Origin of the sequence: Microcystis sp. M179S2 (assembly GCF_020245805.1) — a bacterium.
Classification (GTDB): Bacteria; Cyanobacteriota; Cyanobacteriia; order Cyanobacteriales; family Microcystaceae; genus Microcystis; species Microcystis aeruginosa.
In genome coordinates this window covers 1-51636 of sequence record NZ_JADBUE010000011.1, presented here as the reverse complement: position 1 = coordinate 51636, position 51636 = coordinate 1, and the positions used below count along the sequence as shown (strand labels likewise).

33 protein-coding genes and 1 tRNA gene are annotated in these 51636 nt (G+C 42.8%); 9 read left to right on the top strand and 25 right to left on the bottom strand.

The window, feature by feature from the left end:
- Nucleotides 1-472 precede the first annotated feature (472 nt).
- From IM500_RS00635 to IM500_RS00620, 4 genes are all read right to left on the bottom strand, one after another.
- A complete protein-coding gene (locus IM500_RS00635; RefSeq protein ID WP_287737403.1) occupies nucleotides 473-1405 on the bottom strand; it encodes a DUF4351 domain-containing protein in 933 nt (310 codons plus the stop codon).
- Between the two features lie 551 nt (nucleotides 1406-1956).
- Entirely contained in the window at nucleotides 1957-3447 is a 1491-nt protein-coding gene (locus IM500_RS00630; protein WP_287737402.1) for an MFS transporter, read from the bottom strand.
- A gap of 22 nt (nucleotides 3448-3469) precedes the next feature.
- Nucleotides 3470-4252 (bottom strand): DNA repair protein RecO, encoded by a 783-nt coding sequence (recO, locus tag IM500_RS00625; RefSeq protein ID WP_190723617.1) that lies wholly within the window; start codon nucleotides 4250-4252, stop codon nucleotides 3470-3472.
- A gap of 91 nt (nucleotides 4253-4343) precedes the next feature.
- Nucleotides 4344-4416 (bottom strand) — tRNA-Ala (locus IM500_RS00620).
- 77 nt (nucleotides 4417-4493) lie between these two features.
- Between IM500_RS00620 and trhO the strand changes: the two genes are divergently transcribed.
- The gene (trhO, locus tag IM500_RS00615; protein ID WP_287737401.1) at nucleotides 4494-5306 is read left to right on the top strand and encodes an oxygen-dependent tRNA uridine(34) hydroxylase TrhO; all 813 of its coding nucleotides are present in this window, start codon (nucleotides 4494-4496) and stop codon (nucleotides 5304-5306) included.
- A gap of 48 nt (nucleotides 5307-5354) precedes the next feature.
- On the opposite strand, the gene IM500_RS00610 is transcribed toward trhO, so the two are convergent.
- Complete coding sequence (locus IM500_RS00610) at nucleotides 5355-6920, bottom strand: protein kinase domain-containing protein (protein ID WP_287737400.1); 1566 nt, start codon at nucleotides 6918-6920, stop codon at nucleotides 5355-5357.
- Between the two features lie 57 nt (nucleotides 6921-6977).
- Nucleotides 6978-7499, bottom strand: a complete 522-nt coding sequence (locus IM500_RS00605; RefSeq protein WP_287737399.1) for a DNA recombination RmuC family protein — start codon at nucleotides 7497-7499, stop codon at nucleotides 6978-6980.
- Between the two features lie 407 nt (nucleotides 7500-7906).
- Between IM500_RS00605 and IM500_RS00600 the strand changes: the two genes are divergently transcribed.
- Entirely contained in the window at nucleotides 7907-8434 is a 528-nt protein-coding gene (locus IM500_RS00600) for a hypothetical protein (RefSeq protein ID WP_002798966.1), read from the top strand.
- A 41-nt stretch (nucleotides 8435-8475) separates the two neighbouring features.
- On the opposite strand, the gene IM500_RS00595 is transcribed toward IM500_RS00600, so the two are convergent.
- The 14 genes from IM500_RS00595 to IM500_RS00530 all read right to left on the bottom strand — a co-directional run bounded on the left by IM500_RS00595 (nucleotide 8476) and on the right by IM500_RS00530 (nucleotide 35904).
- The gene (locus tag IM500_RS00595; RefSeq protein ID WP_147072238.1) at nucleotides 8476-9255 is read right to left on the bottom strand and encodes a pentapeptide repeat-containing protein; all 780 of its coding nucleotides are present in this window, start codon (nucleotides 9253-9255) and stop codon (nucleotides 8476-8478) included.
- A 677-nt stretch (nucleotides 9256-9932) separates the two neighbouring features.
- On the bottom strand, nucleotides 9933-13031 hold the full coding sequence (locus IM500_RS00590) for an efflux RND transporter permease subunit (RefSeq protein WP_287737398.1): 3099 nt from the start codon (nucleotides 13029-13031) through the stop codon (nucleotides 9933-9935).
- A gap of 42 nt (nucleotides 13032-13073) precedes the next feature.
- Nucleotides 13074-14429, bottom strand: a complete 1356-nt coding sequence (locus IM500_RS00585; protein WP_287737397.1) for an efflux RND transporter periplasmic adaptor subunit — start codon at nucleotides 14427-14429, stop codon at nucleotides 13074-13076.
- A gap of 60 nt (nucleotides 14430-14489) precedes the next feature.
- Nucleotides 14490-15791 (bottom strand): MFS transporter, encoded by a 1302-nt coding sequence (locus IM500_RS00580; RefSeq protein WP_287737395.1) that lies wholly within the window; start codon nucleotides 15789-15791, stop codon nucleotides 14490-14492.
- A 48-nt stretch (nucleotides 15792-15839) separates the two neighbouring features.
- Nucleotides 15840-17471 carry an FAD-binding oxidoreductase gene (locus IM500_RS00575; RefSeq protein ID WP_287737393.1) on the bottom strand — a complete coding sequence of 544 codons (1632 nt, stop codon included), beginning with the start codon at nucleotides 17469-17471 and terminating at the stop codon, nucleotides 15840-15842.
- 80 nt (nucleotides 17472-17551) lie between these two features.
- On the bottom strand, nucleotides 17552-17938 hold the full coding sequence (locus IM500_RS00570) for an isoprenylcysteine carboxylmethyltransferase family protein (RefSeq protein ID WP_253880997.1): 387 nt from the start codon (nucleotides 17936-17938) through the stop codon (nucleotides 17552-17554).
- Nucleotides 17939-17953: 15 nt separating this feature from the next.
- Nucleotides 17954-18157, bottom strand: a complete 204-nt coding sequence (locus IM500_RS00565) for a hypothetical protein (RefSeq protein ID WP_253880995.1) — start codon at nucleotides 18155-18157, stop codon at nucleotides 17954-17956.
- A 12-nt stretch (nucleotides 18158-18169) separates the two neighbouring features.
- Complete coding sequence (locus tag IM500_RS00560; protein ID WP_052277747.1) at nucleotides 18170-19345, bottom strand: type III polyketide synthase; 1176 nt, start codon at nucleotides 19343-19345, stop codon at nucleotides 18170-18172.
- Nucleotides 19346-19392: 47 nt separating this feature from the next.
- Nucleotides 19393-20712 carry a flavin-containing monooxygenase gene (locus IM500_RS00555; protein WP_004158563.1) on the bottom strand — a complete coding sequence of 440 codons (1320 nt, stop codon included), beginning with the start codon at nucleotides 20710-20712 and terminating at the stop codon, nucleotides 19393-19395.
- Between the two features lie 28 nt (nucleotides 20713-20740).
- Nucleotides 20741-24703, bottom strand: coding sequence for a beta-ketoacyl synthase N-terminal-like domain-containing protein (locus IM500_RS00550; RefSeq protein WP_287737390.1), 3963 nt, complete (start codon nucleotides 24701-24703; stop codon nucleotides 20741-20743).
- Nucleotides 24704-24743: 40 nt separating this feature from the next.
- Nucleotides 24744-30188: a type I polyketide synthase gene (locus IM500_RS00545; RefSeq protein WP_287737387.1), complete on the bottom strand. Its 5445-nt coding sequence runs from the start codon at nucleotides 30186-30188 to the stop codon at nucleotides 24744-24746.
- 195 nt (nucleotides 30189-30383) lie between these two features.
- Entirely contained in the window at nucleotides 30384-34193 is a 3810-nt protein-coding gene (locus IM500_RS00540; protein ID WP_287737386.1) for an AMP-binding protein, read from the bottom strand.
- 87 nt (nucleotides 34194-34280) lie between these two features.
- Nucleotides 34281-34943 (bottom strand): nitroreductase family protein, encoded by a 663-nt coding sequence (locus tag IM500_RS00535; protein WP_052277743.1) that lies wholly within the window; start codon nucleotides 34941-34943, stop codon nucleotides 34281-34283.
- A gap of 31 nt (nucleotides 34944-34974) precedes the next feature.
- Nucleotides 34975-35904, bottom strand: a complete 930-nt coding sequence (locus IM500_RS00530; RefSeq protein ID WP_287737384.1) for a VOC family protein — start codon at nucleotides 35902-35904, stop codon at nucleotides 34975-34977.
- 623 nt (nucleotides 35905-36527) lie between these two features.
- Here IM500_RS00530 and IM500_RS00525 point away from each other — a divergent pair.
- Nucleotides 36528-37970, top strand: coding sequence for an AAA-like domain-containing protein (locus IM500_RS00525; protein WP_287692500.1), 1443 nt, complete (start codon nucleotides 36528-36530; stop codon nucleotides 37968-37970).
- Here the strand turns inward: IM500_RS00525 and IM500_RS00520 are convergent.
- Nucleotides 37967-40684 (bottom strand): AAA-like domain-containing protein, encoded by a 2718-nt coding sequence (locus IM500_RS00520; protein ID WP_287737383.1) that lies wholly within the window; start codon nucleotides 40682-40684, stop codon nucleotides 37967-37969. The genes IM500_RS00525 and IM500_RS00520 overlap by 4 nt on opposite strands.
- A 384-nt stretch (nucleotides 40685-41068) precedes the next feature.
- Entirely contained in the window at nucleotides 41069-41980 is a 912-nt protein-coding gene (locus tag IM500_RS00515) for a helix-turn-helix domain-containing protein (RefSeq protein ID WP_287737382.1), read from the bottom strand.
- Between the two features lie 197 nt (nucleotides 41981-42177).
- On the opposite strand from IM500_RS00515, the gene carA reads away from it, so the two are divergent.
- From carA to IM500_RS00490, 5 genes are all read left to right on the top strand, one after another.
- Nucleotides 42178-43326 carry a glutamine-hydrolyzing carbamoyl-phosphate synthase small subunit gene (gene carA, locus IM500_RS00510; protein ID WP_287737381.1) on the top strand — a complete coding sequence of 383 codons (1149 nt, stop codon included), beginning with the start codon at nucleotides 42178-42180 and terminating at the stop codon, nucleotides 43324-43326.
- A 74-nt stretch (nucleotides 43327-43400) separates the two neighbouring features.
- The gene (locus IM500_RS00505) at nucleotides 43401-43751 is read left to right on the top strand and encodes an STAS domain-containing protein (RefSeq protein WP_002793971.1); all 351 of its coding nucleotides are present in this window, start codon (nucleotides 43401-43403) and stop codon (nucleotides 43749-43751) included.
- Nucleotides 43752-43754: 3 nt separating this feature from the next.
- Nucleotides 43755-44171: a Mini-ribonuclease 3 gene (locus IM500_RS00500; RefSeq protein ID WP_287732463.1), complete on the top strand. Its 417-nt coding sequence runs from the start codon at nucleotides 43755-43757 to the stop codon at nucleotides 44169-44171.
- A 45-nt stretch (nucleotides 44172-44216) separates the two neighbouring features.
- On the top strand, nucleotides 44217-45083 hold the full coding sequence (gene rlmB, locus IM500_RS00495; RefSeq protein ID WP_190723599.1) for a 23S rRNA (guanosine(2251)-2'-O)-methyltransferase RlmB: 867 nt from the start codon (nucleotides 44217-44219) through the stop codon (nucleotides 45081-45083).
- Between the two features lie 112 nt (nucleotides 45084-45195).
- The gene (locus IM500_RS00490; protein WP_147069117.1) at nucleotides 45196-45492 is read left to right on the top strand and encodes a DUF1816 domain-containing protein; all 297 of its coding nucleotides are present in this window, start codon (nucleotides 45196-45198) and stop codon (nucleotides 45490-45492) included.
- Nucleotides 45493-45852: 360 nt separating this feature from the next.
- Here IM500_RS00490 and IM500_RS00485 read toward each other — a convergent pair whose 3' ends face one another.
- Together IM500_RS00485 and IM500_RS00480 are read right to left on the bottom strand one after the other, a co-directional pair.
- Nucleotides 45853-47286: a bifunctional orotidine-5'-phosphate decarboxylase/orotate phosphoribosyltransferase gene (locus IM500_RS00485; RefSeq protein ID WP_287737378.1), complete on the bottom strand. Its 1434-nt coding sequence runs from the start codon at nucleotides 47284-47286 to the stop codon at nucleotides 45853-45855.
- Between the two features lie 12 nt (nucleotides 47287-47298).
- On the bottom strand, nucleotides 47299-48303 hold the full coding sequence (locus IM500_RS00480) for a CHAD domain-containing protein (protein ID WP_125730289.1): 1005 nt from the start codon (nucleotides 48301-48303) through the stop codon (nucleotides 47299-47301).
- Nucleotides 48304-48421: 118 nt separating this feature from the next.
- On the opposite strand from IM500_RS00480, the gene IM500_RS00475 reads away from it, so the two are divergent.
- A complete protein-coding gene (locus IM500_RS00475; RefSeq protein WP_287737376.1) occupies nucleotides 48422-49951 on the top strand; it encodes a glycine betaine ABC transporter substrate-binding protein in 1530 nt (509 codons plus the stop codon).
- Here the strand turns inward: IM500_RS00475 and cysS are convergent.
- Nucleotides 49934-51376, bottom strand: a complete 1443-nt coding sequence (gene cysS / locus IM500_RS00470) for a cysteine--tRNA ligase (protein ID WP_287737374.1) — start codon at nucleotides 51374-51376, stop codon at nucleotides 49934-49936. The two genes, IM500_RS00475 and cysS, sit on opposite strands and share 18 nt — an antisense overlap.
- Nucleotides 51377-51636: the final 260 nt, after the last annotated feature.

The window sequence follows — 51636 nt, the reverse complement described above, 5'->3', positions numbered from 1 at the left end:
GGGGAAGTTCAGATATAAAATGAACGTAGGTTGGGTTGAAGCATGAAACCCAACGCCCGCATGGGTTACGCTACCGCTAACCCATCCTACAAATAATTGTGCCTCCCTACTTAACTAGATAATAGAAACTGTAGCGATTAATAAGTGCCTAAGCAAAATTAATTACACATTTAAGCCGCTACTCCGTCAGCTTTTTCAGTGACCAGTAAACAGTGAACTGAAAACTCAAATCTGATCCCTGATAGCTATCTCGGAGTCTCGGAGTCTCGGAGTCTCGACACGGCACAAATTCTCTCTAACTGGCGACTGTCAGAAATCCAGAAAACGAGTTCCTTCAAGAAACCAGTTTTCTCGATAATACCGTGAGATTGGGGGGGGATTATGGTGTTGAGATGAAGGTTATCTCTCAATTCCCCCCTCGCCATGAAAATTTTAGCGGGTGATGGACAAAAGGCGATCGCTAACGTCAAAGCTAGGCAGTTAAAGTATTTAACCAATTGATTAAATCTTCAACCGTAGAGAAGTCGAATAAAGCTTCTCCTAATGCTTCGACATCATCAATACTTAACTGCATGATTTTAGTTTCTAATGCAGGATTAATTTCCCCTAACTTGCGTTTAAGTTGGCGAATAATAAACGTCTTTTCGCGTTCGATACCTTGTTCAATACCTTGTTCGATACCTTGACGCATCCAACTGGTAGTAATTTGCATAACTCCCTCCTGTACGGGTTGACTAAATGTGCTAATCTCTTCTTGAAATTGTATCTCTTCGACCGGATTTAGATTGAGATAAGTATCAATAAATCCAGAAATTAATTGCATTCTCGCCGCATCTAACCGTAAAGTTATTAACAAGCGCAGACATTCCGCCTTAACTTTTGCTCGCTCTTTGTCGGCAATGTTCATCTTCGCCATCAAAGCCGAAGCAACCGGATTCGGCTGATTGAGAAAATCTCGCCAATTTAATCGATTTAATTGCACGACTTGATAGTTAAATTCTAATACCTTGAAATCGGGAAAATCGACTACATATTGACTAATCGCTGCTCTTTTTGGCTTTGAATAAGAAAAAATTACAATGGGATAAATCGGTAAGACAAATTTCTCATGAAAGCGAGCAAAATAAGTCAACATTCGCCGGTTAAACCCCTGGCGGGAACTTTGCTGCGCCTCCAGATGAATCAGAAAGAAAGATTCTTTTCCTCGAAACTTAACTTGTGCGACTAAATCGCTTTCATGCCTTTCTCCTTCCGTGACATCGGTAAATACTTCTTTGTCTAAAAAAGTAATCGAGTCCCTATCTAAATAATCCATCACTTGAGGAAAAAACAACTCAATAAATTCGACAAAAAAGGTGGAGATTAACTCCTTAAATAAGCGATCATGGTCAATATTATTAGTCATGTAATATAATTTTAACGAATCTGAGCGGTGAATGACTACCAGAAAATAACAACTTTTTGATTCTAACAAGTTTAAGGTTACTTTGTCTCCTGATACTAAATCTGGTTATTAAAGACTGATTATTTATTCCCCTTTTTGCATGAGGCATGAGTAGAAAACGGGTTTCTCCGAGAAACCCGTTTTCTGTGCGTTACTCAGTAATTACTACCACAAGCTACCGTTTAGTTAATGTTAGTTTCGCTTCTTTGCGGGGGGTATGGGAGAATAAATAAAGGCAATCTCCTGACTTGAAAGAGGGTGTAGGGTGTGGGTTGTGGGGTGTAGGGAAGGAAACCTCTTTCATCTGTGGGGGTGAAAATTTTTTCATCGGGACTGAATACTGAATACTGAATACTGAATAAGTACCTAAGCAAAATTAATTACACATATCTAACCACCTCTTGCCTCTTGCCTCTTGCCTATCTTCACTAGGAAATTAATTTTGCACGACTACTTACTGACTCCTGACTCCTGATTACTGTTTACTGATAACTGATAACTGAAAAGTTCCGCTAATCTTTAGATAAATTGCCAGAAACATACCAAGTAAAACCACCGCCGATAACTGCCATAACTGCTAAAGCTAATAATACCGGTCGGAGTCCGAATTGAGTTTCGGCGATACCCGCCACGGCTAAGGGTAAAGAGAGGGCAATATTAACGGCATTATTTTCTAAACCAAAGACTTTACCGCGCATTTCGGGGGGTGTATCTGCCTGTAGGGTAGTTTGCATGGGAACCCCGACTAAAGCGGCAAAAATCCCTAATAAAGCCGTCATAGCGAAGGCTAAAATTAAACTCTTTGTGGCTAGAGATAAACCGATTAAAGCTGCCGCCATACCCAGGGAACCCCAGAGACTTAATTGGGTGTGGGAGAATTTTTGGCCCCAATAACCCAAAGTAATCGCACTAACTGCCATTCCTGCACCACAGGAGGCTAATAAAAAGCCGAATTGAGAAGCTTTTAACCCGGGTAGTTTTTCCGCCATACTAACAGCTAATACTGATAGAGCTGCAAAAATACAGAATAAGATGACTAATTGAATCAGAGCGTTACGAACTTTATGATTTTTGTTGAGGTAACGAATGCCGTCGCGGATATCTTCCCAAACATGGGGCTGTTCTGCGGTAGGAATGACATATTTTTCGTTAGTTCGCAGGATAATTAGAATTAAACCGGCAATTATATAAAAAGCACCGACAATCATCACTTTGCCAATATCAAATTGTCCGGCTCTCGTGCCGAAAATGCTATCGGCAAAAGCTAATAGAGGTTCACCGATGGCAAAACCGATAATTAATACTGCCATGGTGGTTAAAGTGTTGAGGGAATTAGCCGGTAGAAGATGACGACGTTTTACCACTAATGGCAGGGTAGATTGTTCGGCGGGGGCAAAAAATTGGGTTAAGGTGGAGACAAGAAAAGTAATGACTAACAACAGGAAAAAACCGAAGGGTAAGTTAAATTCTCCTTGTAGCCGGTAATGCCAATTTCTTAAACCGTCAGGCAACCAACCGAGGGGAACGGCTAAAGTTTGCTCGCGCACTAACCATAATAATAGGGGTATGACGAGGACAAAAGCCCCGCGTAAAAGGTTAGAAATAACTAAAACTTGTTTTTTTAACCATCTATCAACATATACACCCGCTACCGAACCCACTAACACCGCCGGAATTGTATTAGCAATCATTATCGCTGATACCCAGCCACTAATCGATTGATCGGCTTCTTGGTAATGGGTGGCAATTAGGGAGATCATCAGGACTAAATAGAATTTATCCGCTAATTGGGAAAAAATTCCCCCCGCCCAGAGAGTGAGAAAGCGCGGGTTTTTTAGCACTGGGGCAAAACCCTGACTAGGATTGGATTTGGGCGCACGTTTAGGCAAGCGGTTCATGGTTTCTGCGTCGGATTGCCTCGGTGAGGAATCGGAAGAATTAAAAATAGGAGTGGAGGAGTCGCTAGGAATTGCGTCGCTAGTTTCTGAGTCAAACAGTTGCATTATGATAACTTTTACTATCTGTTTAAAATTCTAAGGGAGATAAACCCTCAACTAATGCCGAGGAGCGAAAAGTTTTTCCCAGATGATATTGAGTATAGCGGCGCAGCAGGCGATCGAGGTTAATCCAAGCTAGTTCTGAGGTAAGGTTTTCTTCTGGGGGAAAATCGGTTTTTCCTAGGCATTGCAGTAATTGCAGTTCTTGCAACGTCAGTTTACTATCGATTTTGGGCGGGTTGATTGTTTCTGTTAGGGCAGCTAGATCTATTATTCCCCCTGCCTCGAAACTAAATCCTAGGCAATTGTCCCCAATTAAAGCTTTTCCCGTCAACAGGCAGTTATGGACTTGCGGCACTAAGCCGGCAATTGTTAAGAAATGAAAAATTGCTTGACAAAGGTAGGGAAGTATGTATTCATTCTCGTCGAGGACTTCAATTCTGGCCAGATGGCTGCAGATTAATTCGTATAATTCCCTCTGGGGTTGTTCGCTCAGAGCGATCGCCAAAACCAGTTCGCAGAGGTATTGACTAACGGTGAGTTTGGCGAGATTTTGACTTAATTTGGGATAAGATTCGATAGTTTCGGCTTGAACGACCTTATCTAGGGATTTTCCTGCGACTATTAACAGATTATTGACCACAAATAGTTCGCTTCTACCCCGCAGGGAAGATTTATACTTGCGCGCACCTGGAGCGATGGCTCTAATTAAACCATATTCGGCCGTCAAAATAGTTAAGAGGCGATCGGCCTCTCCGAAGGCCATTCCTTGCAGATTGATTCCAGTAGCTTGATAGGTACGAGACATCATTTAATAATTAACTAGCTAATTGTCTTCCCAAAAAGACTTGAGCTAATCACCAAGCAAAAGTGAATCAGTCAGGACTATGGGGGAGATGCTATGGAGGTTAGCGGACTCGAACCGCTGACATCCTGCTTGCAAAGCAGGCGCTCTACCAACTGAGCTAAACCCCCGATCTGGTTTTTAGGACACTTTCGTTATCATAACCTATAGTGAAAAATATTACAAGTTAATTTTCCCTTTGCTTGCCATGTCTTATCTAGTCGCCACTTTTTACCAGTTTGTGGCTTTGTCAGATTATCGTCAAAAACAGCCAGAAATACAAAAATACTGCCAAGAAAGAGGAATTAAAGGAACTATTCTTCTGGCAGCCGAGGGGATTAACGCAACGATCGCCGGGAACAGTCAAGCGATCGCGGAGGTGATTAGTTGGTTAAAAACCGATACTCGTTTAGCTAATCTAGAGGTGAAAGAGTCTGTTTGTGATTATTTGCCCTTTCAACGCCTAAAAATTCGCTTAAAACAGGAAATTGTGACTTTTGGTCAAGCCAAGGCTAATCCTCTCGAAAAAACAGGAATTCATCTCAAAGCTGAAGAGTGGAACCAATTGCTGAAAGAGCCGGACGTGGTAGTGATCGATACTCGTAATAATTATGAAGTGGCGATCGGTACTTTTGCGGGAGCGCTTAACCCAGAAATCCAGCATTTTCGCCAATTTCCTGAGTATATTCACGACAATTTTGATCGTATTAACAATAAGAAAATAGCTCTTTTTTGTACGGGGGGAATTCGCTGTGAAAAGGCGGCAGCTTTTTTATTAAATCAAGGCTTTTCTCAAGTTTATCAGCTAGAGGGAGGTATTTTGAAATACTTAGAAGAAGTTAGTCCTGATCAGAGTCTTTGGCAAGGAGAATGTTTTGTTTTCGATCAAAGAGTGGCCCTAACAGCTAATTTAGAGGTAGGACATTATGAAATGTGTCCCGCTTGCGGTCATCCCATCGATGAAAAAGATAAACAGTCCCCCAATTACCGAGCAGGAATATCTTGTCCCTATTGTAGTTGATTTTATCCTATCGTCCTGCTCCCATCTCCCTACTTTTCTAGGTTCTGGTTACTGTTTTTTGCGGATTTGTGTACCAGAAATCATGTCATGAAGGGCGCGTTTTTTCTTTGTCCAGGCTGCCAGTAAAAAGCCCAAATATAAGGGAGCAGTGGAGATAAATTTTAGTAAGTAGCGGCGATTGGCTCTTGCAAAAGATATGCGTCGGCCTTGGCTATCGGTGACGGATAAATCAAAAAACATTTTACCAATAGTGGCTTTAAAAAGATATTCTAAGAAAACATAATATAACCATTTAATCACTATTCCTAAACCGAGAGCGGTCAGGATGGCAATATGCTCGTGAGTAAAGTTAACTTTGGCTTGAATATTATAGATAATTGCTGCTATAAATAAAGCAAAACCAAAAATTGTTGTTCCAGCTGCACTTAATCCTGCTGCGTAGTAAACCCAGATTTCTTTGGCTATATCAAAATCAAGGTTTAAATCTTGAAAAGTTGACCATTGTTGTAAGCGAAAACAGATATAACCACCTAATAAAGCGGCGATAATAAGAACGATAAAAGAATCAATTAAAGAGGCTTTTAAACGGAGCCAAAACCCGGCATGACTGGGAGAAATTGCAGCGAGTAAAGAAATAAGTGCAGGATTGGGAATAGGAATAATTTTAGGTTTTTCAAGAGAAGAATTTTTAGTTTTTTTAGTTTTTTTAGTTTTTTTAGTTTGATGGGGATTGGCTTTAATATCAGTAATAATTTTTAGCAAAGTTTTGGTGTCTTTAGGTCGATCAATAGGTTTTTCTGCCATTAAATTATCGATAAAATCTGCTAATCGAGAAGGGATATTTGGGGCATATTTACGCCAGTTAAATTCATTGGTATTAATATTATAAATTTTCGGGTCACTGGGTTCTTTACCGGTTAACAAAAAGACGAAAGTTTTGCCCAAAGCATAAAAGTCTGACTGGGGGACAGAGTGACCGCGAGATTGTTCGGGAGGAGCATATCCAGGGGTATAAATTCCTGTATTTTTACCTCCTGCTAGGACGGTTTTAGTCACTTGTCGCGCCGCTCCAAAATCAATTAAAACTAATTGACCATCGGGTTTTAAGATAATATTAGAGGGTTTGATGTCGCGATGATAGAATTTATGTTTATGAACTTCGTAGAGAATATTAGCTAACTGAGTTAACCAATCACAAGCGAGATTATAATCAATCGGTTTAAATCCTCTTTGTTTTTGATATTCTTCTAAGTCAATACCAGCAATTTTCTCCATGACTAAACAGTGTAAAGCAGTTTGACTCTCCCGGGGATGATAAATAAAATAGTTTTCTCCTTTGGGAATACCGGGGTGATTTAATTGTTTTAAAAGATTGGCTTCCTGTTGAAATAAATCAATAGCTTTACTGGAATCGTAGGTAAGAACTTTTAATACTTTGGGTATTTTATGTTCATCTATCACTTCATAGGTATTACCAAATCCACCTTTGGCACTCAATAAATTTGTGACTCGATATTTACCATTTAAAAGCAAGTCGGAACCACAGGATTGACAGTAACGACTCTCCGGGATACTTTTCGGTTTAGGACAATGAGGATTAATACAAAAACTCATGGATTTTATTGGTAGAGTACAAAATAAACTTGATGATTAAAATATCCCCTGATATATTTAAGGTTTATTGCCAAGAAAAAAGCCGCGCAATCCCAAAGTGACCACGGCACTTAAAAAAGCTACAATCATGGGGATAATCAGAGATTTAAACCCTTTCAAGTCCGCAATATCTTTAACTAGGATTGCATAACTATCTTCGACTTTTTCCAGTCGTTTATCCATCGCTTCGACTTTCTGATCAAGAGTTTTAATATCTCCTTTGATTTCTGTGACTTCCACCTTTAAATCATTAACATCTTTTTGGAGACTGTCAAATTTTTGATTAACATCTTTTTGGAGACTGTCAAATTTTTGATTAACATCTTTTTGGAGACTGTCGATTTTCTGATCCACATCTCTTTGGAGACTGTCAAATTTTTGATCCATATCTCTTTGGAGATTGTCAAATTTTTGATCCATATCTCTTTGGAGAGAGTCAATTTTCTGATTAACATCTCTTTGGAGATTGTCGATTTTACTCTCGATCCTTGTCAGGACAGATTCGAGAGAATAGGTAACGGTTTCGCTAGTTTGTGTCATAATTAAAACCCTCTGGTCGATATAGCCAAATATAATTAGGTTATGCTGAAACAGTTTTTCGTGGGGGTGGGGGTGTCGGGTGTGGGGTTTTAGCCATTTTCAGGTGGTCAATTACCCAATGTTCAGGGAAAAAGTCCCGGAATTTTCCCCCCTGATCACTCCAATGACTGACACTTTTTGAGGGCAAAAAAGCCTAAAGATATTATCCAACAAAGTTTTTAGATTTATTCAGCCAGCCCTAATTATTCCCCTATTGCCTATTGCTAGGAGCCAAGGACGATTTTGCTACCGGAAAATTTTCAATTGTGGCCAGAGATCGATCGTGGTAATTTAAGAAAGCGATCGGGGAACTCTAACAGGGAAGATCCCGACCCTAGCGAGGGAGTGCCTGTTTAACCGTCTGTCCTATGTACAAGTCTATTACTGTTTTAACGCTGCTGACGGGAATTATCGCCGTTGATGTGGTTTTTGCTCAATCCACTGTTAATCTTCCCATCACAGTTAAACGGGGAGAATCCTACGAAGGATTATTGACTAGAGCATCGCAATTAGCAGAGAAAACTATCATCAGTCGTTTTAATCAACAACAGGGTCTTAATAAAATTGATTTATTGATAACGGCCGAAAAATCAGGGGCGATCGCACCTCTCCTCTCGGTGAAGGTATCCCGTCAAGATTGGTTTGGCCATCCCAATATTCAACGCTGGGCTAATGTTTTTCCCTTTGGCAAAGCTCTCCTCGGTTTTAGCTCTCCCGCACCCGTCGTCACCCCGAAAAGTCCCCCCGCTGCCGTTAATCCCACGCCATCTCCAGCACCATCTCCCAGTGCTACCACTCCTCCTCCTCCCCCTGCTTTACCCTTCGAGGATGAGCCGAATAATGCTCCCCCAATCCCCATTCCTAACCAAAGATTAACCACTCCAGCTAATCGTTAATCGATAGGAAAAGGAGGGGCTTTCGGCAGACATATTGACTTTTAAGTGGCAAAACGGGGCTGAAACCAGTCTAGGGGAAAAATATCATCTTCTTGGGCGGTTTCTGTCCAAACGGTGACGCTCTCAAAACCAGTCCCCGTCAAGTTAGCACCCCTCAAGTCCGCTCCCTGTAGATTTACTTCTTGTAAACGCGCTCCCGCTAGATTAGCACCCGCTAAATTGGCCCCGCGTAAATCACTACCCGTCAGACGTGCCTCGCTAAAATTAGCCCTTTCTAAATTAGCCCCCTGAAAGTCCACCTCTTTAAGAAAAGAGCCGCTAAAATTGGCTTCCCTTGCGGAAATCTGACGACATTTAGCCCCACTTAGCCGCGCCTCTTGCAAATTAGCCCAATTGAGATTGACTTTATCTAGGGTTGCCTCCAAGAGATTAACTAAGTATAAATTCGCCCCGCATAAATTCGCCCCGCATAAATTCGCCCCCCGGAGATTAGCATGGGAAAGATCCGCCCCACTTAATCGCGAGTTACGCAGGTTTGCCTGTACCATAAAGGCCCCGGTGAGATTAGCTTTGGTTAAGTCCGCTTCCACTAATTGCGCTTGACTTAATTTGGCATAGGTTAAATTCGCCCAATTCAAGCTCGCTCCCCGCAGATTTGATTTAGTCAGAAAAGAGCGACTCAAATTAGTTCCGCGCAAATTGGCCGCCGCAAAATTGACAGCGATCAGAGTCACTTGTTGTAGGTCTAGACTCATCAAGTCAATGGCTAAAAAATCCCGCTCTCCTTGTTCGTAGAGTCTTAGTAACTGATTAACTTTCATCTCCCTTCTTCTACTTTAAGATGGTGGTTAAGAATTAATCAACAAAAGCACCCAAAAACTTCGTCTGATAAATAACTCATCTAAAAGCTGAGTTATTTATCAGGCTCTCTTTTGAGTTTATGTAAAGTTTTTTATCAATTTTTTAAGGGAAGATAACCCGAACAGCAAGTTAATTTTAATCATAGTTAAATAGCTTGGCTAAAACAGTTTGACTGGTTTTTCCAATTCTACCCCAGTCCATCGGGTAATTAGTATCTGAAACTACTCTTGTTAAAAAACTTATCTATTGTTTAAACTCGATTATATTTAGGGTCGGCTGAATAATGGTAAAACCCTTTGAAAATAAGGCTTTTGACCTGTTAAAATCCGATGTTCATGCTGCGAAAATCGGATTGGGACCCCCAAAAACCTGGCATTATCCTCCTTTCAGTACATAAGTTAGTACAAAAAGAGAGGGCAACAAAGCCTGAAACGACCGGCTACTGACGACCGACGACCGACGACCGACTCCTAACCCCACCAACAAACTTTTTGCCGCAAACCCTATTTAACCCAGCTAATTCCCCGTATTTTCTCGGATCAGGGCGGTGGAGCCGAGAGGACTTTCAGGATATTTTTACCCAAATCAATAGAGACGTTGTCTAGCAACGTCTCTACAAAAGTGGCATTTAATCAAGCTACTCAGGAACAGACAGAGGGGAAACCTTTTGGGCTTGAGCGAGATAGTACCATCCCGACGGGACAAATACCAGTGCGCTTAAGGTGGTTCCGATTACCCCGATGGAAATACAGATAGCGAGGGGTTCCCAAAAAGCCCCGCCGTAGAGAAATAATGGCACAAATCCCGTCACGGTGGTTAAGGTAGTGGTGAGAATGTGACGGGTGGAAGCAATGACCACTTCCCGGATTGCCTTGCGTTGGCGTTGAAGATGGGGAGGTAAAGCTTGTAAAGCCGCCACCACGACAATAGAATCATTAACGGAAACCCCAACTAAGCCGATAGTGCCTAAAATGGACATGAATCCCAAGGGATATTCAAATAACCAGAGGGAAAATAAGGCTAGTCCAATTGAACTAATACCGACGACAGTAACTAGGGCAGCAAGACGGAAGGAGTTAAAAGAAAGAACAAGGGTTGATAGCATTAGAATCGCCAAGACTCCCACACTAGCAATTAGATTAGCCACAGCTGTATCTCTTTCTTCTTCCTCTCCGCCAAATTCGAGCCGATACCCTGGCGGAAGAGAAAATTTGCCCGATTCTAAGTTTTGGCGAAATTCGTCTAAAACCGTTGCAGCGATCGCATCAGCTTGAACATAGGCCTTCACCGTATTAATTCGCTTGCCATTTCGTTGAGGAATCGTGGCTAATTCGGGGAGAAAATCAAATTCTGCCACGGAGGAAAGGGAAATATTAGCCCGTTCAGCAGTGGCGGAATTACCGAGAATATTTAAAGAGGCAATTTGTGGCAGTTGCTCGCGATCGCGATTAGCGACTCGGACTCGTACGGGTAATTCTTCCGTTGCTTCTAAAATCGAGCCACCCACAGAACCTTCTAAAAGGTTATCCAATTGGCTGGCGATCGCCGCATTATCCAAACCAATTAGTCGAGCTTTTTCTTCATTAATTTTTAAGGCTAATTTAGCTTGAATTTCACTTAAATCAGCAACAGAATAGGTTATTTCGGGTATTTTTGCCAGTTCTTCCCGTAGGGACTCGCCAATTTTCCTTAACATCTCCAATTCTGAGCCATAAACCCTAATTTCGATCGGGGCGCCCACCGGTGGCCCCTGTTCTAGGGGGCTAACTAATACCCTAGCCATCGGTAGAGCTTGACTTAATTGTTTTTGTAAGGTTTCGATCAATTGGGGTTCATCAGAAACTTGCCGAAGTTGAATCAACGCTTGGGCAAAATTAGGAGAGTCTTTGACGCCATCGGAGAGATTATAGTAGAAGGGGGGAGCATTACGCCCTAAAAACCAGTGAACTTCCCCAATTTCTTGATGATCTAGCAGTATTTTTGCAGCTTGAGCCACTTTTACCTGAGTTACTTCTAGGGTTGTGGTGGGGGCCAGTTCGATTTCTAGGGTTAACTGATCTCGTTCTGCTGGGGGAAAGAATTCTTCTGGGAGAGTGCCAGCGACAACAAAGCCAGTAATTGGGATAATCAAGCCAATAACCAGACCTAATACGGGAAAATAGAGATTCAACTTCAAAATTTGGCGATACAAACCCGTTAGGAGCGGTAAATTAATTCCCGTATCCCACCAATGGGTTTTTGTCTGGTGCGAGCGATGAGTCAGTTGATATAAACGTAAACTGAGGACAGGAATAATCGTTAGGGACAAAATTAGAGAACTAACCAAGGCTAAGATCACTGTTTGGGCGATAGTACGCACGAATTCGCCAATGCCTCCTTGCAAAAGAGCGATCGGCATAAAAGACAAAATCGTGGTTAGGGTAGAAGCTAAGAGGGGAATCCCTAACTGTTTAACGGTTTCAGCAACAATATGTTGGTGAGCTATTCCCGTCCGTAGTCCTTTTTGCAGTTCATCGACAATCACAATAGCGTTATCGATCAAAAGTCCCAAAGCAATAACAATTCCTGTCACCGACATTTGATGTAGGGGGATTTGCCAGAGATTCATACCGGCAAAGACCATCAGGATCGATAAAGGCAAGGATAAACTCACCACCAAGGCGGACTGCCATCCCATCATCACAAAAGCTGTCCCCATGACACAGAGTAACCCTAGGATCATGTTGCTGAATAATCCATCGAGTCGGTTAGCCACATAACGATTTTGGGCAAAAATTATCTTGAGGCTAACACCTTGGGGGAGAGAGGGTCGAAACAGGTCTAACTTGGCCTGGGCCGCCGCTGTCCATTCGTCTATGCGTTGGCCCGATTCCATCATAGCCGCCACCACAATAGCGGGTTTACCGTTAATAATGGTTAGTTCTGGCGGTGGTTCTTGAATTCCCTTGGTAACTAGAGCGATATCTCCTAAACGGGTAAATTGTCCATCATTACTGTAACGAATCGGAATGGCTCGAATCCGAGAGAGTGATTCTAAACTGGTATCGACTTCCAATAATAAATTATTGCGATTACTGCGAAGTTGTCCGGCGGCGACCTTGGCATCACTGGTTTGAATTTGTTGGGCAACTTCGACGGCGGTTAGGCCCAGGGAGGATAATTTCACCGGATCGATTTCGACTAAAATTTCCTCGGCCGGAACCCCGACTAACTCGACCCTTTCGGTTCCCCAAAGGGCTTCTAATTCATCGAACAGTTCTTGGCCAAGTCGGCGTAAAATAGCGTAATTAGGAGCGGTATCTAGATCCCAAAGGATGGCAGTCAATAAACTAAAGGCTTTACTATATCCTTCTTCGTATAAGGGTCTTTGGGCTTCTGGGGGTAGTTCCGGGATGACATCGGTAATCCGATCGCGAATGCGTGACCAGACGGGATCCACATCAGTCACTTCATCTTTAAGTTCAATATTGACCGTGGAACGCCCTAATTCTGAGGAGGACTCAATCAGGCTAATTTCTTTGATGCTAGAGAGAGATTGTTCAATTTTTTCGGTCACTAGGGATTCGACCCGATAAGGACTGGCACCGGGTAAATTGGTGGTAATGGTGGCACCTCGATTAATTGTTTCGGGATCTTCCATGCGCGGCAAAATTTGAAAGGAAGACAATCCCCAGACAATAATCAGAATTAAGGTCAGAATTAGTAATCTAGGTTTACGTTCAAATAAGTTATTCATTGGAGATTATTAGGGATAATAAAGCTGATTAATGACCACTGACTACCAAATTTCCACCATTTGCCCGGGTACGATGCGGTGAACCCCTTCGACGATCACTCGATCACCGGAGGTGAGAGTCCCGCGCACCAACAAGCGATCGCCTTGAATCGCTAGAACTTCTAAATCTTGGCGTTTGACGGTAAATTGTCGAGGATTATCGGGATTAGCTTCTCCTAGAACATAGGAAGACCATAATCCTCTCGTGCCTTGTACTAAAGCTTCTGTGGGCAACCAATAGCCCGATTGTGGAACTGATTGAGATAATTCTAGGCTGACCACTTGCCCCGGAATCAGGCCCTGAGTCTGATTTAAACTTAAAATAACCGTGGCGGTACGGGTAGTTGGATCAATTTGGGGCAAGGTTGAAGTGACTTGTCCTGTTAATATTTTGTTACCAATTTTTAAACGATGTTTACTGCCAATTGGTAAGTTTTCGGACTGGTCAATGGGAACCCCTATACGCGCTTCCAGTTTATTACTTTCCACTAAACGAACGATCGGATTACTTGCAGAAACAACAGTGCCAATATTGACGTGAAGGAGGGCAATAGTGCCATCGTAGGGGGCTTGAAGTTGGCTTTTCTCAATCTCTAAGTTAATATTCTTCAGTTGGGCATCAAATTGGTCAATAACGGCTTTTTGCAGAGAAATCAATTCGGGACGAGTACCGGCCTTGAGTTCATCTAATTGACTTTGGGCTTCATCAATTCTCGCTTGTTGTGCATTAACATCTGTTTGCACTTCTTCGAGTTGTTCTCTAGTAATTGCCCCTTCTTGATACAATCCTAGCCGTCTTTGGTATTTAGATTGGGCTAAAGCTAATTGTTCCCTGAGATCTCGGACTTTTGCTTGGGCTGCAGCGATACTTTCTTTCCTGGAACCAGCTTGTAATTCTTGCAGTTTAGCCGTGGCTTGCGATCGCTGGGCGATGAGTTCTTGTTTTTGTGCTTCTAAATTGCGTGTATCTAGAGTAGCAATTAAAGTACCTCGGCGTACCTCTTGACCCTCTTGAACCAATAAACTAATTAATTGTCCCGAACGCTCAAATCCTAGTTCACTTGTCCGTTTAGCCACAATATTACCCGTATAACGGCGCGGTTCTTGGTGATGGGTGACAGGACTTAAAGTTAAGGTTCGCACAGGTAAGGCTGCCGTCTTGCTCTTATCGATTGCTAACGAAGCGGTTTCTTTTGAGGTGGTGGATTCAGAGGTGTTTTCTAAGAGGACATTACGCAGGGTAGGATAGGCAAAAACCGAGGTGGCCGCTAGGATCCCAGTAATAATTAATCGCCAGGGCAATCGCAGTTTTTTGATAGCAGTTTCTTGCTGTTTGGTGATGGGATTGGGGGAAGTCATAATCCAGTTCCAAATGAGTAGGGTTTAGTCAAAAGTAATAACAGATTAGCGAGGAAAGAACTATTTTTTGATCGCATAAGGCCGGAGGACAAAAGCCGCTGCTAGGGATAATATACCGGCGCACAAAAAGGCAATTTGTACCCCCCAGGGGTTATCAGGAGTTTTCCCGAAAGAAAGGATTAATCCTGTTAGAAAAGACCCCGCACCTTGGCTAAATTGAATTAGGAGACCCCTAGTTCCAAAAAATATTGCTTCTCGTCCCATTCCCTGTTGCTCCGCATCTTGATCGATAATGTCCGATAACATGGCATTCGGCAGACTAAAAAAGCTGGCTAGGGCTAAATTAGCGATGATTGAAAGGATTAACCAAGGAATCAAAGAATCTTGCCACCAAAAGCGACCACAGGCCATGGCAATCATACCCAGGCCAACCCAGATTAAAGAACCTTGAAAAACCAGTTTTTTGCCATATTTTTGCGCTAAGGGTAAAACTAGGGTAAATCCAGCTAAGGCACTCCCCACGATAATAGTATTAATCACGGCGGCAAAACTTACCTCTCGTTTGAGGAGAGCAATTACTAAAAAAGTCGGAATTACCGAGATAATACTAATCACCATCCACGCCAAGATCATGGTGATCATATATATACAAAAAGTCCGATTGGTAAAAGCCGCCGTTAAGGTGGTTTTAAAGTTAGGATATTTCCCCTTAGAAGGACTATATTCTTCTTTTTCTAGCAAGGGCATAGCTAGAGTAATTAGCCCAATAAGACTAATAGCAATACCCATCCCATGAAAGCCATAACTATCAGTTAACCAAGGGGCAATAATCCCACCAATGGTGGCACCAACTAAACCAAAAATTCCGATTTGAGTTGATAATTTAACTCTTCCTTCTGGGCTTTTAGCGAGAGTGGGCAACCAGGCTAAATAGGGAACATGGTAGGATGCCATGCCCACATAAAACACCCAAAGCATGGTGACTAAATAAATGAAGTAAGTGGTTTGATTTAAGTTATTAGGGGGATTAAACAACAGGATAAAACCACCAATTAAAGGGACTAAACTGGCCAGTATAAATGGTCTTCTTTTGCCCCAAGGACTCCAAAAGCGATCGGAAAAATAACCGACTACTGGCTGCACAAAAGCCCCAGCAATACGGCTAATCATTATCGCTATCCCCACTAAAGCAGAGGGCAATAAAATGGATAAGTTATAGTCATTGGGAATGCCCGGGTCGTAGCGATAAATTAGCATGGTTAGAAGGGCATTATTAACGATAAAGTTACCAAACCAACCAGTGATATAAGGAAGATAATCTATTCGGAGATGTTGCCATTTGCTAGAAGTGCTAGAAGTCATTAGAATTGGGGGAGAGATGGGTAGTTAGCAGTAGATTGTTAGGCTTATTTAAAGAAATTCGTAGCGACCGGGTGAGAGAATGTGATTGGGATCCAAGCTGTCTTTAATTTTCTGGATTAAGCAACTATAATCGTCTTGGGCTGCGGGTAAACTATTCATAGAGTGGGTACTAAGACGGTAGGGATAATAGCCTTGATTGATCAATTCTGCCAACATTTCATCGTGACAATTTAAGGCTTTTTGGTCTTCTCCTTCTAGCAATCGATCATAAAAAATGGCAGCATTGATGTTGATATTGCGCTCGGTAATACAGTTAATGCCGATATTGGGTTCATAACCATATTTTTGAGCGATGCTGCTGATAATATTGAGAGCATTTCTGAGATGATTTCCCAGAAAAGGAACAGAGGGAACACACCAAATCATGCCACAGGCATCCAGGTCTAAATTCAACCTATCGGTGGGGGGCGTTTTTTTGCGCCAATAAGCCATCTTCAGCCCTTTTTCGGTAATCATTCCTCGTTGGGGATTTTTGTGATAAATTAAATCCACCTTGTCCTTAATTTCCACACCAGTAAATACTTTAAAAATGGGACTCATTTTGCTGGCCATTTTGAACTTATTTTCATCAAAAAACATAAGTTTATTGACAATTCCTTTCAAGGCTTTTTCAATTAGGTTTCTTTCGACTTTTCCCTGTTCTGGTGAAGCCGAATATAAAGCACCTTCTCCTATCCAAACACCGCCACCCCATTGATGACTTAATTGTTCTAATAAATCGGGGGGTAAAGGAGTTTTTTCTTGGCATTCCTGCCAGGGATATTGTTGTTGAATAGACAACATTCGGTAGTTATTATTAATGTGGAAGGTGGTTTTAATTACCCCTGCCATTTTCAGTTGACGTAGTTTGTCGATCAATAACTCTAATTTATTTTCCTGATCGATGCTATAGAAAAAAGCCTGAAAATATTCAGGATAGGGGGTTAACCAAAAAGTCATTTTGGTGACAATTCCCAGGTTAGATTGGGTAAAAATTCCATCAAAATAAGGACCGACTCCCCAACGATTTACCGCCCCTATTTGGGAGTTTTCAAAGCGATTAAATCCCGTATGAACACATTCACCGGTGGGCAAAACTACTTCCATTCCACAGACATGATTAAAGCGATCGCCCAAAAGTCCTTTGGCTTGACCTCGTTCGAGAATATTGCCAATAATACTAGAATCAGGAGTCGAACCGGTGACACTCATTAATAATTTATTGCCATTTTTTTGCAAAAAATCGTAGAGTTGTCGCTGAGTAACACCCGCTTCAATAGTTACATAAGCTAGGGTTTCATTATAATCCAAAATCTGATTTAATCGACTCAAATCCATTAAAACCGAACCGGTGCGGCTAGGAACTTGCGAACCATAACCCCAATTTTTACCTGTACTAATAGGATAGACAGGGGTTTGATAGCGATTAGCAATTTTTAGAGATTCTTGGACTTCTTGACGATTACCTGGGCGAATAATTGCCGGGATTTTAGCATGGGTTTCGTAGGTAGCGGTCTCGGCTTCTAGGCGTTTTTTGTTATCGGTGCTGACATATTCGGAGCCTAATAAATTTTCCCATTCTTGTAGAGCGTTAGTTAAATTGTCGCTAATAATATTTTCGGAAACAATTAGAGAGTCCATAGTATTTTTTTTCTCCTTGAAATTCAGGTATGAGGGGTAATTAAAGGGCCCTAGGGAACCGGCCCTGCTATCCGTGGCAATTAACTTTTAAGCGGTTGCTGTTTGCGAGAGAAAATTGCGCTAAAACTAGGAATAAAACGGGGAGTATTGGCGAAAACTGCTTGATAATTGGTGTCTTGACTCAAAGCTTCTTCTTCAGCCGGAATGCGTTGGATTAATAACCAAGCATTCAGGAGACTAAAGACTATAGATGTCAGATAAGCGGTATGAAACAAGGGAACCACCGCTAATTCCGTGATCATGGCCCACCAGTTAGGATGACGGATATATTGATAAATGCCATTGTCGATCACGGGTGTCTGAGGAACCGTGACCACCTGATGAATCCAGCGATCGCCCAAGGCTTCAATGGAGGCATAGCGGAGCTTTTGAGCTAAAAAAGTAGTAATTAGGGAAAATAAAGCCAATGCTGGAATAAAAGGTCAATCGAGCAGATAAACTTCCCCAATCATGCAAAGCATCCAGCTAGATTGGAAAATCTTGACGAATCCCACATAATTAGAACTATGCAGTTTGCCACCTTCCGCTAAGACTTTGGCCATATTCTGTTTACTCAGACGAGTAACGCGCACTCGTTGGACAATAATGTAACTAATCAGGGCAATGAAAACTATTTGGCTTAACATCCTTAAATATCCTTAGAATTGAACTAAAATGGCTTCTTGAGCAAATCCAGGCCCCATGGAAATTATTAATCCGTAGGAACCCGTGGGAGGATGGGGACGGGAGAGGGTTTCATCGAGAATGCAGAGGATAGTAGCAGAGGCAATATTGCCAATTTCTGCCAAAATATCCCAACTAACCTGTAAAACATCCGGTTCTAACTGAAATTCTTCAACTATTGCATCGAGAATCTTTGGACCCCCCGGATGCACCATCCAACAGACAATTTCCTCGAGGGAAACTCCTGTTTTTTCCAGTAAAGATGTCACCGCTTTTCTCACCCCACCCTTGACGTAATCAGAGACTTCTGGGCGAAGAATTTGGCGAAAACCGTAGTCTGTTAAAGGTAATGCCATTAAATGCTCTGTGTGGGGCATTAACAGCGATTGAGTGCCGATAATCTTCAGTTTTGCTTTACCTTGCTTGACTAAGGGATGTTCATCTCCCGCTAAGAGAACCGTGCCGACTCCATCGCCAAATAAAGCCGCTACCACAAGGGTCATAATGATATTGCTATATTGAGACGGATCTTCGGGTAATTGTCCCAATAATCCCGTTAAATCGCCATGAATTGACCCTTGCCAAAGGCCAGAGGAGGGATCGGTGGTAAACAAAATCGCTGCTTCGGTGGGATGTCCTTGCAGATAATCGTTTACTCTGGCTAATCCTTGGGCGCCTCCCAAACAGCCGACACCCGATAACGCTTGCCGCTTGATATCGAGGGAAAAATCTAGACGATTGAGGAGTAAACTTTCTAGGGAAGGAACGGAAGGAAGAACAGTAACGGAGGTAACTAGGGAGATTTCTTTGGGAGAAAGAGCTGCTTTTTTGAGCAAATTAGTTACTGTCGATGTTACTAAATCCATAGTTAGATCGACCATTTGACGAACGGTTTGGGCGAGTCCGGGAGGATTATCGGCATCGAATTCATCTAGGGGAATAGTGAAGTATCGCCCTTGAATTTTGACATTACTGAAAAAACGATGAATTTGTTCTAAATCAAAAAAGGTTTGTTCCTGGAAGTCGAGTTGATTTTCTCGGCAATAATCTTGAAGAAGATTAGCACAATGATTTCTGATATTGACTTCTAGAACTTCTTGGGGATAGTAATGTTCTGGAAAACCAGTAGCTGTCTCAATAATGTAGGGCATTGGAGTTAAGATAGAGGGATTTCAGGGGGTTAATTATGGTGGGAGATTTAAGCCAGTAATCGGCGAGCTAATCCTTGGGCTTGGCGTATATAACCCAATTTGTCAATCACTAAGGAGTGAGTACCGCTATGGTGTTTATTGTCGGCGCTTAAATTGGCACTAATTTGACGTTTTAGCTTTTCAAATTTATAGACAAACCGGGATTTTTTATCCTGAGCTTGTAGATAAGCGGCCACTAAATTACTTTGTTCTTCAAATACTCGCCAGTGGGTGCCAGTGGGATGAACCATTCCGATGACAAACAGGTTATTTTCCTCTGGGTGAAAAACATTCATATAGAGGTTAGGCTGGGTGGTTCCTTCTTGCCAATTTAAATCAGATTTGTCAATAAAAGAAAATTCAATTTTGTAACCAGTGGCGTAGATAATCAGATCAATTTCTTCTGTACTGCCATCGGCAAAAATAACTTTCTTTCCGTCTAATTGTTGAATATTAGGCTTATGGGTGACATCTCCATGCACATAATAACGATAGATTTGTTGGTCACTATTGGGAATAATTAGACCGTTACTTTTACAGTCTGTCGGAATATTGAGTTTTTTGAGATTAACTCCTTGTAAGAATAGAGCTATTGGTGATAATAAAGCCATCATTTTCATGTGTTCTTGCGCTGGAATTAGATTCATGATTGGCGTGTTAATCATCACCCATTCTGGGGGCAAACCGAACAAAAATTTCGGCATACAGAGAAAGCCACGACGGGTACTATGGAAAGTTTTACTGCCATTAATAGCCGCTTCGACGACTAAATCCATGGCTGATTGTCCCGCTCCAACTACTAGGACTTTTTTAGCATTTAGTTGAGCGGGATTATCATAATCTTTTGAATGGATAATTTCCCCGTCAAAATGCCCAGAAAATTGAGGAATATTCGGTTTACTATGATAACCACTAGCGATTAAAACCCCTCGGTATCGTCTGGTTTCTTGGTTGCTAAGGGTGACATCCCAAAAGTTACCCACCTTTTTTACTTTCTCCACGCTGAGATTAAATTCCATGAAATCATAGAGATTGAAATGAGCGGCATAATTGCGAAGATATTCATAGACTAACCGATGATTGGGATAATCTGGGTAATCTTTTGGCATGGGAAAATCGGAAAAAGGTTGTGTGGTTTTATGACCAATCAGATGTGTATTTTTATACATTGGACTATCGGGACGATCATAAATCCAAATACCCCCAACATCCTGGGCAGATTCGATAACATTAAAGGGAATTTTGGCTTTGCTTAAGGCTCTAGCCGCCGCTAATCCTGCGGCACCAGCCCCAATAATACAGTATTGCTCTTTGTAATCTAAAGTCATGATTTTTCTCCCTTGAATAGTTGGTTGATTAGGCAGTCATTTGTTCAGGAAACTCTCGTAAACTTTGGCCAATTATTTTCATAATTTTCTCCGTATGTTGATTGATAAAGAAATGTCCTCCCGGTAAGGTATGCAGGACAAAATCTTGATTGGTTTGCAGTTGCCATTGTTGTAATTGATCGGCAGAAACCTTGGCATCGTTGTGGCCTCCAAAAACGGTAATAGGACAATTTAAGGGTTGACCTTGTTGATAAGAATAGGTCTCTAGGAGTTTGAAATCTGCTCGTAAAATTGGCAAAAAAGCCGCCATTAAATCGGGATGTTTGAGGAGAGTTTCTGGGGTTCCTTGAAAATGACCTAAAGCTGCTAAAAATTGCTCATCTCCCAGACGATGAATGGGTAAATCGGGATTGACAATTTGAGGCGCTCGAAATCCAGACATAAATAAATGTTGGGGTAGATTTTGCCGAGTTTTAGCCAATTCTCTGGTTAATTCAAAACTGATTAAAGAACCCATGCTATGACCAAAAAAAGCATAAGGTTGGTCTAAATAGGGAGTCAGAATCGGAATGAGACGATTAATCAGGGATTTTAGCGATGTAATCGCAGTTTCCTGAAGACGCGTTTCGCGTCCGGGTAGTTGAATCGCCCACAATTCCACTTGCTTGGGGCAGTAATTCAGCCAATTTTGGAATACGGAGGCACCCCCACCAGCGTAGGGAAAACAAAATAGACGAATGTGGGCGTTAGGATTAGCTTGTTTGCGAATTAGCCAAAGTTTCGGATCATTAGAGATATTTTCGGCTTTAGTCGTCTTGATTGGTTTTTTCTGTTTTGAGGGGAGAGGAGTTTTATTGCTAGTTGCAGGTTGGGAATTTTGGGTGATTAAGTTGAATATTTGCGGTAAAAACTGCTCAATACTCAATCCCGCTAGGTATTCCACGGGAACAATAATTTTTAAATCCTCCTCTAGTTGACGTCGTAATTGACTGGACATGAGAGAATCTAAGCCTAAACTAGAGAGCGGTTGCTTGGTATGTAGCTTGACCACGGATAAACCAGTAATCTGTTCTAAAACACCGATAATGTAGGTTTCTAGTTGTTTAAGCTGTTTCTCTGCGGGTGTGGCCAACAAAGAGTCAAGGGTAATTAGATGACCAGAAGATGATGCGGTGGTGGTTTTGACAACTTCCGGCGGTTGCGGCGGTGTTTCTAGGAGATATTTCGACAATTCAGGCAATAATTGCGCTTCTTCTGGGGTCAAGTCGCCTGTTTTTAGCCAATAACTACTTCTTTCAAAGGTGTAGGTCGGTAAGATACAGGGTTTACTGTCTTGATTGGCCGTTATCTCTTGCCAATTCAGGGCGAATCCCCGCAGATAAAGCTGACTGACACTCTCGAGGATCTGTTGTCGGTCAGAGGTTTGACGACGCAAACTGGGCAACCAAAGACAAGAATAATTTTTATCCAGTAGGCTGCCCATGCCCGATAAAACGGGATGGGAGCCGCATTCGACAAATAGCTCATAACCGTTGTCCAGTAAGGTTTTTATCCCATCGGCAAAGCGAACAGAAGACCGGAGATGACGACACCAATAATCGGGAGTAGTGACCTCAAAATTGACTAAGTTGCCATTAAGGTTAGAAATTAAGGCTCGTTGGGGGGGATGATAGGTGATAGTTTCAGCAACTTGTCGGAACTCGTCTAAAATTTCCTCCATCAGAGGGGAATGAAAAGCTTGAGAGACATTTAACCGGGTAATTTTCAGATTTTTGACCTGAAGCTGTTTTACCAGGGTTTCTATGGTCTCTGCAGCACCGGACAGGACAATATTATCCTGACCATTAATAGCGGCAATAGCGACCTGAGATTGATAGGGGGCAATTAAGGGAATAATTTCAGCTTCACTAGCCGATATAACGACCATTGAACCACTTTTTCCCACAGAATCCATCAATTTAGCCCGATAGAAGACTAATTTTAAGGCATCTTCTAAACTAAAGACTCCAGCAACACAGGCGGCCACATATTCCCCTAAACTATGACCCATAACCCCATGGGGGCTAATTCCCCAGGATTCCCAGAGTTTAAAAAGGGCGTATTCGAGAGCAAATAGGGCAGGTTGGCTGTAAAAAGTTTGATTGAGATGATTTTCTTGGTCAATAATCTCCGTTAGGCAATAGTCCCCATATTGACGGAGAATCTCAGCACAGCGATCGAGTGTTTGACGAAATAGAGGATAGGATTGGTATAGTTCCCTTCCCATACCGGGGTATTGAGAACCCTGTCCCGGAAAGAGAAAGGCAATTTTTGCCCGATTTTTGCCATTAAATTCACTTTTTTGGCGAAAAGAACTGGGTTCACCTTGAACGAAAGCGGCTAATTTTTCTTGAAGTTGGCAGTGACTAGAGACAATACAGGTGAAACGATGGGGTAATTGAGAGCGACTGCGATTGCTAGTAGCACAAATGGAGCTTAAAGCAATATTTTTCGCATTTTCTAGGTAATGTGCGTATTTTTGGGCTAGTTTGATTAAAGCCGATTCAGTCTTGGCTGAGAGGGTGAACAGATAGGGCGATGAATCAGGTGCCGCAGTCGTTTGAGGTTCGTAAGGGTATTCTTCGAGAATAATATGGGCATTAGTGCCATTTAAGCCAAAAGAACTAACTCCAGCTAAACGAGCAGAATTTTCACTAACCCATTCACGGTTTTTAGTCGGAACTTTCATCGGTTGATTTTCCCAGTCTAGATGGGGTGTCGGTTGCTGGAAGTGGAGATGGGGGGCAATTTGTCGATGTTGCAAGCATAAAATCACTTTCATCAGTCCGGCAATACCAGAGGCCGCTTCTAGATGGCCGATATTGGTTTTGACGGAACCAACCCAAACCGGTTGGGGATTTTTAGCAAAAACTGTCGATAATGCACCTAATTCAATGGGATCGCCTAAAGAAGTGCCAGTTCCATGGGCTTCAATATAGCTAATGTCCTCTGGCTTTACCTGAGCATTTTTTAAAGCTTGACGAATCAATTGTTCTTGACTAAGTTGATTGGGAACTGTTAAACCGCTACTCGTACCACCATGGTTAACGGCCGAACCTTTAATTAGTCCTAAAATCAAGTTATTATCCCGAATAGCCGCAGATAAAGACTTTAAAACTATAATACCGCCGCCTTCTCCCCGCACATAGCCATTCGCTGTTCTATCAAAGGTTTTACAACGACCGTCAGGAGACAACATCTGGGCGCGGGATTCCATGATAGTAACGAAGGGGGTTAACATTAGGTTGACCCCCCCAGCTAGGGCAACTTCACACTCGTTATTGCGTAAACTTTGGCAAGCTAAATGAACAGCGACTAAAGAGGAGGCACAAGCAGTATCAACCGTTAAAGTTGGGCCATGAAATCCAAAAAGATAGGATAAACGTCCCGAAGCTACACTTTTAGCATTTCCCGTTCCCGTATAGGCATCAATCAGATCGGGATGATGGCTAAAATGGGAGTAATCTTGAGTCATCATGCCTATAAATACCCCCGTTTGACTTCCTCGCCGATTTAAGGGTGATATTCCCGCATTTTCCAGAGCTTCCCAGGCTAGTTCCAGCAGTAATCGCTGTTGCGGATCCATTTGTGCCACCTCCCGGGGAGAAAGACCAAAAAAATCAGCGTCAAATTGATCTATCGGTTGATTTAAGAAGCCACCGTGACGGGTATAGACTTTTCCCCTTGCATCGGGCTTAGGATCGTAATAATTGTCAATATTCCAGCGCTGCGGCGGAATTTCGCTGATGGCATCGGTTCCTGATTGCAATAATTCCCAAAAAGTTTCCGGGGAATTAGCTCCCTGGGGAAAGCGACAGGACATACCAATAATTGCAATTGGTTCATTCTTAGCTTTTTCTAGGGTATGTAGCTTAGTTTTTAAGACCTTAATTTGATTTAAGGCATCTTTTATTAAGCTCATTTGATCAGTTTTGGCAGGTATTTGTGTCATGGTAAACAGGTTATTTAGATAGGGTTTGAGGTCTGCTTTTCTAGCTTAAGGAATTTAATTCCTGTAGGAGTAAATCGGACAATTCTTCTAGGGATAAATCTTCTTCGTTGAGGGGATCAATATTGCTATCTTGATTTGCTCCTATTGCTAAGGGTTTTAAACTAAAGTCAAGGTCAATAACTTCAGCTACTAGATAATCGACCAAACTGGTCACTGTTGGGTATTTAAAAGTGATAGTTGCCGCCAGAGATTTACCTAAATCCTTGGCTAAACGATTGCGTAATTCCACCGTCATTAAAGAACCCATTCCCAACTCAAAAAAACCTTGGTCAACTTGGGTAAATTCTCTAGCCGGAATAGCGAGAATTTCCGCTACAATCCCTTGAACATGAGCAGTCAAAGCCGCAAAACGCTCCTCAATTGGTACTGTCCTTAAGACATTAATAAAATTATTGTCTGGGGTTAATTTTTGGGCTGAAAAACTCTGGAAATCTCGTAATAAAGGCGGAATTTTTTGATTCTCGAAACTGTTAAAAAAGCTATTCCAATTGAGAGAAGCGACAGTTACCTGTGTCCGAGAAGTCGTCAGCAATGTTTCGAGGAGATGTAAACATTTTTGGGGATCAAGAGGGGTAAAACCCTGTTTAATTAGCCTTTTTTTCGCTTTTTCGCCTAAATTTTCGGCCATACCACCCTCTGCCCAGGGACCCCAATTAACGGTCAGGGCCGGCAGTCCTTGCGCTTGACGATAATGGGCTAGACTATCTAAAAAGGCATTAGCACTAGCATAATTACTCTGTCCAGAAGACCCTAACACCGAGGCCATCGAGGAAAAATTAATAAACCAGTCTAAATCAACTTCTTGACTGAGGAGATGCAAATTCCAAGCTCCGAGTATTTTGGGGGAAAAGACGCGCTCAAATTTCTCCCAAGTCTGTTTGGATAAGCTGGCATCCTCTAACACCCCGGCCGTGTGAATAATGCCTTTTAAAGGGGGTAACTGTTGCTCGATTATCTCAAAAGCCCGACGCATTTGGCCAAAGTCGCTAACGTCGGCGGCAAAAACTTCTACATTGGTTCCCTCTTGTCGCCATTGGTCTATAATTGGTTGGGTTTCTGGAGTTATTCCCCGGCGACTCAGTAAGACGAGGGATTTTGCTCCTTTTTTCCTTAACCAATTAGCCACTTGCTGCCCTAAGGCCCCTAGACCACCAGTAATAAGATAGGTGGCATTTTCGGCAATTTCTCGGTTTTTTAGCGACGATTTCGGGATAAACCGCCCTAAACGAGCCACATAGCTCTGGCCTTGCCGCCAAACGATTTGATTTTCCTCCTCCGAACTTTGTAAAGATTGGAACACCTCTAGGGCTAAGGTGTGGCTATCCTGAAATTTATCTCCATCTAGACACAGACAGCGCAATTCTGGGTATTCTAGGGCAATAGTCCGTCCTAATCCCCAGAGGGAACTTTGGGCAAGGGCAATCACTGTGGGCTGAGAAGGAATGTATTGAGCCGATTGGGTGACAATATAGAGGCGAGGAGAGTAATTAACCTCTATTTTGCCTAGTTCTTGCACTATTTCCAGCAAAGTTCCACAAATTCGCTCCTGAGTGACGGCTAGGTTTTGATTATTTTCTAAAGCTTGGTCGTCATCGATTCCCCAGAGATAAATTAGACCTTGATAGGGTTTTTTGAGGAAATATTGCCAAGTCTGGCGATTGTTTTCGGTGATAAGTTGGCATCTATGCCCTTGTTGCACCAATTTTTCGGCTAATTGTTGCCCTACTCCCTTTTTGTCAGCAAAAATTAACCAATCTCCTGTTTCTATCCAATCCATTCCCGTCAAGTCCGTGGCTTGCCAAGTAATTTCGTATAAACTATCCTTGAGGTCGTTGGTCTGGGAAAAGAGGGTTTCTGGCCGGGCTTGTTGAAAAGTTAATCCGTCAATTTGGCTAATTAATTGACCCGATTGGCTGAAAATAGTCAAATCAGCGATTAAGATGCCGTTTTGCAAATTGCTATGGCTGAAGCGACCATGACAGTATATAGAGGTGTCCTTAACTCCCGAAAAGGTCAATCGGTCAATATTAGTGGGAAGATAGGTGCTATTCCCCGCGGGAAATAGTGCCGACATAGCGTGAAAGCAACCATCAAGTAAGACAGGATGTAGCTGGTAATCCACCGCTTGCGAGAGTAGATGGGAAGAAAGTTGAATTTTTGCGACAATTTCGGACTGATTGCGGTAAAGTTGCTGGATAACTCGAAAACTTTCCCCGTAGTTCACTCCTTTACTTACACAGTCCTGATAATGCTGTGCGATTTCGATTTTTTGGTGACAACGGTCCCGGATATCTGTCCAATTGCCGCTGGGTAAGTCCTGGTTTTCATTGGTTAAATTACCGGATAGATGCAGTAGGGAAACTTCCTCTTCCCCAAGACTGAGAATCTGAAATTGTCCCCCCGCTAGTAAGCTTAACTGTACCTTTTTACTCTGGTTGTCTGAGAAAATTAAGGGTCGATTCAGACTCAATTGACCAATAGTAAACTGCTGATTGGGATATTGTTGACCAGCTGCCACTATAATCATCTCTAGATAGGCTGCGGCTGGGAAAACTACCTGGCCAAAAACTTGATGTTCTTGCAGATAGCTGGGATAGCAGGGAGAAAGAGAGGATTGATAGTGAACATCCTTTGACCCCAATAGATGCAGCGGTTGCTGTAGGAGAGGGTGGAAAGCTGCCGCCACTGTCGGGGTTTTTAGCTGAGAATCAATGTAATCTAACCAATAGCGTTTTCTTTGGAAGGGATAGGTAGGTAAGGTGATTTTTTCGCGTAAATAATCCAGGTCGAATCCATTCCAGTCAATTTTGACCCCTTTTACATAAAGGGTTGCTAAACTTTGGAGTAGGGTTTCCCAATTCGACTGTTTTGGGGATAAACTAGCTAACCAGAGACCTTGGTCGGGGAGATTTTGCTGACCTAGGCTAATTAAGGTGGTTTTGGCGCCAATTTCTAGGAATATTTCCGTATTTAACTCTCCTAATCTTTCTATACCCCGGGCAAACTCTACGGGAGACAGTAGATGATTAACCCAATATTGGGAAGTTGCTATCTCTGCATCGATAACATCCCCAGTCAGGTTAGAAATAAGGGGGAGACGCGGGGAATTATAGGTGATAGTTTCGGCAATCTTGGCAAATTCCCCCACCATACCCGTCATTAAGGGAGAATGGAAAGCATGGGAAACCGCTAAAGTCTGACTTTCAATGCCTCTCTGATTAAAGTTAGCGATTAAATGGTTAATAGCCTCAGTTTCACCAGAAATGACCGTATTTTCTCGACTATTGACCGCAGCAATGGTACAGATGCCCCTAATCTTCCTGAGATGATTGGTCACGCTGTCGGAATCGGTAAAAATTGCCGCCATTATGCCGTTTTTCGGTAATGTCTGCATTAAGCGTCCCCGATGGGCAATTAACTTCAAACCGTCTTCTAAGCTAAAGACTCCCGCTAAACAAGCGGCCACATATTCCCCTAAACTATGACCGATGAGAGCATCGGGTTTCACTCCCCAAGATAACCAGAGTTGGGCGAGGGCATATTCCAGAGAAAATAGGGTAATTTGACTGTAAAAAGTCTGATTAATCAACTGACTGGTTTTTTCGTCCCCATATAACACTTGCAGTAAGGATTTCACCCCATGGCTCCGTAAAATTTCGTCACATTTCTCTAAAGTTTGGCGAAAAGTCGGTTGCGTTTCGTAGAGTTCCCTAGCCATTCCGGGATATTGTGAACCCTCTCCCGTACACATAAAAGCCAGTTTAGGGGCTTTTTTCGAGGTTAAAAGACTTTTTTGACCTGAAAAGCGATTTTCACCCCTAATAAAGTCTTTTAAAGCTTGCTCAAGCTGTTTTTGAGCCACAAAGGGAATAGCTAAACGATGCTCAAAATGCGATCGCCCAGTATTAGCGGTATAGGCCACATTTGCCATGACCGTCTGGGAATTTTGACCGAAAAAATCGTAGTAGCGTTGAGCTAATTCGCGTAAGGCCGGCTCACTTTTCGCCGAAAGGGTAATTAAATGACAAGGACGTTCTAAATGAGGTTTTTCGTCACCAAGCCGCTCAAAATTGCTTTCCTCAACGATTAAATGGACGTTAGTGCCACTCATCCCGAAAGCGCTCACTCCAGCCCGTCGGACTCCTTCTCTGACCAACCAGGGGGTAAGAGTGGTGGGGATTTTGACTGGCAGTTTTTCCCAGGGAATATAGGGATTAGGGTTCTTAAAATGAAGATTAGGGGTGATTTGCTGATTTTGTAGCTGTAAAACTGTCTTAATTAACGCCGCAATCCCCGCAGCTCCTTCCAGATGCCCCATATTAGTTTTCCCGGTTCCCAAAATCAGGGGATTATCTTGGCTATGACCCCGGCCATAAATTTTCCCTAAGGATAAAACCTCGATGGGATCTCCTAAAGATGAACCTGTACCGTGAACTTCGACGTATTGCAGATCTTTAGGTTGAATTTTCGCTCTTTCGAGGGCTTGTCTGAGTAAAGCTTCCTGTGCCTGACCATTGGGGGCGGTTAAGCCATTACTTTTTCCATCGTGATTGACAGCCGAACCGCGAATTTGGGCGAAAATAAGATTGCCATCTCGGAGAGCATCACTGAGACGTTTTAAGACCACGACACCGCAACCTTCGCCCCGACCATAACCATCGGCCGAAGCATCAAAGGTTTTACTGCGACCCTGGGGAGAAACGGCTTTTAATTTACAATTACTAATCGCAGTGGCCGGGGTTAACATCAGATTCACACCCCCCGCTAAAGCGAGATTACATTCTTGGCCGCGCAGACTTTGACAGGCCAAATGTACTGCCAAGAGGGAGGAGGAACAGGCCGTATCAATTTGCAGAGTCGGACCGTGAAACCCAAATAGATAAGAGATTCTGCCGACGGCAATAGCGCGACTGTTTCCTAAACTGTTGTAAGCATCAATGTGATTGACTACGCCTTGATGAAAACACAATTGGGCATAATCATCGCGACAAATGCCCATAAATACGCCAGTTTGACTATTAATCAAACTTTCTGGCGCAATAGCCGCATTTTCTAGGGATTCCCAACAGACTTCTAACAGTAACCGTTGTTGCGGATCCATGGCGGCGGCTTCCCGAGGTGAGATGCCGAAGAAAGCTGGGTCAAATTCGTCAACTTTGTCTAAAAATGCCCCTTCCCGACTATACATTTTTCCCGGAACATCGGCATCTTGGTGATAATAATCGGCAATATTCCAACGTTCTAGGGGAATTTCTGTTACTGCATCGATGCCATTAACCAATAACTGCCAATAACTTGCGGAATCATTGACTCCTGCGGGAAAACGACAGCCCATACCCACAATAGCGATGGGTTCGGTTTGCGCTTTGACCATTGCATCGAGGTGTTTGTATTGTTCTAAAAAAGCTTGTTTTTGTTGATTCATCTTCCTAACAACTCTTGTCTTGTTATGTCACGTCACTTTCATCTCAGGTTATGCTCGGGAAAAAGTCACGGATAAGCGGGAAAAACCTTGATACTGTCGGGATGGGAAAATTTAGTAGCATAGTCACAATTGTCCCCGTGACTCCGAGGTGGGGGATAGGACAAGGGAAATTAGCTATCCTATCCCCACCAGCGATTAACTAAAGAAGGCAGAGATTTCTTCTTCGGATATTTGGGGTAAAACTGCTAAAATTTCGCTTTTTTCCCGATTATTTGCCGATTCAGCCCCAGTATTGCTTTGATTAATCTGGTTAGCTAAATATTCTGCCAAACTATCAATAGTGGGATAATTCCAAACAATGGTGGCTTCGACGGGGATTCCCGACCAATCGGCCAGATCTTGGGCTAATTCCACGGCAAAAATTGAATCTAAGCCAAAATCAGCAAAAGACTGGCTGGTTTGGATAGTGGCTGGATTGACCTTTAATTTCTGGTGTAACCAATTACCTAACCACGTTTCCACCTTTTCGGGAGTTTGTTGGCTAAGAAGGGACTTTTTCGGACTAGAGGGTATATTTACTCGGTCTTGCCGCGTTTGAATAGCAATTTCGACCAGAGAAGTTTCAGCTTGAGGATGAGTCTGTTTAGCTTCTGGTTCCAACGTCAATAACTCGTCGAGTTGATAATCGGAACCCTCTAGACGTTGTTCGATATCATCAATAGATTGAGTATAATCGAGGATACGATCGCGGATAGTTGCCACCGAAGAAGCAAAGTTTTCTTCGGGTGTTCCCCGGAGAGCTTTCTGCACACATAAATCAAACTGCAATTGACTCCAAGCTAGGGCATGACTGTACTTTTCCCCGGGGTGAATTTGGGACATTTTCGCTGTTGTTGCTACTAAAGCGGCGTAACAACCCAATTCTCCGATTAAAGAATAGGCCCAAGCTAAGGCGGCAGAACGATCACCCCAGAGATTAGACTGGAGACAACGCTGATTAATAGATTGGGCGGTGCTGTGGAGTTGCAGGGCAATCTCGGGCGCTTCCAGAACTTTTGTCAGAAATTCGCCTAATTTGTCCGTATGGGTGATACTTTTGCCCAAAAAGATTTTCAAACTTTCGTTAGGACCTTCGCCAATTCGTAAAACTCTGGCATCCCGGAGAATTTGCGGGGCAAGATTAGTTTCCATGTAACCTCTACCCCCGAGCATCTGAACGAGACTATCGGCCGCTTCCCAGAGGTAATCAGCCCCCGTAATCTTGGCAATAACGGCCATTTCCCTGGGAACGGCAACTTTTTGGTCTAAGGTGGTGGTGATACACTTTAAGAGACTGGACAAGGCCACAGTAGCCCCAGTTAAATGGTCAAAACGGGCTAAAGTAATCGGACTTTCTAGCAATTTACCGGTAGCGATCGAACGACGACTGGCATAACGTAACATTAATTGTAGACAGCGTTTCATGCCGCCAACTCCCATCATGCCAATACCTAAACGGGCATAAAGTAAAGCATCGTCGGCGGGTTCAGTGCCATTGCCCAATTCTCCCAGCAATTGCTCTTTAGTGACTAAAACATCCTCAAAATAGATGGCATTTTGCATAATTCCCCGTAATCCCATAGTTAGGGATTCAGGTCGCAAACGCAGACCGGGGGTACCTTGACGGACAAGAAAACCTGTCAAACCGTTATTCCCCGGTTCTTCCGAATCAAGCAAACGGACAAAAACATTAATCATTCCGGCCCAAGCAGAACCATTCCAATGCTTAAGGCCGCGAATTCGCCATTTATCTCGGCCATCCGGCACGGCAACGGTACTAATTGCCCCGATATTCGCTCCTGCTTCCGGTTCCGTCATGCCAAAGGAGGATAATTGTCTTCCTGTAGCTAAAAGAGGTAATAACTCTTGCTTGAGGGAAATAGTCCCGTAGTTGAGCAGCGGACGGATACCTAAGCTGTTATTGAGACTGACCATCGTCGCCAGAGTTAAATCAATGGCGGCTAATTGTTCCATCACCTGCAAAAAATTGCGATTATTAAGGGCTATTCCCCCGTATTCTTCAGGAATCTGCATTCCCATCAGTCCTTGATTGCCAAAATCCATGACAATATAGGGCGGCACACAACGACGGTCATCAATCAGATGGGAATTAATGCGAGTTTTGGCGTAATCTCGCAACCAAGTCAAGATTTGCTCGGTTTTTTCTTGACTAGCGGTTGTGGGGTCAGCTTGGTGACTGCTGAGGGGGGGGGTTAGCGTCGGCATAGGGGATGAAATTAGTGGAAGTTGCTGGTTTAAATACTGTTGACGGCAAGCGTGGCGTTGAATTTTGCCGCTAGAAGTTTTGGACAGAGATGCGGGTTTGATAAAAGCGATATCATAAACTTGCAATTCGTGTTCTTGAAAAACCGCTCGACGAACTGCTTCTAGGGCTTTTTGCTGGTTAAAACGGCGAATTGCCGTTCTTTCTACCTCTTGAACTAGGACTAACTTTTCTTCTGCCTCGATTTCTACGGTAAAGGCGGCAGTTCCACTGGGGCAAAAGTCGGGATAGCATTGTTCTACGGTCTGTTCGATATCCTGGGGATAGTAGTTACCACCGCGAATAATCATCAGGTCTTTCAAGCGTCCGGTGATGTATAGTTGACCCTGATGAATAAAACCTAAATCCCCTGTACGCAAATAAAAACCCTGTCCAGTATCGGCGATAACTGCTTGAAAAGTTTTTTCTGTAGCTTCGGGATGTTGCCAATAGCCCTGGGCAACGGTTTTGCCTTTCACCCAAATTTCTCCCACCTGCTGGGAGGGACAGCGTTGACAGGTTTCAGGATTAACAATGGCAATTTCTGTGTCGATTTCTGTTTGTCCACAACTGACTAAGGATTGAGAATTTGGGCTTTTTTCCGTAAAAACGATTTGATGACGGTTTAACGCGGCTTTTTCAACCCAGCAGATTTGAGGAACTTGATTTTTCCTGACAGCAGCAACTTTTAAGGTGGCCTCGGCTAAACCATAACCCGGACAAAAAGCGGCAAACTCAAAACCACAGGGGGCAAATTTACGAGCAAATTCGCTTAAAATTTCTATTCTGACGGTTTCTGCGCCATTTATAGCCACTTTCCAACTGCTTAAGTCTAAATCCGTCAGCTGCTCCTCTTTAATCTTGTCAAGACAACGTTTATAGGCAAAATTAGGGGCGGCAGTGTGGGTGGCTCTGTATTTGCTGATGGCATTTAACCAACCGAAAGGACGTTGTAAAAAGGAAACCGGAGACATGAGATAACAGGGAAATCCTCGATAAAAAGGCAGTAAAATACCATAAATTAGCCCCATATCATGAAAAGTTGGCAACCATGTCACCATAACGCTCTTTTCATCCTGTTCCCCGTCTAAATCTAATATTCCAGAAGCAATATCTCGGAGGTTATTCAAAAGATTCTCGTGATTGACCATCACTCCTTTGGGAGTCCCCGTGGAACCAGAGGTGTATTGTAAAAAGGCTAAGGTCTCTGGTTTTATCTGAGTGGGGTGGTCTTCGGCTAAACTTTTGCCGATTAAGCTATCCGTAGCTAGAAAGGGAATGTCTCTGTCTAGTTGCCTTTTTAATTGGTCTAATTCCGATTGTGTGCTTAAAAGTAAGCTTGCTTGCGAATTGTTAAGAATAGAAGTTAAGCGAGCCATCTTTTGGTTTTTCTTGGGCAAATTAACTGGAATTGCCACTACTCCTGCTAATAAACAGCCGAAAAACCCAGTAATAAACTCTAATCCCGAAGGGTATGCTAATAAAACTCGTTCCCCCGGTAATAGGATGGATTGGAGACTATTGGCAATCGCTTGCGCTTCTAGAAATAATTCCCCGTAGGTAAGGCGTTTTTCTTCGGTTTCGCCATCGACTAAAAAGGTATAAGCAGTTTTTTGGGGTTGATATTGGGCGCGATAACGAATAATATCGACTAAACTGCTTATTTCTGACAAATTAAGCTTAGTATCTAAACAAAGAGCCATTTTTTTACTCCTTAAATGGAATCGAATACAAAGATTTAATCCTCTCGCACCGGGACAAGTTTCTGGTGACGGGGGGCGACGGTCACTCTAGGGGTGATTTGGGCTTAAATTAAAGGTTTCTCCGTAAATTTCGCCATAGCAGAGCTTCTGAGTCCCAAAACGTCCCCCATACTCGCTCAAGGGTTCATCAGCGTATCCCAAGGCTAAGAGACAACAGACATCGACCGTATCGGGAATTTGGAAATACTCGCGCAAGGGTTCAGCCACAAATCCTTCTAGGGGACAACTATCCACCCCCAAGCTTTGCGCCGCTATCATGAGATAAGTAACCGCAATCATAACTTGTCGGTTGCTCCAAGCTTCTGGAGACTGATAACAGGGTTTAAATTGGAAAAAAGGCGGAATGGCCATGTGCATGAACTTGGCCCGTTTTTCGGAAATCGTCCCCTCTTGCTTTCCTAACTCAATTACTTGATTAATGTAACCACGATGGTTAACTTGGCGATCGCCACAACAGATTAAAACCACGGGTGCATCGACCAATTTATCTTGTTCAAAGCCGAATTCTCGCAATTTTGCCTTATTTTCTGGTTCTCTAACCACTATAAATCGCCATGGTTGCAAATTATAACTAGAGGGAGCTTGGAATCCTAAACGAAAAATTTCGGCTAAAATTTCTTCGGGAATGGCATCGGTGCGAAATTTACGAGTAGAGCGTCTTTTTTGAAATATTTCAGCAATATTCATCATCTAAACCCTTTTATGAGACGTTTTCAACGGTTTAACCTAAAAAACTTTCGGGAATCGCCGGTCCCCATTGATAGAGAATATCTAACCCACCCGCGTGAAGTTCTGGCTCGGTGGTTTGCTCAAAAAGATCCCCATCGGTAAAATGTTCAATGAGGCTACCGAAAGGATCTTGCCAATAGTCAAACACTTGACTTCCCAACAAATGGCGACCAATACCCCACACAGGAGTCCATCCTTTTTCTCGTAACCAATCGTGGCCGATTTTAATAGAGTCAAAATCTTGCACCTCGAAGGCAGTATGATGGACTTTGGGGTGAGAACCTTGCAACATGGCGATGGTGTGATGATCAACCCATTCCTCTCCCCGTTGACAACGAAGAAAACCCCCGACTCGTAAACTGGGATGGCCGTAATAAATTAAATCTGTTGCTTTTAAGCCAAAAGTCTGCTGATACCAGTGATAGCTTTCCTCAAAGTCTTTGACATCAATAGCTAGATGACCTAGACGTAAAATAGGTGCGGGTTCTTTTTTCGGCCTTTGGGTGCGACCTAAACGGGTTTTGCGACTAGCGTGATTCCATTGCAAGGGTTCAGGAATCGGCAAAGGTTCCACTTCCTCGATACCATAGACCAATTCTAGGTTAAAACCGTTGGGGTCAATAATTTTGATGCGCTGACCACCGCCGGGGGTGAACAGGGTTTCCACGGTCGAAGCGGAGGCTAAAGTGGCTAGTTCATGTAAGACCGATTCTGATGTCGCTTCTAGGGCAAAACTGACAAATTTAGCTTCTTTTCCCCATTCTACGACATAGACAAACGGTTTTTTGCCTCTAGCTCGCATATACAAGGCTGTATCGGTTTTAACTGCGGTAATCAGGCCAAAATCCCTCAAAAAACGTTCGCACAGGTCTAAATCCGGATGTTGATAGGTAACGTAGGCAATATCAGCAATTTTAGTCATAGTCGGTCAACCAGTGGAGTTGTCTAATTCGGCACAAAATAGCCAGACAGATATCGGTCAAAGTGCTGCCATAGCAAGGATAAAAAGACTATTAAGAAAATCTGAACCTTGTTGTGGTTGATTATGGCATTGTGAGTACACCCACAGTCAAAGGCTAATTTTTCTTGCCCTCAATTGCTATCCCAGACTGGAGTTTGAGTAACTTGGGGGTGGAGAAAAACCTTGGGGAACTTCGGGGTTTTGCGGAAAATTTTTTTGAGAGATGTGGTCAAGGTCGTCTAGAAAAATCCGCTATCGTTGCCATAACGGGAAATTCATGTTACTACTTGGAAATACTTGGATGGTCAACAGCCACAACCACCAGGCCCGCCAAATAGGGCTAAGTGGGTAGGTGAAAAAACTCATAAAATAGCAGAGAAACCTTTGTGGAGGATGAATCAAACCTTGCCAGTACCCCTAAAAATCGATTCGCTTGGATTTAGCGCACGCCGTTAAACAGGGGAGCGAAGCTTGCACTCAAAAAGGAGGATAGGAAACTCACTGTTTTAAGTTTAATCCGTAACCAAATCATTACTTAAATTTTTCAATTACCGGCAAAGTCCTTAATTACTAAACTTGAGATAATGTCTAGAAAAGTTACTTATGGGGATATTCCCAGGCAAAGAACCAAATATCTACTTAATGCTCTGTTAAAGTTTGCTAACTACGAGGTAGATAATTGTGAAAATCTGGCTATTAAATTTAGCTGGATTAATGAGAAAAAATTGAAAATTCAAGCCGAACTTAATGCTTTAGAAATGCTGACCGAAAAATGTGGTCAAAAGCTGGAGTTATGGCAAATTCGGGATGCTTTGACAGAATATCTTAACGAAAAGTTTTTAGGTATTTTGGAAGATCATCGTCTCAATAATCAAGGAAAAATTCGTACTTTTCAAATTACTTTTTGGCAACGGGGTCATGATATTTTAACTAACCTAAGGAGCTTTGATCAAGAGTGGGCAAACAAAAGTAAACATCAATCTCCCGCAATTGCTGCTATTCTCTCCTCTTTAGATGAGGAAAAACAACAGGATTATCAGACCTATATTAAGGATTATGTGAAACGTCCACCTCTGGAGGAAAATTGTCTCAAAGTTCTTCAGCAAGAACAATCGTTGCTAAGAATTCGCGCACCTCATAATAGTGGCAAAACCCGTTTAGTTAATTGGTTAGTCCATCATCTCAAACAAGATAATTATCAACCAGTTATCATTGATTGTGAGGAGGAAAAAGCCACTATTGCCCTTAGTTGTGAAGACTTGCTGCTGTCGATTTGTCGTACCATTACCCAAGAATTAAAGATTAACGAATCTCTTCTCGATAAATTTTGGTCTCGTCCCGGAACTCCTGCCCACAAAACTCGACGATATTTAGAGGAATATGTTCTCCAACCCAGTGCTAATCCTCTGGTTTTTGTCTTTGAAAAATTTGATACAATTTTGGAAACTGAAACAATCGGTAATGAAATTTGTGGTATTCTCAGAAGTTGGCATGAAAGACGTTCTCAACCTTGGCGGAAACTACGCTTAATTATTATTCATTCAACGGAATTTTATAGCAACTACGATTTTTATGCCTCTCCCTTAATTGGTGTAGGTTATGTGGCTAGTTTATCGGATTTTAATGCGGAACAAGTTCTCTCTTTCGCTCAAGTTAATGGCATGAATTGGACGTTATCAGATGTTCACAAGGTCATGAACTTAGTGGGAGGTAATCCTTATTTAATTAAGTTAATCTTGGTAAAATTGCAAGAAGGGAATTCTCTAGAAAAGGTTCTAGATGATGCCTTGCAGGGACGAGAGCCATTTCAAAGTCATTTTTTCCTACTGATGAGATATCTGAAAAGTAATGCTAACCTACGGAATATTTTTAGGCAAATTCTTCAGAAAAAAGCTCTGACTCCGGCTCAAATGAAAGGAGAATCTGTCCAATTTTTGGAACGATTGGGACTGATCCACAAAAGTTATGATACCCTAGAGGTGCGTTGCAATTTGTATCAAGTATATTTTGACGACTTGCTTGATTAGTCTCGTTGAGATTCCAATTGAAACTGAATTGAGTTTTCAAGTTTTGCTTCTAACTTACTCTTAACCCTGACAGTAATTGGTTCTCGATTAGATTCGGATTCATTATCTACAAACCTGAGAGAATTGCCTGAGGTCAAACTGGCCGAAAGATTGAGGTTTTCTAAATATTCTTGTATCAACTCTGAAGAAATTTTATTCTGGGATTGCAAGGCTCTAATAGCAGCTATAAATGATTGGGCCGCATCATAACTGGTAGCGGTTCGCCAACTAATATCTTCTTTCCATAAAGCTTGAGCATCTCTGACAAAATTTTGGGACTTAATTAGATGGGAAAACCAAGGCACAGCCAAAACTAAATTATCAATAAATTTACCGCTATCAACCAACATTTCATGTTCATACATGGAATGGCTCCCTAAAAGAACTAGCTTATTTTTCAGTTCTGGAGTGGTGCTGGTATTCAACTGTTCAAGAGTATGGGATAATTCTACTACCACAGAAGCTGATTCCAAACTGGGAAATAAGACAATTCCTCTAACTTGATCTTGGGAAAATGCTTTGAAAACTTCTGCGTCAATATCTAGGGAAGATGATAAATCAATTACTTTAGTGATTTTACCGCCTTTTTTTTGGAAAGCTTGATGAAACTCTTGAGTAAGTTCTTGGCTATCAATCTGGTTAGAATTATTAAAAACAATTACCTTATCTAGATCATGTTGGCTGGCATAATTAGCTAAAGTTTCACCAATTTTTTCATTGGTGATAACGGTTCTAAAAAAGTATTCACTCTCAATTACATCCGAGGAACTTGTCGAAGAAATTAAAGTAATTTTGGCTCTTTCATAGATAGGTAAAGCTGCTAAGGTGGCTTCACTAGAATAATGTCCAATTACTCCAATAACTTTGGGGTCTTTAACGATTTCCTTGGCGACTATCTTAGCAACTTTTTCGTCATTATTATCATTGGCAATAACGATATTTAAAAATAAATTATTCGCACTTGTCGGTAATTGGCTATTAAATAAATATTGTGCTTGAGCAATCCCTTTAAGGATTTCTTGGGAAATTTCATTTTTTTTGCCACTGGGAATAACCACCGCCAAAGTAACATAATTATTACTTAAATAAGCGATAGCATTATTATAATAAATCAAGGTTTCTGCATCTTCAGGATGAGCGAGATAGGCTTTTTTGAATAACTGTTTAGCTTCCAAATAATTAGCATTTTTAAAAGCCAAAATACCCCGATCTTTATAAAAATTTTCCTGTTTAATAAGTAGCTTTTTTTCGCCTTGGCTAAATAGTTCAGGCTCCTTAGTATAGGGAATTTTATAAAAGTAAGGTAACAGCCATGACTGGTAGAATCCCAACCCAAGTAACCCTGTAACAATGCTAGTAAATATTCCCGCTGCTAACATAAATAAACGAGATTGTTTTTGACGAGTAATGCTTTCAGAGGCTGCTAAAAAACGATAATCGATACTATCTAATTCTTTATCTTCTTGCCATTTTTTAGATTCCTCTAACTTTTTACCTGTCAGTAAACAATTTGTATCGGTAAAATTTGAGTCTTCCCACTTAGCAATTTCCGATTGATAAGGACGACTAGCTGCTAATACATTATATAACCATTTTTGATTAAAAATTGCCTGATAAATAGCATTAGCCACTCTAAGATAGCCCTGATTATCGACGATAACTAATCCAGATAGTAATAATTCATCATGTTCTGGTGTGTTACTAGCTTTCACCAATTTACCTTTTAAAACATTAGCATAAACCCTTAGTAAATACCCTTGGTCAGGATGATAAATAAGTCGCTCTCTTATACTTGATAAAAAAGCAGGTTCATCTTTTTTTTCCCAGTTATCAATAATGTGTTTATAAACAAAATCTCGCATCCAAGCTGATAAGAGAGACCGAGGTATTTGAACTTTAAACTTGGCCATTAAATAACACAATTTTTGAGTTAGAAAAGGTTGACCATTAGTCCAGCTAAAAATTTCTTGTAGAATTTCTTGAGGGGACACACCCAACCCTTCTAGTCCTTGCATCAAGGGTTGACAGTTATCTTCTAACGACAGTCCATTTAATTCAATTGCTTTACCAATATTGAAAGGAGTTCTTTGACTATCCTGAATTAATTGATTGGGGGTAGCCGTGCCAATTAAAACAAATGAAATACGATTAAAATCTGCATTAATAACTCGCTTTTCATGACAAGACCTAAGGTAAGCAAAAAAGTCATCAGTAGCAAAAGGTAGTTTTCTAACCACATCAATTTCATCAATAAAAATAACAATGCCGGTTGAAATTTTTCTCAATAAAATTTCTTTAATAAATTGTCTAAGTAACCCAACATTAGAAACAGATTGACTGGCAATCCAAGATTCTAAATCCGTCATGTTTAGTTTTAATTGTTCGGCAATTTCAATAATTAAGGAATGATACCAGCTAGATTGATCTACTGATGTCCCCAATTCATTTAAGTCTATACGGGAACAGGCAACTCCTTGGGCTTCAATTTGAGTTTGGATGCGTACCGTCAAACTCGACTTGCCCATTTTGCGAGAATTGAAAATATAACAATACTGACTGTTCATCAGAGCTTGGTACAATTCCAGATCAGCCCTTCTATCCACATAGCTTGGATCGGAAGGAGATAGGGTACTAGAAAACTTATAAACATTCTCGGCGGTTCCGTTTTCTTGCATATTTCGATATTTTATTGACCAGATAACCAAAACTTGGGTAAGTAATACCAGTTTGAACTACACTAACCCTGGTGATAAATCCAGAAAAAACCTCGCTCACTAATAGCCGATTATTGGTAAGCTAGTTCTACTCTGAATGAGATTGGCATATTTTCTTAGGGTAAACTCATCTAAAATGACAGGGTAAGAGCATCTCAATCAGGCTTGACAGAAAGCCTTGAGAACAGTCACAATCTCGTTATTGTTCATGGCTGCTTGTTTCCTTTTTTGGCTTCCCCTTGCAGTGAACCTGCTGGAGTCAACAGCCAGCTGTGAACCTGTGCGAGTCCCCACCCTCAGCAACGGGTTCGGAGGAGACTGAAAAGTCTCCTATCCCCTAATTCCCTACTCTAAAGCGTAGATACGACCATCCATGAGCAGACGGGTGATCCCTTTAGCTTCCAGTTGAGCGTGAGCTTTTTCGATCAGGCGACCGTCGGGAACTTTAATCACTTTTTCCTTGCGCTTGGAGAAACGACGAGCGATGCGATGACTTTCAAAGATGGGGAGGGTGCGCTGCTGGATTTCCTGAGGGGGAACCTTACCCAATTCGGCAAAATCCTTGAGGGGACGGGTGATTAATTCGGCAGCGCGATCAATGACCAAGTAACAGGTTTTGGGAAAAGCCGCCGCCGATAGGGGTAATATCTGTAATTGGGCTGTTTTAACGATAGTCGGGCCTAAATAGCTCCCCGCTAGTTCCTCCTCCTCCTCGTCTTCATCTTCATCTTCATCCTCCTCATCTTCATCCTCCTCATCTTCATCCTCATCCCAATCCTCGTCAAGCTCATCTTCCTCCTCCTCTTCCTCGATAGCTTCGACGAAAAACTCGGTTAAATTAGCGTCTTCTAGTGGTTTATCGCCATTAATTTCTATATCTTCCGAATGATCTGCTTCTGGCGAGTAAGAGGTATCCATTAACAGAGTTAATTGTTCCACAGAAGCGATCGGTTGCGGAAAAGCCTGCTCATCCTTAGCTGCGATGTGGGCTGCCCGAAAACTAATCACCTCGATCGCTTTTTCCGGTAAATCCGCTGCTGCCTCCTCCTCCTCGAGGCCACGAGGACTACGGGCCAAGCGTTTTTTCTGGATTAACTGCTCGTATTCCTCGCTAGAAAAAGAATTTTTGAGAAAACGACTGACCGTAGAACTACTCACTCCATAACGCTCGGCTAACGTGGAAGTGGTGGCCTCCGTTTCCCGATAAAGCTTAAGAATTTCTTTTTTCGTGGCATCAGTCAGTTTTCTTGCACTCATATTACTTATATAGTTATTTTTTAAGCGATAGGATTTTGCCGATGGCTAGTCAGGGGAAGCTGTTGTCTTTGAGCGGACGTACTCTTAATCATAAAACGCCCTAGCCAATTAAAACTAAGCAATTCGTTTTCTAGTCCCTGTTCTAGTCTATCCTTGACTTCTGTTTCTCACCACTACTCAAGATTAAAAAATTGACAATGATATCAAGTGCTGCTAGTCAAAAAGCCTTATTAGTTCTAGCCGATGGTACAGTTTACGAGGGTTATTCCTTCGGCTCCCAGGGAACCACCGTCGGCGAAGTTGTCTTTAACACAGGGATGACTGGTTATCAGGAAGTCCTCACCGATCCCAGTTATGCTGGTCAAATCGTCACTTTTACCTATCCGGAATTGGGAAATACGGGGGTTAACCCCGAGGATGAGGAGTCAATTCGTCCCCAGGTGAAAGGAGCGATCGCCAAAAATATCTGCCACCGGCCCAGTAATTGGCGTTCTACCCAATCCCTACCGGATTATCTGGCCGATCATCATGTTATTGGCATCTATGGCATCGATACCCGGTCTCTGACCCGCAAAATTCGCTCGGTTGGGGCGATGAATGGGGCAATTTCTACGGAAATACTCGATTATCACGATTTACTGCGGCTGGTGCAGGCGGCCCCCAGTATGGCCGGGTTAAATCTCGTTAAAGAAGTTACCACCAAGGAAGTGTACGAATGGACGACTCCCACCCCGTCCGCCTGGGAATTTGCGCCAATTGATAGTGATCAAGAACCGTTAACGGTGGTGGCGATCGATTTTGGCATCAAACGCAATATTCTCCGGCGTTTAGCCAGCTACGGTTGTCGGGTGATCGTGGTTCCCGCCGACAGTCTCCCGGAAAAAATCGCCGCCTATAATCCCGATGGTATTTTCTTTTCTAACGGACCGGGAGATCCGGCGGCTGTCACCGAAGGAATTGCCCTAGCCAAGCAACTTTTGCAAGGGGAAAAACCCACTTTTGGCATCTGTATGGGTCATCAAATTTTAGGCCTATCCCTAGGAGCAGAAACCTTTAAACTGAAATTTGGCCATCGCGGGTTAAATCAACCCTGTGGACTGCAGCAACAGGTGGAAATTACCAGTCAGAATCATGGTTTTGCCGTGCAGGAGGCTTCTTTAAATCCGCAAGTGGAGATTACCCATCTCAACCTCAATGATCGCACCGTAGCGGGTTTAAAACACAGGTCTTTGCCCTTTTTCTCGGTACAATACCACCCCGAAGCCAGTCCCGGCCCCCACGATGCCGATTATCTGTTCGCCAAATTTGTCGATTTAATGCGGCAAGCAAAAAAGGGTCGGTCGTAAATTTTTAGGATATACTAGGGTTTTGATTTTTACGGCTCTAGAGCTAGGAGGCGATTATTCCAGAAGCAATTAACTTGACCGTCAGCTTGCGAGGCACGCGTGAGGTCAGAGATAAGTACCAAATTTTCCGTTTGACGGGTCTTTTAGATGCCTTTTCCGAACCGACTTTTTGTAAGGTGATCGAAGGCTATGTGGAGCAAGGTCCCAAGGATGTGATTATTAGCCTCGCTCAGATTGATTTTATCGATAGCTCCGGTTTAGGGGCCTTAGTAAAATTAGTGAAAAAGGCCAAAACCGAAGGGGGCAGTTTACAAATTGTTACCAATCCCCGGGTAACTCAAACCGTAAAACTGGTGCGATTGGAGAAGTTTTTTTCCCTGCAACCCACCCTGGAAGCGGCGATCAAATATCTAGAAAAAGCGTAAATCGTGGAATCTCCTCTCGAACAAATTCGCTTACAGCTAAGTGGCGAGGGGTCACAACTCCTAGAGGGTCTTGACCGATTATCGCCTGCTTCTCTGGCCTATCTAGGGGATGCTGTTTATGAATTATACATCCGCACCTATTATTTACTGCCGCCCCAGCGTCTGGGAGACTATCACGCTCAGGTGGTGGGCAAAGTCAGGGCCGAACAACAGGCTTTAGATTTAGCACAACTGCAGCCCTATCTGACGGACCAAGAAAAAGAAATTCTGCGCCGGGGACGCAATGCGGTCACGGGAAAACGCCGTCGTCTGACAGCCCAAGTCTATCAGCAGGCCAGCAGTTTAGAAACCCTGTTCGGCTATCTTTATCTGCAAGACCCCTCAAGATTACATCAACTATTAGAAAAACTAGAATTATAGCCCTCAGGTATTATTTCCGACCCCCTTTTATTAATCCATCCAATCATGAGCGATCGACCATTTCGTGGCAAGTCCGATAATAGTAATTTTCGCCGGCCCTCGCGGCCGAAAACCGGGCCAATTCTGGCTAAATCCCCGGCAGTAACTCCAGAAAACCAAGAAGCTGATGATCTGCTCTACGGTCGCCGGGTGGTTTTAACGGCCATGGAGGAGGAGCGCCAACTTAATCGGATTTGGGTGGTCAATCGACTCCGTTACGATCCCCGTTATCATACCCTCTTAGAAAAAGCCAAGGCCAACGGCACGGTAATTGATGAGGTGGATGATCTGCGTCTCGATCAGATTACCAATAAGGCCAATCATCAGGGGATTGCGGCCCAGATGTCCCCCTATGAGTATATCGAATTAGCCGATCTGATCGAAAAAGCTAAGGGCAGAAGTCGCCACCCCGTCATCGTCATCGCTGAAGGGATCACGGATCCCCATAACCTAGGGGCAATTATTCGCACCGCCGAAGCTATGGGTTGTCAGGGGGTAGTTATTCCCCAACGTCGCGCCGCCGGGGTGACATCGACGGTGATGAAAGTGGCGGCCGGCTCCTTGGAATATTTACCCGTCGCTAGGGTGGTTAATCTCAATCGTGCTTTAGAAGAATTAAAAGCGGCTGGTTTTTGGCTCTACGGCACGGCGGCAAAAAGTGGTAAATCCTTACACACAATTAATTTAACGGGTGCGATAGGATTGGTGCTAGGTTCGGAGGGAGAGGGTTTGAGTCTGTTGACCCAAAAGTCCTGCGATGAGTTGGTATCTATCCCCTTGGCAGGCAAAACCCCCAGTCTCAATGCTTCGGTGGCGGCGGCTATGGCTCTTTACGAGGTTTACCGGCAACGCTGGCAAAATTCCCCCGACTGAAAATCTGTATTTTTCGACACTCCCAATAGCCAAAAGGAGAAAGTATAAATAAAATAGGAAGGAAGTTTGCGAAATGTAAACGAACGTAACAAAACCACCAGAGTAGATTTAGATGGGGAACGAAATGAAAGAATTTTTGATTAGCTTACTGGAAATGTTCGGATTAGCCTACTGGGTCGAGATTAAAACCGACTATCCCAGATGTACTTATTATTTCGGTCCTTTTCTCGCTAAAGACGAGGCTGTGGTCGCTCAAGCTGGTTACGAAGAAGATTTGAAAACAGAAGGAGCGCAGGGAATTAAATTACATATAAAACGTTGTAAACCCGAAGATTTAACTATTTTTGAGGAAAAAGAAGAAAGCAAGCTCCTCAATACCCTAAAGGTATTACGCAGTCAAGCTTCTTAACAATTTTCAGTGATCGGTAATCAGTAATCAGTGATCAGTAATCAGCTTCTGAAGGCAACAGGCAACAGGCAAAAGGCAAAAGGCTCCAAGAAAGGATTCGGCGATTCTCCTACCGAAAAAGAAGGCTAGAAACTAAGTAGAGCTTGCTGAATAAATGTGAAATATAGACGAGGTAAGGGTTTTAGGGTTCTGTTTCGCTCCCACAGGTGCAAGATTTTGAGAGAATCGTGGTTCAAAACCTGGCCTCTTCATCGGCCCGCGTCCTGTAGGGGCGAAGCATTCGGGCAATAACCTATCGGTGAAACCCTAGATATTCTATCCGAATGCTTCGCCCCTACTTTTTGCCGCAAACCCTAAATATCAATGGGAGCGATTTAAAAAACAGCTATATTCTGCTTCTGTCAGCCTTCCCGCTTCGTAGAGAGTATCGGTAATTTCTGCTAGGGTTAAAACCGAATAAGCTTGATAACCATGGCTACGAAGTTTATCTTTAACGGGGCCACCATGGTCGATAAAAACCACGATATCATTAACTAATAATCCCGCCGATTTAATCTTTGCTGCCCCCTCGATCGCGCTTTTGCCAGAAATTAAAATATCGTCCACCACTACCACCGTTTCCCCCACTTGAAAATTACCTTCGATTACTCTTCTTGTGCCGTGAGCTTTTACTTCTTTGCGGGGGAAAATCATCGGATGATTTAATAATAAAGATAAACCCGTGGCTGTAGGTAAAGAGCCGTAGGGGATACCAGCAATGCGGTCAAATGTCAAGGTTTTTAATATTTCTCCATAGGCTTCAATTACCTGCTGAAAAATATTAGGATTAGAGATAATTTTTCTCAGATCAATATAATAGGAAAAAGTTTCTCCCGATGCTTGCACATAATCGCCAAACAGCAAGCAACCAATATCAAATAATTGTAGAATTAAATCCTGATGAGGATGTTGTTTTAAAAGACAAACGTTAGCAGTCCAAGTCTCATCTTGGCTCGATTCTTGCTGGTGATTTTGTTTAATTTTGTTGACTTCCTCGCGTAAATCCTTGACTTTTGCCCCCAAATCGGGTTGAGATAAAAAGTCTTGGGGTACAGGAATTAATAAACCCTCGCCATGACTATTTAAACCCACAGTAATTAACTCGGAGAATTTACTTTTGTCTTCCCAAATACTGCGTAATAAAATCAATCTTTCGGGGGCAAAATTGCGAATCTTTTTCAAAATCTCCGGTTGAGTGGTTCCCACTTCTAAAAACACCTGTTCGGGAGTTCCCCAAGTGCAAGCTTCTTTGACGACTTGCAGATAAAAAGGATTGTCGCGACTGGGGAATTCTTGCAGATTAATCGCGCCTTGATTGGAAGTATGACAAAGGATAAAAGCACCATGCTCGGGGTAAACTAAAAAAGGAGCAACGTGATCCTGTCCGGAGTAGGGATTGAGAGTAACCGCGTCCACCTGCCAAGTTTTAAAGATAGTCTCGGCTAAAATACTGCTAGTATTAATATCGCCGTGTTTAGCATCCAAAATTACCGGGATATGATCGGGAATTGCCGTTAAAATTCGCTGTAATAATTCTAACCCTGCCGCTCCCAAAGCTTGATAAAAGCCTAAAGTTGGTTTGTAGGCACAGACAAAAGGGGCAGTTTCATCGATAATAAACTTGAGCCACTGTTCTAAATTAACGATTAATTCTCCCGGGGTGGAGGGCATCATTTCGGGGTTAGCATCTAAACCGAGGACAAGTAGAGTCTGGTTTTGACTAATGGCGTGGTTTAACTTTTGAAAAAAATTCATCGGTTTCTAATCTCAGAATTCTGGATTAGTTTCTAATTCTACACTATTTGGCCGAAAAATAGGCTGTAAAATTGTCTGGTGCAGACTTTTTCTGGTGTCAGCGTCAAGGAATTTCTTTTGTAGAGGTTGCCATTCTTGCCATTTTTGGTGACGGATATTTCGGAAAATTTCTAGTAAGGTGGGCATTTCCTTGGCAAGACAATTAGGGAAAATTTGGCTAAGAAAAGCCGAGAGAACACAACAATCCTGCATTTCTCCGAGAATACTTTGAAGGTTTTTAATATCTTCTAGATACTCTCGATATTTGTCGCCATAAAACTGAGGGAATAACTCCATATTATAGCGGGAACGCTTGGCTTCTTTACGGAGATCGTGCAGTAATAATCCTTCTTTTTCCAATAAGTCATCAATTTCTTGACTAGAAAACTCTCGTAATCTTTTATAGTCCTCTAAATTTACCCCAACTAACCAGCCTTCATGGAGTAAAAAGCGACTCGCTTGCGGTAATAATAAGTCTGGTAAAACTGTGGCAATATCTAATTTTCCAATCGGTTGATAGGTGGGATTATCCAACCAACTGGCAAAATCTGCCTTAAAATTGAGAAATTTATCGGACTTTAAGAGTTTTTCTACCTTAGCAAAAGCCTTCTCCCTTCGGTGTTCGAGAACTTGTAAAACTTTCTTCAGTAAATCCTGTTCTTTCGGTGGTAAAATTGGCTGATAATGGCCGACAAAAGCCGATTTTAACACATCTAAATCCCGCAATTCTCCTAAAATTCTGCCCAGATTACCCACCCGTTTTTGATCGGCAGATTTCGGCATGGTTAAAGCGGGGGCAAAACCGGTTAAGGTACTGCGAAGACGGCGCATTCCCACACGAATTTGATGTAATTCTTCCGTATCCTGATCGAGTAAAACCCCAGCTTCGTGTTTAAGAACTTTATGAAAATGTTTATCAATACCGATATAGGCCCAATCGGCAACAGTTTTAGCCCGAGGATTAAATTTGTTAGTCATTTGTCTTTAGCGAGGAAATAATGTCAAGATGGTGATAGAATCTTTAAATAAAGACTGGAACTAATAGATCCCATTTATTCTACACAATAGGATGAAGCAGCCGCTTTAAGAGAAGTTTATGGATAGTTTTTGGCTAGATTATGGGGGGGAAATCGCTTTTCGCACTGGAGAGCATCTTTTCTTGACGGGAATAGCCATGGCTATGGGTAGCTTAATCGGGATTCCTCTAGGTATTTTAATTAGTCGTCAAGCTATTCTCGCCCCACCAATTATAGCGATCGTTAACACCCTACAGACTATCCCCAGTTTAGCCCTATTTGGTTTTTTAATTTCCGTGCCTTTTTTGGGAGGAATCGGCAAAATTCCCGCTATTGTTGCCCTAACTCTCTATACTTTACTGCCAATTGTTTTAAATACCTATCTGGGCATCAAAAAAGTTGATCCCGAATTAAAATTAGCCGGGTTATCCCTAGGCATGACCGACGGTCAAATCCTGCGCTATATCGAATTACCCCTGGCTAGGGCGACAATTTTGGCAGGAGTGAGAATTGCGACGGTGATTGCTATCGGTGTGGCCACGATCGCAGCTGCCATCGGTGGCGGTGGTTTGGGAGTGTTTATTTTTCGCGGTATTGCCACGGTCAACAATCAGTTAATTTTGGCGGGGGCAATTCCTGCCGCTTTTTTAGCCCTTGTTGCCGATTGGAGTCTCGGTTGGCTAGAAAAGACCTTTTCCCCTTCGCAACGCCCGAAAAAGCCCTCTAAATGGCAATGGGGCTTAGGTTTAATCGGGTTGGCCCTGCTATCTTTCCTCTTGACTCAAATTTTCCATTCATCCCCCGGCACAGTGGTGATCGGTTCCAAAAATTTTACTGAACAGGTGATTTTAGGGGAAATTTTGGCACAGGAAATCGAAAAAGAGACGAATTTAGGGGTTGATCGTCAATTTAATCTCGGTGGTACTCTGATCTGTCATGAAGCGGTGAAAGCGGGTAAAATCGACGGTTATGTGGAGTATTCTGGCACGGCTTTCACGGGAATTTTGCAAGAAAAACCCCTTAACGATGCCCGATTAGTCTCTGAAAAGCTGCAAGAGATTTATCCAGAAAAATTTAATCTAGAAGTGTTTCCCAGTTTAGGATTCGAGAATAATTTCGCCATTGTTATCCGGGGAGAAACCGCCAGTCAATACAATCTGAAAACTCTCTCGCAAGCGGCTAAATATACCCCCAATTGGCAAGCGGGTTTTGGTTATGAATTTTTGGAAAGGGAAGACGGTTACAAGGGATTAGCGAAGACCTACGGCCTAACTTTTGCCGGACCCCCGAAAGTGATGGATTTAGGGTTAATGTACCGCGCTTTAGCCGAAAAACAAGTGGATTTAGTGGCGGGAAATTCCACCGATGGCTTAATTCCCGTGCTAGATTTAGTCATCCTAGAAGATGATCAACGCTATTTTCCTCCCTACGAAGCGGTACCGATTTTTAACCGGGATAGTTTGCGAAAATATCCGCAATTGCGACAGGTTTTAGCGAAACTCACTGGCAAAATTACCTCCACAGCTATGCAGAAATTAAACTATCAGGTGGATGGACGCGATCGCAGGGTGGAGGAAGTGGTCAAAGAATTTCTAGTCTCCCTCTCTTAACCATTTAGTCACTCCCCCGGGTTGATCGATTAAACTAATGCCTTGGGCTTTTAATTCTGCGCGAATGCGATCGCTTTCGGCGTAATTTTTCGCTTTTTTCGCCTCTGTCCGTTGTTGGATCAGATTTTCGATATCCGCTGCACTAATTCCCTCAGAAACAGGGGTTTCCCTCTGGTCAGCGGCAATTTCTAAGCCCAAAACCCTAGACAATTTCACCAAAGTATGCCATTTTACCGCTAATTGGGCCAGATTGCTGTCCGTCTTACCCGCATGGGTTAAATTATTACCCTCCTTGCGTAATTCCTTAGCGATTTCAAATAACACCGCTAAACCACCGGCAAAGTTAAAATCGTGATTTACCGCCTCTTGAAAGCGATTTTCTAGCTCTTGGTCAGTAATTGCGGGATTATCTTGCTGAAGATGCTTATAACCAAAGGATAAACCCTCTTGTAAAGTATGCCAGCCATTAGTGGCCGCCTGCAATCCCTCATCGGAAAAATCAATCGGTTTGCGGTATTGGGCGCCTAAAATTAATAATCTCACGGCTAAGGGGTCATATTTTGCCAATAACTCGCGAATAGTGATGAAATTACCGAGGGATTTCGACATTTTTTCCCCAGCCACCTTAACCATGCCATTATGTAACCAATAGTGGGCCAGAGGTTTACCTGTTGCCGCTTCACTTTGGGCAATTTCGTTTTCGTGGTGGGGAAAAATTAGATCACTTCCCCCCACATGAATATCGATAGTTTCTCCCAATTGTTCTTTGACCATGGCCGAACATTCAATATGCCACCCCGGACGACCTTGACCCCAGGGAGAATCCCAACTAGGTTCCCCCGATTTTGCCCCTTTCCAGAGGGCAAAATCAAAGGGGTCTTGTTTCTTAATTGCTTCCGGGTCGTCGGTTTCTACCCGGCCGCTGGCGCCGGCTTGCAGATCATCCAGTTTTCGCCCTGATAGTTTGCCATAATCAGAAAAACGACGGACGGAATAGTAAACATCGCCATCGCTGGGGTAAGCATAGCCTTTTTGTTCTAATTCATAGACTAGGCGCTTGATGCCGTCGAGGGTATGAGTGGCCCGGGGATAAGCGTCCGCCGGTCTGACTCCTAATTTTGCCATATCTTCAAAGTAGGCCTCGATAAATTTCTCGGCCACGGCTGCCATGGTGGTATGTTCATTTTTAGCCCGATTGAGAATTTTATCGTCAATATCAGTGAAATTCTGAATATAGCGCACTTGATAACCGAGATACTCTAAATAACGCCGCACCACATCCCAAACCACACAGGTACGCGCATGACCCAAATGGCAATAATCATAGACGGTAATGCCGCAGCAATACATGGAGACCATGCCCGGGATGAGGGGGGTAAAGGGTTCTTCGCGACGACTGAGGGTGTTGTAGAGGATTAAGGTCATGGATGGAGAAATTTTTTTCTGGGGGAAAAGGCTAGTCCAATTTTATAGCAGTTATTTTCAGTTATCAGTGATCAGTTATCAGTTATCAGTTATCAGTTATCAGTGATCAGTTATCAGTGTAAGTATCTAAGCACAATTAATTACACATCTAAGCCACTACTCCGTCAGACTTCTGCGGTGGTGAGCAAACAGAGAACTGAAAACTCAAATCCGATCCCTAATAGCTGTATCCCGTCTCCTGTCTCCTGTCTCCTGTCTCG

Excerpts from the sequence above, each read along its gene's own strand:
- IM500_RS00525 (WP_287692500.1), top strand. The coding sequence starts at position 36,528 with ATGTCTAGAAAAGTTACTTATGGGGATATTCCCAGGCAAAGAACCAAA.
- trhO (WP_287737401.1), top strand. The coding sequence starts at position 4,494 with ATGTCTTATCTAGTCGCCACTTTTTACCAGTTTGTGGCTTTGTCAGAT.
- cysS (WP_287737374.1), bottom strand. The coding sequence starts at position 51,376 with ATGACCTTAATCCTCTACAACACCCTCAGTCGTCGCGAAGAACCCTTT.
- IM500_RS00595 (WP_147072238.1), bottom strand. The coding sequence starts at position 9,255 with ATGAAAGTTAATCAGTTACTAAGACTCTACGAACAAGGAGAGCGGGAT.
- IM500_RS00540 (WP_287737386.1), bottom strand. The coding sequence starts at position 34,193 with ATGGCTCTTTGTTTAGATACTAAGCTTAATTTGTCAGAAATAAGCAGT.
- IM500_RS00555 (WP_004158563.1), bottom strand. The coding sequence starts at position 20,712 with ATGACTTTAGATTACAAAGAGCAATACTGTATTATTGGGGCTGGTGCC.
- rlmB (WP_190723599.1), top strand. The coding sequence starts at position 44,217 with ATGAGCGATCGACCATTTCGTGGCAAGTCCGATAATAGTAATTTTCGC.
- IM500_RS00515 (WP_287737382.1), bottom strand. The coding sequence starts at position 41,980 with ATGAGTGCAAGAAAACTGACTGATGCCACGAAAAAAGAAATTCTTAAG.
- recO (WP_190723617.1), bottom strand. The coding sequence starts at position 4,252 with ATGATGTCTCGTACCTATCAAGCTACTGGAATCAATCTGCAAGGAATG.
- IM500_RS00585 (WP_287737397.1), bottom strand. The coding sequence starts at position 14,429 with ATGACTTCCCCCAATCCCATCACCAAACAGCAAGAAACTGCTATCAAA.
- IM500_RS00575 (WP_287737393.1), bottom strand. The coding sequence starts at position 17,471 with ATGGACTCTCTAATTGTTTCCGAAAATATTATTAGCGACAATTTAACT.
- IM500_RS00480 (WP_125730289.1), bottom strand. The coding sequence starts at position 48,303 with ATGACTAACAAATTTAATCCTCGGGCTAAAACTGTTGCCGATTGGGCC.
- IM500_RS00475 (WP_287737376.1), top strand. The coding sequence starts at position 48,422 with ATGGATAGTTTTTGGCTAGATTATGGGGGGGAAATCGCTTTTCGCACT.
- carA (WP_287737381.1), top strand. The coding sequence starts at position 42,178 with ATGATATCAAGTGCTGCTAGTCAAAAAGCCTTATTAGTTCTAGCCGAT.
- IM500_RS00490 (WP_147069117.1), top strand. The coding sequence starts at position 45,196 with ATGGGGAACGAAATGAAAGAATTTTTGATTAGCTTACTGGAAATGTTC.
- IM500_RS00630 (WP_287737402.1), bottom strand. The coding sequence starts at position 3,447 with ATGCAACTGTTTGACTCAGAAACTAGCGACGCAATTCCTAGCGACTCC.
- IM500_RS00550 (WP_287737390.1), bottom strand. The coding sequence starts at position 24,703 with ATGACACAAATACCTGCCAAAACTGATCAAATGAGCTTAATAAAAGAT.
- IM500_RS00635 (WP_287737403.1), bottom strand. The coding sequence starts at position 1,405 with ATGACTAATAATATTGACCATGATCGCTTATTTAAGGAGTTAATCTCC.
- IM500_RS00520 (WP_287737383.1), bottom strand. The coding sequence starts at position 40,684 with ATGCAAGAAAACGGAACCGCCGAGAATGTTTATAAGTTTTCTAGTACC.
- IM500_RS00545 (WP_287737387.1), bottom strand. The coding sequence starts at position 30,188 with ATGAATCAACAAAAACAAGCTTTTTTAGAACAATACAAACACCTCGAT.
- IM500_RS00530 (WP_287737384.1), bottom strand. The coding sequence starts at position 35,904 with ATGACTAAAATTGCTGATATTGCCTACGTTACCTATCAACATCCGGAT.
- IM500_RS00485 (WP_287737378.1), bottom strand. The coding sequence starts at position 47,286 with ATGAATTTTTTTCAAAAGTTAAACCACGCCATTAGTCAAAACCAGACT.
- IM500_RS00605 (WP_287737399.1), bottom strand. The coding sequence starts at position 7,499 with ATGACACAAACTAGCGAAACCGTTACCTATTCTCTCGAATCTGTCCTG.
- IM500_RS00610 (WP_287737400.1), bottom strand. The coding sequence starts at position 6,920 with ATGAGTTTTTGTATTAATCCTCATTGTCCTAAACCGAAAAGTATCCCG.
- IM500_RS00600 (WP_002798966.1), top strand. The coding sequence starts at position 7,907 with ATGTACAAGTCTATTACTGTTTTAACGCTGCTGACGGGAATTATCGCC.
- IM500_RS00535 (WP_052277743.1), bottom strand. The coding sequence starts at position 34,943 with ATGATGAATATTGCTGAAATATTTCAAAAAAGACGCTCTACTCGTAAA.
- IM500_RS00560 (WP_052277747.1), bottom strand. The coding sequence starts at position 19,345 with ATGCCCTACATTATTGAGACAGCTACTGGTTTTCCAGAACATTACTAT.
- IM500_RS00590 (WP_287737398.1), bottom strand. The coding sequence starts at position 13,031 with ATGAATAACTTATTTGAACGTAAACCTAGATTACTAATTCTGACCTTA.
- IM500_RS00565 (WP_253880995.1), bottom strand. The coding sequence starts at position 18,157 with ATGTTAAGCCAAATAGTTTTCATTGCCCTGATTAGTTACATTATTGTC.
- IM500_RS00580 (WP_287737395.1), bottom strand. The coding sequence starts at position 15,791 with ATGACTTCTAGCACTTCTAGCAAATGGCAACATCTCCGAATAGATTAT.